Raw genomic sequence first — 56629 nt, 5'->3', positions numbered from 1 at the left:
CCAGGCGGGCCTTCAGTCCAGTCGCCGCCGGACGTCCGCAAGGCGATGAAGGACGTCGGCGCACGCTACGACATCGTCGGCTTCGACCCACGCTTCGTCGGCCGCAGCACCCCACTGGACTGCGGCTGGCCCGTCGGCACGTCCTGGTTCTCGGGCGGCACCAGCCGGGCAGGCTTCGACCGCCAGGTCGCCCTGCAGAAGAGCCTTGCCAAGAAGTGCCGCACCCGTGACGCCTCCGTGCTGCCGTACATCAGTACCCGTAACACGGCCCGTGACATGGATGTCGTCCGCGGCGCGCTCGGCGAGCGGAAGATCTCCTACCTCGGCTACTCGTACGGCACCTACTTGGGCACGGTTTACACCCAGATGTTCCCCGGCCGCTACGACCGCGTCGTGCTCGACGGCGCGGTCGCCCCCGCCGACTACGGCCCCCGCCTGACGAAGGGCACCGAGCGCGCGAGCGAGAAGGCGCTGTCCGCCTGGGCCGCGTGGACGGCGGACCACGACGCCGAGTACGGCCTCGGCCGCACCCGCGCCCACGTGCTCACCACCGTCGACCGCGTTCTCAAGGCGTCCGCCGGCGGCCCGCTGACCGTCGGCACCGGCTCGGACACCTTCCGGATCGACGACACCCAGGTGCCGGTCCTCCTCTACTCCAGCATCGGGGACGACACCGATCCGACCCGGGCGTTCCTCGCCCAGCAGTTGGCCGTGCTGAGCAGGGCCGCACGGGGCACAGCGCCGACACCGCTCTCGCCGGAGTTCTCCGCGACGCTCCGGTACCTACTGCACGGCGCGGCCGAACCGTCGGGAGTCCAGGCCGCGGTCCTTTGCGGGGACGTGGCCGTCCCGCGCGACCCCGAGGTCTACTGGCGCGACATCGAACGCAGCCGGGCCGCGCACCCGGTGTTCGGACCAATGACCAACAACATCGGCCCGTGCGCCTTCTGGCACCGCCCCCGCGAGGAACCCACCCAGGTCCGTCGCGATGCCCCGGTACTGATCGTGGCAGCCACCGGCGACCCCCGCACCACCTACAAGAGCAGCGTGACCCTGCACGGGCAACTGCCCGGCTCCAAGCTGCTCACCCTCAAGGGCGCCGACCGGCACGCCCTCTTCGGCCGCTACGGCAACGCCTGCGTGGACGACGAGGTCAACCAGTACCTGGCTACCGGCAAACTGCCGACGAAGAATCAGACTTGCGTCAAGTGCCCCGCTGAGGCGTCTTCGTCGGATCTGATGACGACGAAGGCGTTGTCCGCGCCGATGGGGGCGTCGATCGGCATCGGCACCGCGGCGATCACTGGTGCAGCCGCCGCACTGACCGTCGCTGGTGGCGGCACCGCCGTCGCAGTACGCCGCCGCAAGACCCGCCGCGCCGCCTGAGCGGAACCGGCGCAACCGAAGGCCGGCATCCCCTCGGCGGGGTGCCGCCCTTCGCCGGCGTCTGGCCCACCGTCATCCGCCCCCACCCCCCGAACCACTCCCGCAGCATCCGGACCTCGGCGTCGGCCAGCACTCCGAACCGGCCAGGGAGCACTGCGACCACTGAACCGTTCCGGGTGTGATCGAGGCTCGGTGTCCTGCGACGCGCCGGCGGCGACTGGACGACCGCCGGTATCACGCACCCAGGTCCGCAGCGTCCCGGGCTGACGTCCGGATCAGCCGCGACGTCCTTGAACGTCCGCCTGCCGGCCGAAGCCCGGCTTGCTTGGAGCAGGTCCGGTCGTCGGCGGGCAGCCGGCCGGTGGCCAGGTACTGGTTGACCTCGTTGTCGACGCAGGCGTTCTCGTACAGTCCGTAGATCGCGTGCCGGTTCGCACCCTTGAGGGTGATCAGCTTGGAGCTCGGCAGCAGACCGCGCAGGGCAACGGCACCCTTGTGGGCGGTGCGCGTGTCGCCGGTGGCGGACACGATCAGCGCCTTGGTGTCGTGCTTCACCCGGGTGGGCTTCTCGCGGGGCCGGTCCCAGAAGGCGCACGGGCCGATGTTGTTGGCCAGCGCGCCGAAGCGCGGGTACGCGGAGCGGCTGCGCTCGATGGCCCGCCAGTAGACCTCGGGATCGCGCGGGGCCGCCACGTCCCCGCAGATGACCGCGGACTGCACACTGCCGTGGTGTGACTGCTCGCCGGTCAGCGCGAACCGCAGCAGCCCGGCGAACTGCGGTGACAGCCGGGTCGGCTGCCCGGCCGCGGCCTCGTTCAGCACGGACACCTGCTCGCCGAGGGCCGCGCGGGACGCGTCCGTGTCGCTGTCGAGGCCGGCGAGCAGGAGGAACGGGGTCTGAGTGTCGTCAAGTTGGAAGGCGTCCGGGGCGCTGCCGACGGTCAGCGGTGCGCGCGCGGATGCCCTGATGACGCGGTCGATGGTGGCGAGAACCTGGGCGCGGGTGCGGCCGAGGCCGTAGGAGTCATTGCGGGCGGCAGCCCAAGAGGCCCAGTCGGCGAGCGCCTGCTCGTTCTCACCGACGGCCTCCCGGAGCAGCCGGGGGCCGAACTTGCGTGGGTCGATGGCGCCGTCCAGGACCATGCGGTCGGTGCGGCCGGGGAACATCTGGCTGTAGACGGTGCCCAGGTAGGTGCCGTACGAGTAGCCGAAGTAGGAGATCTTCTTCTCGTCGAGCGCGCCGCGGATGACGTCCAGGTCGCGGGCCGTGTTGCGGGTGGTGACGTGCGGCAGCACGGGGGCGTTGGTGGCCCGGCACTTGTCGGCCAGGTCCTTCTGGAGGGCGACCTGGCGCTCGAAGCTCGCCCGGCTGTGACCGGCCGAGAAGAGATTGGTGCCGACGGGCAGACCGCAGTCCAGCGGGGTGCTGCGGCCGACGAAGCGCGGGTCGAAGCCGACGATGTCGTAACGCGGGCCAACCTCCTTCATCCACGCGTGGAATTCCGGCGGGGATTCGAGGGCGGTGCCGCCGGGGCCGCCGTTGTTGAGCAGGATCGATCCGATGCGGTGGCGGGTGTCAGCGGCCTTGAGCCTGGATACCGCGACGGCGATCGTACGGCCCCGGGGGTCGGCGTAGTCGAGCGGCACAGTGACGTCCGCGCACTGCACGCCGGCCTTGTCCAGATCACGGCCCATGGTGTCGCCCGAGCTCTTGGCGCAGCTGCCCCAGCCCAGGCGCTGATCGTAATAACGGTCGAGCCGGGCTTCGGACTTCGACATGGTGGGGGCGGGCGCGGCCGTGGCGGAGGGGGCCGGGCCGAGGCAGGCGACGAGGGCGAGGCCCACCGCGGAGGTGCGGCGCACGGCGGGGCTGGAGGTGATCACGAAGCCTTCTTGGGGTGCTGGGTGTTGTGGTCGGAAGTGACAGTCGTATGTGCCGCGCCCGCCGTGGGTACGGCAACCGCCACCACGCCCGATGGGACAGCCGACACCGCTGCAGACCGGGCCGGTCGGTGCCTGTCAAAAGCGGATCTCTTCGCCCTGTTCCGTATATGTCTCACACCGTAGAAGCTATGCGCAGCGGTAGCCCCCACTCACTACGGCTGTCCCCCCGATCCCGGTGAGGCCTTCCCCAGCAACGGTTCGTCCACGGCTCTGCATTGAGACCATGACAACAGCCCAACACCCCGGCGAGACTGATCCTTTGGAGTGGACACCCTGGCAATGGATCTTGATGACCAGGGGGAGGTCCAGGTGGGACGCGAGTCTCCGTATCCGGAGGAGTTCAGGAAGGAAGTCGTCGCGCTCTACCGCGCCGCGGGCGGCAAGCGCACATACGCGGCGGACCTCGGCATCACCGCCACGTATGTGCGCACGTGGGTCCGCAAGGAAAACGAGTCGCAGGCACTGCCCGAGCACCGCGAGGCCGGCGGGAGTCCGGCTGGGGAACTGGCAGGGTTGCGGGCGGAGAACACCCGGCTGCTGAAGGCGGAGAAAGGCAGTGGCAGCCGGAGCGCGAGATCCGGCGCCGGGCAGCCACCTGTTTCACCCGGGAGGTGAAGTGAGCCCCTGCCGCTGGGACTTCATCTCCGAGAATCGCGCCGACACGCTGCAGACGCCGTGGTGGCAGAAGACCATGGCGGCCTTGTCCAGGCCCGTCGTGTGCGTTCGGAGGATCCGTACCTCCGGGTTGTCGTCACCGGCCCTTACCGCGAGATGGCTGCTCTCTCACCGAGTGTCGAGGACGGGTACGAAGACGGTGCCGGGCCACGCGTAGTACCGTGCGAAGGAACGCAGACCAGAGCCTGCCGACCGCCCGGTGACGACGCCGGTCAGTACCTCCTGCGGCCGTGTGGTTGAACGTCCCGAAGCCCGCGTGGCATGAGCGATCACAACCGTTCCGTAGAACGCCACCGATGGATCCGGGTCACGGGCGCGGGAAGCGGGCGCGCATGGCGTCTATGCAGGTGTCCCGGGACGTGGGCCCACCGAACCGAAGGCGGTCATAGGCCGTGAACGCCGGTTCCAGCGCGTCGAGTTCATCGACCAGTACGTGCAGTCGCTCAGACCATTGCGCTGAACCGGCACCCGGCTCGTTCTGTGAGGCACTGATCGCGGTCGTCAGGTAGTCCTTGCGCTGAATGGCGGCCGGGGTCACCGAGTGCAGACACACGTACTGCCCGCTGAGGTACGCATTCCACTCCGCCTTCCCGGTGACCGGGTCGGCCCAGTGAGCGGTAAACCACGCTTCGAGCAGCTCTACGCCGCCGGCTTCGTCGGCGAGAGCGAACAGGTCGGTCGGTACCATCTCAGTACCGTCGGAGCGCAGATATCCCGGAACCGGCAGACGTTGTCCCAGCATCAGCAGACGGACCGCATCGACATCGCGGCCATGGTCTGCGCACAGTCTCTCCAGGGCAACGAACTGCGCGCTGACATATGCGTCATCGGCATCGGTCATCGGATGGTCGCCGTTGACCTCGCGGAACCGCTCGCCGAGCTGCTGTTTTGGGTTTGTCTCCGACATCGGTCGCCTCCGGCATCTATCAGCGCGGGCATCTCCCGCACAGAACCCGGCACGCTACCGGCCGGATGGTTCGGCACTCACCGAACCATCGATGGAATCACGACAGTACGAGGGCACCTCGCCCTCACCTCTGCCCATCGATCCACCAGATTGTTCGAGGCGGGACACTCCTCGAATGACAGCCGTGAGCAGGGACAGCCAGCTGACCGCCCATCCGGCACGCCAGGCATGGTCCAGCCGCCGATGCCGGGCGAGTCTCTCCTGGGTGTCGATGACGAGGTTGGTGGTCATCACGTTGATCGGTTCGTCGGCTTCCCGTAGGCGGGCATAGATCAGTTCGTCCGCGTCTCGGATTCGGCGGGGCGCGTCGTCGTCGGAGTTCCGTGTCACGGGCGGGTCAGCGGGCGAAACGCTTCGGTCAGGCGAACGCTGTAGCCGTCCCCTTCCATCAGCACGACGGTGACGCCGAACGGGTCGGGGTGGTCCAGCTCGATCGGGATGAAGGAGAAGTTCACCGCGGCCTGGATCGGCGGCACCAGTTCGCCACCGGGCTGCGGTGCGGGGCCGGTCTCCAGTCCGGGGCGATCGACGCCCATCCCTCGGGACTACGGGAGAGGAGCTGCTCGTCGTGGAGGAACTGGTGCAGCACGTGCGCGTCGCGGCTGGCGAGCACCATGTTCATGCACGGCGCCGGGCCGACGACGGGCAGCTCGCAAGCGGTGGCGACATCGTGGGATTCCCAGGCGAGCACGACCTCGTCCGCACCGGCCGCAACGGCGATGTTCGCGAGCTCAGCGATCCCGGCGAGCGCGTCCTCGCCGACCTTTATCGGGCGAACCCGGATCAGCCCGACCGGCTCGCCGCGCACCAGAGGCAGGCTGACCGGACGCGGCACGATCCCCCCACCCAGCCCCGTGGCCTACGCATCCTTCATCACGCCGACCAGCGCGTCCCACATTCGTGCTTCCACGGAAGCCCCCTCCGTCTGCCGATCCGATCACCGCACCCTGCCACGGGGGTTGGGGCCGTGTCAGCGAGGTGATTAGCCGGCTCCCGAAGATGTGCGCCCGGGACGGCGAAGCGCGGTCCACGGCCGCCGACACAGTGACCAGCGTCGGCGCGCCGCCTACCGCCAGGTGCGCCGCCAGAACGTCGCACGCCATCTCCTGCGCCGCCTGAACGCCGACGGCGGGACGCGGGTGGAGATCCATCCGCTGAACGAGTCGCAGGTGCCGCGCCCGCTCCAGCGGATGGTGGAGTACCGCACGATGAACGTCCGCCGCTGGGACCGTTCGTCGCGGCCTGGGAATCCGGCGACCGCCAGGCCTGGACGACGCCTGGGACGATGTCATCGTCGACCTCGGATCCCAGTACGAGTACGTCACCAGCATCGGCTTCGCCGCCCAGAGCGCCCCTCTTCGCCTGTGGGATCTCAAGCTCGGCTGCACAATCTCACCGCCCGCTTCATATCGACTGCACTCGCCGTGTTCCTCGACGAAGTCGTCCACCGCGCACGGCACATCGAACCGGCCGGCGAGCCCCGCCGCAACGACTCCCACCTTGTCCGGGGCTACGCGCCCCTGCCCGTCTCACTCTCCGCGCGCGGATCACGGGTGAGCTATCCTGCGCGCATGCGCGGACAGTTCACCGGCTGGCCGGAGCAGGCCATCGACGTGTTGTTGCAGCTCCAGGGCGAACCGGCCCACGCGACCCGCGAGCGCTACCGCGCGGACCGCGAACGTCTGGTCCGACAGCCGATGATCGCCCTGCTCAACGAGGTCGCGGACACCGACCCCCGGTACGAGGATTTTTCCGTCTGGCACTACCGCACCGACTCCTGGTGGTGGCAGCATCAGGGCGCGGTGATCCGGCTCGGCCGCAAGATCGAGATCGGTCTCCGGTTCTCGCTGGACGGCCTGCGAATCCAGGGCGCCTGGTGGTACCCCGATCCTGGCCAGGTGGATATGTTCCGCAAAGCCGTGGCCTCCGAGCGGAGCGGCCGTGAGCTGTCCGCCATCGTCGAGGATGTGCGGAAGAAGGGCTACGACATCTCCGGGGACGTGATGAAACGCCCGCCGCGTGGCTATCCGGCGGACCACCCCCGTACGAACCTGCTGCGCCATCGTTCGCTGATCGCAGCCCGTCCGCTCGGCTGCGAGGAGTGGCTGCACACCCCCGAGGCGGTCGACCGGGTCCTCTCGGCCGCCGCAGACCTGGACGCCCTGTTGATGTGGCTGGTCTGCCACGTGAAGCGCGCCGCCTGACACCACGAGGACACCGCGCGGCACGAGAGGAACCACACCCGTGCCGCCGCGCCGACACCCCGCTGCAAGCGAACCCGGCGGCCGGGGCGGTTCTGGGACTCGCTGGTGTTCGACGGGATCGACGAGATGGACGTCGAGGCGGTGACGGCCGCGTTCGGCACGGTCGAGGAGGTGGCGAGAGGCCGCGCGGTCGTGGCCGCATGTCCGGGCTGCGGCTGCTTTCCGGGCCGGGTCCACGACCGTTTCCAGCGCAGACTGAAGGACCTTCCGCTCGCTGAGCAGGGCTTTGTGATCCGGCTGGCGGTCCGGCGCTTCATCAGTGGATCGGCGGACTGCCCGCGCCGGACATTCGTCGAGCCGTTCTCCCGGTTGGCCGCCCCGCACGCACGGTTCGGTCGGCTCAACCACGCCCTGGAGTGAGTGGGGCTCGCACTGGCCGGGCGGGCCGGTGCTCGGCTGGCTGCCGAGAATGCTCCCGTCACCTACGCCACGGCCCGTGCCCACATCGCCACCTTGCGCGGGGCTCCGTCCCGGGCGCCGCCCCGGTCGCCGACCGGCCGGCTCACTCATCCCCCCAAGGCCCTGACCGAGGAGGACCGCTCCAGCCTGGAAAGACGTTCTGACCCGCTGCCCCGAACTGGCCACGGTTTCCGGACACGTCCGCGCGACAGCGTTGGCCTGTCACTGGTCAGCTCTTTCGAGGTCAGAGTTCGGTCGTCCAGACCCCGACAGGGTGCTCACTCGGCCTCAGCCACACCTGCCTCAGCGCGACTTGGTGACCGTCGACAACGTCAGGATGCCTCTGGCCGTCAGCCAGTACAGCGTCTGCGGCTGACTTCGCTCCGAGCCTGTTGAGCATGTGATGCATGGCATGGACATCAAGTCCGAACATGGTGAGTTCAGGTGCGCCGTGAGTGTGTGAGAGGCCGATCGTGTAGGCGAATCCAGGACGGATCTCGTCCTCGGGAACCATCACGACGTGCCATCCGTGCTGCTGCACATCCTCGATGATCGTCAGATCCGCGCGGTCCGCATCGTCTCGGTCACTGTAGTCATGGCAGAGAACACAGCGGCACTGGATCGGATCATCAGTCATGTGCGGAGGCTATGAGGTGAGCAGACGAGTTGGGCAGCCGGGATCCGTAGCCACCCGTTCAATCGAACGGCATCGTCGGTCCGGGAGCGTCGGCCGGGAGCGGAGGAGGAGTCTTGGCTGCGATCGAGGGGCGGGACCCGGCGACCACGAAGTGGCGGCGTGAGGTCGCCGCGGGGATGATTCGTTTCGCGGGGTTCATGGCCGCCGGCACCCTGGCCGTGGCCGGAGGTCCGGGCTGGGGCCGGGGTTCAGGCCCGCTACCGGGGTGTCTGCAGTTTGTGGATCATGGGCGCCGATGCGTGTTGTTGTCGGCACGTGCCTCTGCCCGTGGCTGCGGGCGAGGGGGGCAGGGGTGTGGTGCCGCGGTCGGTCAGCAGGTGTTGCGCGGCCTTGGTTCCGGATGGAGAGGCCGGGTAGCAGAAGGCCTCAGACTGCGACGGAGAGCAGGTCCACCACGAAGACGAGTGTCGAGCCCGCAGGGATCAACAGCGAGGGTGACTGGTTGCCGTAGCCGAGGCGCGGGGGAACGATGATCTCGCGCCGACCGCCGACCCTCATCCCTCTGATCCCGCGGTCCCAGCCCTTGATGACCTTGCCACCGCCCACGGCGAACTTGAACGGCTGGCCCCGGTCCCAGGAGGTGTCGAATTCCTTTCCGGACTCGAAGGTGACCCCGACGTAGTGAACCTGGACAACCCTGCCCGGCTTCGCCTCGAGCCCGTCCCCGACGACGAAGTCGCGGATTGTCAGCTCGGTGGGAGCGTCATCCCCCGGAAGGTCGATCTCGGGCTTCGTCAGTTCACTCATTGCAGCCTCATTCGCTCGTCGCCGGGAGCCCTCGTACAGACCAGCCAGGCGCGTGGTCACTCTATGCAGTAGATCATCATGCTGCCGTGAACGCTGATCTCCTGGAGCACATCGAGCCCGACGGAGCACGATGCTCAGCGTGACCGGCCGTGCTGTACGTACGCCGCGCCCGTACTCGACGATGGCGAGGCCCTGCTCCCCGCGTCCGCGGGGATGACCCCTGGGCATCGCCTGGTGGCGAGTGGCCCGCTGCGCAAAAGGCCCTTCGGCCTGCGTTGATGACGGTCGTGGACTCGCTCCGAGGAGCGCCCGCGGCCCGTAACACTGCCCGTGCCGCGGGCGCTTCCACCAGGGCGCGCAGAGCGGGCCGTTGGGCGAGCTCGGACTGCTTGGGCCAGCGCCCGCGTGTAGGCGGTCGCATCAGCGGACGCAGCTCGGTAGAGGTTCCGGCCGCCGTTGCGGGCGATCTCGCGGGAGACGGTCGAAGGGGATCTGCCCAGCCGCTTGGCCAACTGCCGAGCAGAATCTCCGGCCGCGATGCCGCGGGATATCTCCTCGCGCTCACTGCCGGTCAGGTGCCGCTCAGAGCGCCGCTGCGGGGTGAGGCGGATGCCGCCACTCTGGTACAGAAACTGGCGGACGTGGTGCATCGGCGGCGTCAGCGCTCCTTCGGAGGCTGCTTACTCGCCAGGAGGTCGAGGAGTTGCTTCGTGGCTGCTCCGATCTGACCGTCGAAGGGATCCATGGTTATCCGCTCCAAGACCTCGATGAAGATGTCCCTTTGGACCGAGCGGCTTCCTCTGATGAGCCGAAGATCAACGGGTGAAGGATTTCACCGATCGCGGCCGAGGCTTCGGATGTGCCGAGAGTGCCGGTCAGCCCCTCTCGAAACACCTTCTCGACGATGAGCTCCTCGGCCAGACGGGTCGCTTCGAGGGCCTGCGCCGGGGCCACGGTGGCGATCGCACTGGCCGGTCTCCTGCACATCGCCGTTCGCCGGTAGCTCTGCACCCGTGATCTTGACGAGGCCACGGACAAGCTCGCTGGCTCATGTGTACTTGATGTGGAGTGGGTGTTACGAAACCAGCGATGGACGCCGTGCGACAGGCAGGACCGGCTGATCCTCGACGGTTCGCTCCGCCCGATTGATCTCGATCTCGGCCCAGACGGCGTCGAGAGACAGGCCGAGGGTGTCGGCGATCGCTGCGATGGTCGGGAAGGCGGGGGTGGCCACACGGCCGGATTCGATCTTCCGCGAGGTTTCCGGCGAGATGCGCGAAGCGAGCGCCACGTCCAGCATCGAGCGGCAGCCCCGGGCTCGGCGGAGCAGCGCGCCAAGGCGCTGTCCGCGTTCTACCTCGGCGGGGGTGAGCGGCAACCTGACCATGACCCCATTCTAATACCGGTACAGTTAGACCGGGATAGTTATTGGATACACATGAGAGGTCCCCCCATGATTGAGATCCTGGACTCCGCGCGGCTTGAGCGGGCGAGGGACACCGGCGCTCTGGTCGGAGACATCCTGCACACACTGAAGCAGCGCAGCACGGTCGGGACGAACCTGCTGGACATCGACCAGTGGGCCAAAGAGATGATCACCGAGGCGGGAGCGCAGTCCTGCTACGTCGACTACGCACCTTCCTTCGGGCGCGGCCCGTTCGGGCACTACATCTGCACGGCCGTCAACGACGGAGTGCTCCACGGGCGGCCTCACAACTACACGCTGGCAGACGGGGATCTGCTGACTCTCGACCTCGCTGTAGCCAGGGGCGGGGTGGCCGCGGACGCCGCGATCAGCTTTCTGGTGGGCAAAGCCAGGCCGGCGGAGAGCGTTGCGATGATCGAGACGACCGAACGTGCACTCGCCGCCGGCATCGCCGCCGCCAAGCCTGGGGCGCGCATCGGTGATCTCTCCCACGCCATCGGCACGGTTCTCAGTGAGGCGGGCTACCCGATCAACACCGAGTTCGGAGGCCACGGCATCGGCTCGACCATGCACCAGGACCCCCACATCGCGAACACCGGACGGCCGCGCCGCGGATACAAGCTGCGCCCCGGACTGCTGCTCGCCCTGGAGCCCTGGGTCATGGACGACACTGCCACACTCGTCACCGACGCCGACGGTTGGACGCTGCGCAGCGCGACAGGCTGCCGGACCGCGCACAGCGAGCACACCATCGCCATCACTGACAACGGAGCCGAAATTCTCACCCTGCCCACGCAGGCACGACCATAACGAGCTGGTGCGTGATTGCGTTGGAGACGTGAGGGGCCTGAGCTGGGGTTTTGTGTCAGCCGGTGGTGTTGCGGTCGGAGACGGGGCCGGCGATGGCCCGGTAGGTGACGGGCAGGGTCTCCCTGCGGTGGGTCCAGCGGACCAGTTGCTTCCAGCGTTTGTGATCGGCGAGGGCGTGTTCGACGGCAATGCGCTTCGAGGAGTGCCGGTGTCGGGCCCGTAGGCGGGCTTCGAGGGCCTCGAGCGGGCTGATCTTGTTTCCCTTCCTGGGTGGGGTCACCGCCTGGCCGGGATGATCGCGGCGGAGCCCGAGGTAGCCGTCGTCCAGGAGGACCTCCACGTCGGAGAAGTGCCGGAAACAGGTACCGATGCCTTCGTTGCGTGCGGCGGTCGCGTCGCGCGTCCGCCCTGGCCGCAGGGCGTCGGTCCAGAGGGTGCGGCCCTGGTGGTCGGCGACGACGGTGGCCTTCATCGTGTTCTGTTTCTCCTTGCCCGAGACGAACGCACGGCGCCCGCCGCGGCCGGCCGGGGGCCGTGCGTTCCTGGACCTCGGTGGCGTCCGACCGCGGCTCGATGCCCTCGGCCTGGGCGTATGCGAACACATCCGCCAGGGTCCGCAGCCGCAGGCCGGGCCGGTCCGGGACCGCGCATCCCCGCTCGGCCAGCAGCCCTCGTATCTCGCCGATCGCACGGGCGACGGTGGAGCGGTCAACGCCGAACAACAGCCCCAACGCCGCATGCGGCAAATCGTGCCGCAGGTGAATCAGCGTGGCCACGAGCCGGCCGACGAACACCAGCCGATGCCGGGCACCGGCTCCTGCCTCGCGCTTCCTGGCCCCGCCACGAGCTTCGTGACGACGCGCCTCGACCACGGCCTGCCAGGTCCCGCCAACTCCTCGACCAGGGAGGCGAGATGTCCCCGGGAGACCCCTGTCAACACCTGATGCGCGAGAACCGTCCGACTGAGCGTGATCGCCTCATTCGGATCGTGCCACCCACCAGCAAGAACACATCACCCCCTACCACGCACCAGCTCGTAAGGGTTCGCAGAGAATCAACATGCTGACTTGATCTCCGTGGGGCTGCTGCTGGTAATGAACGCGGTGACGTCGGCGGGTGTGCGGAACCTGGCTGTTGAGGGTGGGATGGTGTGGCCGTGCTTGGTGAGGAGGGGCTTGACTTGCTGAACGGCCCTAGTGATGGTGCTGCCGTTGACTCCAAAAAGTTGGGCGATCAGGTCTCGGGTTCCGAGTTTGCGCAGGTAGAGCACGGTGGCCAGGACTCTGTCGGCGATGGTCAGCTTGTCCTTGGCGCCGGCGCCGCGAGCCCGGATGCGGTCTCCTCCTCGCTGCCGGGACCGCCCGTGTTCACGTAGCTCATCAAGCTCCTGGGACAGCTGGTCGACGAGTGCGTCCAGCATCGGCTCGGTCATGCTGGTCAGTTCCGGATTGCGCAGACCACCGGCGCGGGACTGCGAGGGCAGGCCCTCGGCTGGCCGAGGGTCTTCGGCCGCGCCGACTGCGTCGCGGTGTTGTGGGCGGAGGGTGTAGTTCCAGTCGCCGTGGAAGCGGTGCCGGTGCATGGGCAAGGCGTCGATGTCGGTATCGGAGACCTTGATGCCGGTGTCGTAGGTGCCCGGGTCGAGTTCTGCGTGGCCTCTCAGCCCGGCGTGGGGGTGGTTGCCTTGATGCTGTTCACGATGACGTCGTGGCTGGTCAGAGGCCTGCCTCGCCAGTTCATGGAGATGTGGGAGAACAGCCGATGCTCGATCTTGTTCCAGTGTGTCCTGAATGCAGAGGGGAATTCGATGTAGGAAGAACTTCTTGAAGCAGTGCTGCGTGACCGATGAAGGATTGGCCCTTCGAAGTCGCCCTGCGAGGGGAGGCTTCAAACCGCCTCATGCTGCGTTAGCCGAAGACTGTCGTGGTGAGCGATGAGGAAAAGGCGCCAAGAGGCGTCAGGTGGGGTCAGGGAGACGAACGCAAGTGAATCGTTGCTGACGTGTCGAAAAGATTCCGACGACATCAAAACCGGCAAGCTTGGAACCGTCCCGGGATAAGCCTGGCGGGAGCCCGCCGACTGGCCAGGCGGTGTCCGGCATGGAGACGACGTGAACCTGATCTGCCGCGGTCATGTGGAACAGGAGAAGGCGCGTACCGATACAGCCCGTCCTGGTAGGGGCGGGCGAGAGGGAGCACCCCGAGCGGTTGTGCCATGAAGGGGCGGAGTACCGATGCGGAACGCGCTGGCGGACCGGCTCGTAGTAGTGAAGAAGCCCCTGTAACGGGGGTGGAGCGAAGGGGCCGGGTCGTTCGTGACTGTGTTGATCGCATCAACCGGGCGGTGTCCGGGAGGAGTTCGGTGGACCAGTTGAAGTCGCAGACCAAGCCGTTTGAGATCTCAAAGTGGGAAGTCAAAGAAGCATGGGAGGAAGTGAGGGCTAACAGGGGGGCACCGGGAGTGGACGGACAGAGCATCGCCGACTTCGAGAAGGACCTGAAGAACAACCTTTACAAGGTCTGGACGCGCTGGATTGAGCAGCGGTCGACGGACCTGGCCTATCCGGGCCACCGTCACGATGGTGGGGGTCGATATCCGCCGCTACGTCGGCCGTCACAGGGCTCACGTCCCGGCGGCGGCGGGGGCGCGGTCTGCTGTGAAGCTTCCCGAACGATCTCGTCACTCGGATCCGCGGCTCCCTCGAGGCCGATCCGGCCGACATCCTCGCCGCTCTCGACGAGCTGCTGGCCAAGCAGCTGCAACCCCTGCGAGGGGCCGGCGATGCCGCCGCCCCGGCCGCGTGGGCACGTTCCCGTGTGTCTGGCTGCACCGAGAGGTGTACGTCAGCCACACATCACGTGATGTGACATAAGTCACCCTGCCGCATTGGAGGTGTCATGTGTTTATCTGCAGCTGTCCAACATTTGGAGGTTTGTATGGAGGAGTTGAGAGAGCCGCGCCGTGCCGCGACCCTGGCCGCCCAGGCCGCTGATCAACTACGGGAGCAGATCGCCTCCGGCCGCTGGCCGGTCGGTAGTCGCGTACCTTCCGAACACGAGTTGGTCGCGATTCTCGGAATCAGTCGCAACACCGTGCGAGAGGCCCTACGTGCTTTGGTGCATCTGGGCCTGCTGGAAGCCCGTGCCGGAGACGGCACCTACGTCCGGGTCGCCAGCGAGCTGGAGGCAGTGCTGGTACGCAGGGCGGCAACGGCACATCTGTCCGATGTCTTCGAGCTGCGCGCGGTATTGGAGGAGCACGCTGCGGGGCTGGCCGCGCAGCGTCGGACGAGCGCAGACGTGAAGCGATTGCGCGAGCTGCTGCACACGGCGCAGGAGACCAACTGTGCCGGTGAGATGACCGCGTTGGCCGACGTCGATGGCTCATTCCACCTGGCGGTGGTGGAAGCCGGCGGGAACGGGTTGCTTGCCGAGGTCTACAAGCACTTGGGGAGCGCGCTGGCCACAGCGGTCGCCGGGCTGACCTGGAGCAGGGATATCGCCGCCGAACACGACCACTGGCACACCACCCTCGTAGAGGCCATTGCGGCGGGAGACGCGGTGACTGCCCGCTCCGCCGCCTCCACGCTCGTGCGGATCAGCCGTCGCGCCGCACTGGGGCAAGAAGGGGTGCATGAGCGTGACTGCTCCGAAAGGCGCTGACGCTCCCCGGGCCGAATCCGACGGTCACCGGGGCGGAGCGCCTCACGTGGGGTTGCTCCTGGTCGGGATCTTGCTTGTCGCGGCGAATCTTCGGGCGCCGCTGACAGGTGTCGGCTCGGTGCTGCCGATGATCGAACACGACACCGGCTTGTCCAGCACCGCGGCAGGACTGCTCAACGCTCTGCCACTACTGGCTTTCGCGGCCACGTCACCGCTGGTGGGCAGGAGTGCGCAGCGGCACGGAACCGAGCGTGTCCTGTGGATCGCTTTGCTGGTGCTGACGGCCGGCATTGTGCTGCGCTCGCTACCAGGCGTGGCGACCTTGTTCGCCGGCACCGTGGTCATGGCAGCAGCGATCGCCTACGGCAACGTGCTGCTGCCCTCGCTGGTCAAGAGCACTGTTCCCGAACGGCGGATCGCCGCAGTCACCGGGCTCTACGTCACTGTCATGGGGTTGATAGCCGCGGTCTCCTCCGGGGTGTCCGTGCCCCTGGCTGACCACCTTCCCGGAGGATGGCATACCTCGTTGGGCTGCTGGGCGGTGCTGGCGCTACTCGGGGTCCTGGCCTGGGCACCGCAACTGGCCCGTCGCCGGCCCGTAACAACCACCGCCCCCGGAGCGGGGCAGGCGCATACCCTGTGGCGTTACCCACTGGCCTGGCAGGTCAGTGCGTTCATGGGACTGCAGTCCCTCGGCTTTTACACCACGATCGCGTGGTTGCCCAGCATCGTGCACGACCACGGCGCCTCCGAAGGCGCCGCCGGCTGGCAGCTGTTCCTGCTCCAGGTGACCGGTCTGGTCTCCAGCAGTACTGTGCCGATACTCGCCCGACAACTCACGGACCAACGGCTGCTGGCCGTCAGCGGTTCATTGATGTGCGCCACCGGATACCTGGGGCTGCTCGTGGCCCCCGAGATGGCGACCGCGTGGAGTGCGCTGATCGGCCTTGGCGGCGGCGCCTGCCTGGTGTTGGCGCTGACGTTCCAAGGCCAGCGTGCGGCCGACGCGTCCCAGGCCGCCGCGCTGTCCGGTATGGCCCAAAGCGTCGGCTACCTCCTAGCCGCCGTTGGGCCCCTGCTGTTCGGCTCAGCCCACGACCTCGCCGGTGGGTGGACTGTCCCGCTCGGCTTGCTTGTCGCGCTGACCCTGGTTCAGGGCCTCTTCGGCCTTGGAGCTGGTCGCGCCGTCCGCCTCCCGCAATCAACGACTGCCCAGCTGGCACCGGAAAGGATTCGATCCTCATGAACGGAACGACCTGCTTCAGTTACTTGGACACTCCCATGGCAGCACCGCTGTCCATCACCGAACTGATGCCCGGCGCCTATAACGTCATGGAGTACACCGCCGTTGCCGCCGGCGAACAGGTGCTGATCCTGACGGAGAACTCGGTGGACCCTGTGGTGGTGCAGGCACTGGCGGCAGCAGCCGCCTATCGCAACGCCGAGGTGCACGTTCTGGCCGTTCCCCCGTTCAGCGCGGGTGGCTGGGACTCCGAGCGGCCATCACCCATGCTGTCGGCCATCCACGCCGAGGCTGATGTGGTGCTCTCCTGCACATGGTGGGGTGAGGTGCACAGCGACCGTTTGTTCTTCGACGAGGTTGCCAAGCGCAAGGCCCGGTTCCTCTCACTGCACCAGACCGCGACCGCATCGGCTCTGGCCACCGGTGCCCGCTTCCCGCTGGAGCTGTATTTCGCCTTGGAAGCCAAGGCGACCGCACGACTCGCCGCAGCGAGCGAGATCCGGGTAACCACTGCTGCAGGCACCGATGTGACCTTCCGTGACTTCGCCACCAGCGGCCATCACGCTCCTCTCATCGCTGGAATGTGGCGGCCCTTCCCTTACGGCGGCGTCAACTTCTACCCCAACCGCACCGACGGACTGCTGGTCATCGAGGAGTCCACGGTCACCGGCACACCGGCCGATCCCACCACGATCGAACTCACCAACAACGTGGTAACAGCGATCGAGGGCGCGACCGCCGCCACCGAGCTACGTCACTATTCACCAAGGGGCTACTACCTGCGGCACGCCCTGATCGGACTCAACCCGAAAGTGCGCTCAAGCGGTGGCACCCAGTTCGAACGGGAGAAGCACGCCGGTGCGTTCTACCTTGGCCTGGACGCCCTGACCGAGGAAGGGGAGCCCGACCGCAGCGGGCCAGGACACGCCCACTGCGACTGCCAGTTCGACAAGCCGACCATCACCATTGACGGCACACCCTTCATTGAAGACGGCCGCCTCCGCCTTCTCGAAGATCCCGAAATCCGCGAACTGGCTGCATTGTTCGGTCCCGCGGATGTACTCCTCGATTCCAATCCCCGAATGGTGCTGCCTGCCAGGTACACACGGTATTAACTGACACCCTGCGGTAGCCCCAGGGCATTGTGCGTGGCTACCGATGCTGAACTGTCTGGGCCACTCCGTGGCCCAGACAGTGGAAGCACGGAGTGCTTCAATAGCCCACCCTGTCGCGTAATTTATGCACCGCTTCCGAAGGTGTTATCCGGCCTCAGGTGGTGCGCGCTGAGCTTGTTCTTATGGTCTGAGCCGCCTGACAGCGTGCGACAAGGCCAATCCAGTCCCTGAGTAGGGTTGTGGCCATGGCCAAGGGAATGGGGCGACAGCCCAAGGTGGATCTGGACAGCGGCGTCGAGGACGCGACGATGCTCATCCTGGAGTGGCTCGGCGAGCAGGGTGTAGGTGCCATGATCCGGGTCGACGCGGAGCGGATGCGTGACGGTCAGCCGGCGTGGACATTCGCAGCCTCTGGTGGGTCCCTGGACGGTGGGATGAGGGTCGATGGGGCCTCGGCTGCCGAGTGCATGGGCAGGGCATTGCTTGGGTTGCGAGAAGTCGGCCTGGTCGTTCCCTTCTGAAGCCGTGTTCAGGGTCTGAGCTGGTCGCGTTCGGTAAGAAGCCGTATCTCAACCGATCTTGGAACGTGCGGTTCGAACAGGGTTCCTGGTCGGGTGATCTTCCGGTCGTACGCGCATGAAGGCAGGGCCTCCTGGTAGCTCGGGGGTGCGACCCCATTCCGAGCGGATCCCGGAGGCCGTGTTGTCGTTGTTGTACGCGCCCGCGCCCGTTGACTTCTGCTCAGCGCCGGCGCCCCAGACAGCCTGCGCAACGATCTGCTCACCGCCGCCGCCCAACTCACCCACATACTGGCCACGATGACCGCCGACTCCGGCCATCCTGGGCTGGCCCAGCGCTACTACCGGGCCTCCCTCAGCCTCGCCTACGTCGGCGACAGCCGGCCCACCTATGCGATCACGCTGCGCAGCATGAGCGCCCAGGCCGTGCGGATGGGCCACCATCGTCCCGCCCAACACCTGGCGGACAGCGCCATACGGGCGGCGGGGCGATCCGCTCCGCCGCCCGTCCTGGCCTATCTACACGTCCAGCGCGCGCTGACCCACGCCCACAACCAGCAGCGGCAGGCCGCCGTCAGCGACCTCGCGCGGGCCCACCGGCACCACGAGCGGGGTTAGGGGCAGCCCGGCCCCTTCACCGCGTATCCCCTGGCAGGGCTGGAGTTCCAGAGCGCCCGGACCCTGCTCGCTCTGGGCGACTCCACACAGGGGCTGACAGTGTTGCGCGACTCAGTCGCCCACCGGGACGCCGGGCGCCGCCGCGCCACCGCCCTCACCCGTGCGGCGCTCGCCGAGACCCTTCTGGGCCTGGGCCACCTGGAGGAGGCGTGCGCCCACTGGAATGTGTTCCTCGACCAGACTCCCCACCTGGGATCCGCCCAGGTCGACCGCGCTCTGACCCGCCTGCGCGCGAGTCTGCGGCCCTACCGCCACCACCAGCACGCGGCCCTTCTCTGGAGACGGGTCCGGGCCATCTCCACCTCGTCGCAGCCCACATGACTTCGCCTCACCCTCGCCGTAGGAACAGACCGCCTCCGGCGCCCTCTGCGAGGGCCGGAAGGGGCCGAGGGCGGACAGCGCATCGGGATCATCCATGCGGCAACTCATATGCCCCAGTCACTCTCACGGAGCGGCGTGTGGCGCCGCCCGGCCGGGAGATTCACCAGCGAAACCGTTCTGCTTGAGCCGTCCGCCCCAGCGGGCGGGGTGCTCTCGTACGTGCCTTACCAGCCGCTCGACGCGGGAAGCGCCGCCCTCGGCGGAAACATCACTGCACCCCTTGTCCTGGCTGCTCCAACTTGGCCCGCACGTCGAACCCATCCCCGGAACCAGCAACCCGCGACACCTCGCGGCCATCGTGAACGCCGTCACGGACGGCGGACTGCGGTGATGAAGTTCGATCTCATCGCGAACACGTACGCGGTGATCCACGGTGAGGTGACCGGACCGTGCGCCGACATCCTGGCCGCCCTGGGGACGCAGGAGTGCGCCTGCCCGAGCCGGACCTTGGGGTGCACCCCGTCCGCCCACACGTAACGCCCGGCGTGCGAAGTCCGCCGTCGTCGTCGAGGCCGGCCAACGTGCCTGCACCCAGCTGCGGTTACGCCTGCGCAGCCGGCTGTCCGACGCGCTCACCGGCACCGACCTGCTGCCCGTGTGGTTCACGACGGCACTCGGTCCCATGGCTCCCCCACGCCGCGCGGAAGAATAGCTGGAGACCGCCCTGGACGTCCTGGACGTCCTGGACTACCGGGTGACCTACCAGGTCACCGATCCCGTCCTCGCACTCGGCAGCGCACCCAGCGCGAGCCAAGACCCTCGCCGAGCCGCACGGTTAAACGAACTGAAACGGGACCTGCGCGACTGGGGATAACCACACCGCTCCGAAACTCATGGCCGAAGTCATTGAAGCCGTTCAGGCTCTTACCACTGGCGGCGCAGCTGGACGCACTCAGCTGTGATCTGGGTGAGGTCGCGGGGCGCTCGCCGGTTGACCGGGGCAAGCAGGGCCTGAAACGCTCCGGCATGGTGGACGGCTACGGCATCCCCCTGGGTCGTGTCCTGGCCGGGGCCAACCGCCACGACTCACCACTCCTGGCCCCGACCCTGGACCTCCTAAACGGTCTCGGGCCTCTGCCTGAGCAGATCACCGTCCACCTCGACGCCGGCTACGACAGCGACAACACCCGCACCCTGCTGGCCGGGCGCGGCCTGCACGGCCGCATCGCTCGCAAGGGCGAGAAAGCCCCTATCCAGGCGAGTTGGCGATGGCATGTGGAGCGGACACATGCCTGGCAGAACGCCTTCCATCGCCTGGCCCGCTGCTTTGAGCGCCGCGCCGTGGTCGCCGACGCGTTCTTCGACCTCATCGACACCATCATCACCGTCCGCAGTCTGATCCGCCGGGCATGGACCACCCACCGCTGGCACACCCGACCCCACCACCGCCCTTGAACCGCCGACGTTGGCACGCCCCTGGGGTGTCGGCCACGCGGCAGCCCCCAGGGGCGTGCCGTGCGGGACGTGGTCAGCAGGGGGCCAGCACTACAACTTTGCAGCATGGCAGGAGTGGTCGCCGGAAAGCGTGGTGGCATGCTGGACGATGGTGGACGCGACCGGGACCTGGTGGCGAACAAGCCCGGCCTTATCCGGTGCGGCGGTGAAGGCTCAGTTGTCGCGTGTTTCAGCAGCGCGTAGCGGTAGACCTGCGTTGACGCGCCGCTTCAGCTCGCGGAAGTCGCGGAAACCGTCCACGTAGGTGATCGCGTTGCCGTTGTTGTCGTGGTCGTCGAACACGCGCAGTAGGGCGCGGTCGAAATGCTCCAGTATGCGGAGGTCGTCCATGCCGATCACGGCCGGTGGGGTCGCGATCTCAAGGCGCGGCCGACCGATCACCGCGTCGGCGCTGAGCGCGCCACCGATGGTGAAGTGATGTTCTTCGCCATAGAAGAGCCGGGCATGGACATCGCCGCCGATGTAGGCGGAGCAGTCGTTGTAGTCGCCGATGAGCCGATTGGTGCTCAGGTCGCCGTGGACCTCGAGCCAGCCGGCGGTCACCACGTCGCGTGCCCGCATGTTGCCGGTCACCAGCAAAAAGGACTCGGGATCGTCGCTATCGCCGTACGCGCCGTCGACGACCAGATCGCCGAGCACGACCAAGAGGTAGACGCCCTCCTGTGTCAGGTCGAGGTCGCCGGGTATGTGCAGGTCGCCATCGACAAACCAGACATCGCCGGTGTAGTCCTCGATCTCGTCGAGCGCCGCGGTCACATGCTTGATCTTGTAGTCGTCGTGAAACCGGCCGATTGCCGTGATGACCTCGGCTTGGGAGACCTGATTCTTCTTGTAGCTACGCACGTTGGCAATCATGGCCAGGACACCACCCTCGTGTAATTGGCGTCAAGTTTTGTCGAAGTGCATCTGTCAGATGGTGAGCCGCTGAGCTGACCTCTTCGAAGCCGCACCGGCATGGTAAACGCCCTCGCTGACACGCCCGCTCCGGCCCGACACTCCACGGCGAAATGCCGTAGCGCAATAGGCACTTCTACCGACACCACCGACTGGAGGCACCACCGTACCTGTAGTAACAATCACAGTCCGTAGCAGCCGCCCCGCCTCACCGTGACCTGGCCAAAACGCCCAACCTCCCCTATCCGCGCGGGTTGTTAGTCCACGGGTCCGCCGCCGAAGCGGGGAAGCGTGGCGGGGACGCGGTCGCCCGGGGCTACTCCCTGGCCGGAAGGGCGGAAACCGGGCGCATCCAGGGCCACTACGAGGAGGTCGAGACACTGCACGAACAGCTGCTCGCCGAACACCGGCGGCAGCACCCCAGCCCTGTCGATTCTCATCCGCGAAATCGCACGCGACGCCGTCGCCACCGGCAGCGAACGCACCACCAAGGATCAGCGGCGGCGTGCCGTGCCGGCCGGTGTGCTGTCGAGGTGTCAGTCCGCGGCCCTGTCCGTGATCCGTTCTCTCGATGGGCCCGCCCGCCACGCCTGTTGCAGCTGCCCGCCCGATAGCCCCGACCGCCCCCGAGCGGGTGAGGCTGAAGGCGATGGCCTACGGCCTCAAGACCGAGTACCGGCTGCGAATGCGTGCCATGCAGTGCTGCACGCAGCCCGGGGCCGCTCCAACGCCCGTATCGCAGCCGAAACCGGTCTGCACCTGGTTACCGTGCGACTGTGGCGGGGCCGCTTCGCCGACGCCGACATCGATGGCCGTGTACGGCGACGCCGCCCGCGACCTCATCGCGGCCGCGATGGACGCCCTGGTGTGAACCTCCGCAATAACTCGCAACTTCGTTGAGAGCGCGGACCGCAGGTGCGTAGCGTCGACGGCACCGACGGACCATCAGCCGGAAAGACGGGGCCGCATGCGCGCATACACCGACAGCACCGCCCCGGCCCCGGAGGGCCGCGGCCTCCAGCCGCCCGCCTACAGAGTTCCCTCCCCGGCCCTGCTCGCCCGCTCAGACCGTGGCTTCGCCCAGTTCCTCGGTCAGCACGATGGGGACCAGGACGACGTCGCCGACGGCAGCGAGGACACCCAGCGGTGACCGCCGGCCACCGCACGAGACGCTCCCGGCAGCGAGGCCCGCCATGCACACCAGCACCCACACGGTCCTGTACGACCCCGACGGGCTGATCGAGGCGGAGCTCCCGCTCGACCGCGCGCCGTACGAGTGCCTCGTCAAGGCCGTCCTCGCGTGGACCGGCGAGGACACGCTGGCCGAACGCGACTACGAGCAGATCGGCCTCCAGCTGACCGGCCACGCCCGCGCGGTCGCCTCCCACGTCCGGCGCCGCGCGAACCAGCTGCCGAAGGACAGCGGGCCCCGGGCGCTCGCCGACGTCGTCCTGCGTGAGGCGGAAGGCCGGCTGTCCGCGACGCTGGAGGGCACCGTGTGCTGCAAAAGGACAACCTCCGGCAGCTCCTCACCGGCTGGCTGGCGGAGTACGGGATCCCGGTCCTGGTGGTCCGCGGCTTCGGCTCCCAGTCCTACGTCGACGTCGTCCGCGACCGCGTCGCCGTCGACCCGAGAGAAGCGGTGCTCCTGGTGGTCGTTGATTTCGCCTGCTCAGGAGAGGACGTCGAACGCGACTGGACAGCGCGCACCGCGTGTTGGAGCCACACCGAGCGGGTGCTGCTCACTTACGACCAGGTCGTCCACGACTACGAGCTGCCCGCGACCGAGGTCCGGAGTTCGGTGATCCGGCACGGTACGGCTCACGGCTCCACCGGCATCTACGGTGCCCGCATGACGCACGAACCCGCTGAAATGCCCGTTCGCGCGGAGTACGACTCCGACTGGCACGTCCACCTCGACCACCCCGTCCCGGTTCACAGCCCGGGTGTCCAGGCGGCTGGCTCAGATCCACAAGACTCACCGTGAAGGTGATCGGGCACCGGGCAGCCGGGGGCCACGCGGCCCGCGAAACGCCGCTGGCGAACCCGTATGCCGGCCGTCCGCGCTGGACCAGTCGCGGCGTGATGTCCACCCGATGCGGAAATGATCACCGGATCAGGTGTCATATAGGGGTGTTCGGCATGTGTTCCGGTCGATTCATCTCATTCTGGGGGAGCCCGAAACCAGATCACGTAAGGACTCGACCATGACCGTTGCTGCCCAGGACGCCATCACCGTCAAGCTTGAGCGCACCTTCGACAACATCGATGCCAACCACGACGGCTATGTGGACTGGACCGACTACCAGGCGCTCGGTGACCGCTACGTCCAGGCCTACCGGCTCGGCAAGGACGACCGCCGGGCCAGGGCCATCCAGACCTTCTGCCAGACCTACTTCCTGGAACTGCTGCGCCACGCGGGCGTGGACGGGGACCGGCTCACGAAGGACCAGTTCGTCACCGCCAACCGCCTCGCGGTCATCGACACCAGCCGGCTCAACGTCACCGAGGGAGGCGGCCACGCGATCTTCGACATCATCGACGTCAACGGCGACAACGAGATCAGCAAGGACGAGTTCGCCCGCTTCCAGAAAGACGTGTGGAAGAGCGACGTCGCCGACGCGATGAACATGTTCGCCAAACTGGACACCGACGGCGACGGCGTGATCTCGCGCCAGGAGTTCATCCGCGCGGTGCGCGAGCACTTCCTCTCCAACGACCCGGACGCGCCGGGCAGCGTGTTCTTCGGGAACCTCTGACCCACCCTCTTCGAGGCGGGTGGCCCGTCAGGGACCCGGGTCCGCCTGACCCACGCGCACACACCACGCCGACACCACGAGACCCCGGGCGCTACGTCCGGGGTCTCGTGGTGCACTGTGACATGTCCGGCCGGTTCAACGACCGCTCATGGTCGGTGTCACGCCCACTCCCACCCAGCCCGGCGCGGACCCTACCGGTGCTCCGCGGCGGGATCTGCCGCCGGAGTACGGCCCGTGGCAGACGGTCCACGGACTCTGCGGAATCCGTATCCCGGGGCGCGGGGAAGCGGCCGGGGCTGACCACGCCCCGGGGACACCTTCTGGGTGCACCGGTCCAGGCCGGGATCCCGCCGGTCTTACGGGCTTTCACCGAAGACGGGGTCCCGCAGCCCGGGGCGGTGGCCCGGGTGCGGAACCCCGTTTCTTGTGTGGACCGCTACTGACGGAACGCGGTGATGGGCCGGCCGTGCAGTACCTGAAGTAGCTGTCCCGCCTTCGCCGTCTGGTTCCCTGCGATGACGACCCGGATACCAAGATCCCGCAGCGCGGTGAGCGAGGGGCGTACGTCCTCATACAGGTCGGTCTCATCGAGGTGCTCTCCTCGGCCGGTGGCCTCGCGGGCGGCGTACTCGGCAGGGATGTCAATGTCGGGCTTCAAGAGCCGGAGAGCTTCAGCGTTGTCAAGACCCTGGGCAGTGACAGCGCCGACGAGCGCGGACACGGTATGTCTGGGAACACCCAACCAGTCGGCCCAAGAGGCCCAGTAGCGGTCATCGCGGACGAGGGTCTCACCGATGTCGAACACGATCGTCTTCATCGTGGGCACCCTACGGGCGCGAGTACGACGAAGCCGCCCCTTCTGCCGCAACCGACGTCCGGATCTGATCGCGTTGGAAGGAGCAGCAGGGGCTGAACAGCAGGAGAACCAGCTGACGGTGCTGGCCGGTGTACGGCAGCGTGATCATCACGTGGCAGCCGCTAGCCGGGGGCATCAGGCATCGCGGCGCCTGCAGGCGCCGCTGACCCTCAGGGGGGTTTGTAGGCCCGGGTCGCTACGGTCGGAGAGTTGATCGGGCGCGGGGTCGGTGGGTGGCGACCACCGGAGCGAGGTCACCGGACACGTCACGGCAGCAGAGAAGCCATTGCAGCCATATCCGTTGTTCCTGAGGCGATTACTACGGGCCCCCCAGAGCGGTGGCGAGTTCGCGTACTACCTCGGCGAAACCCCGTACGAGGGGGCTGCTCGCGTCCTTGTACCAGGCCAGGGCGACCCTCAGGGGTTCAACGTCGGTGAGGGGGACCCAGGACAGGTCGGGGCGGGCGTAGTACAAGGCCATGTTCGCCGGGGCGAAGCAGACCGCGGCGCCCTCGGCGACCTGCTCCAGCATTTCCTCGACGTTGTCGTTCTTCGGACCCCATTGCGGTGCGGAGCCGTCCGGTCTGGGGTTCACCGCCCACCAGTCGACCCAGTCGCGCGGCGCCTGCTCCGTCCACAGCAGCGGTTCGTCCTTGACGTCGAGGATGCCGATGCCCGTACGTCCCGCCAGCGGGTGCCCGACGGGTAGGCCGACGACCCGGGGCTCGGTGTGGACCACCTCGGTGTGCAGGTCGGTGAGGTCGGCGGGCAGCCAGACGAAGGCGACGTCCACCCGGCCGTCGCGCAGGGCGTCCGCCTCCTGGCCCCAGTCGAAGCGCTTCGGTTCCACCCGGACGTCCGGATTGCGGCGGGCGAACTCGGCCCGGGCCCGGGTGGTCAACTCGCCTGCGCCGCTTGCCTCGAAGCCGACCCGAAGCACCGCCTTCTTCTGGCACCGGTGGCGTTCCGCCACGGCGAGGACACGGTCCGCCTGGCGTACGGTCCGGCGTGCCTCGGTCACCACGTCACGCCCGGCAGGGGTCTGGGTCACGCCGCCGGGGTGCCGCTCGAAGAGGGGGACGCCGAGTTCTGCCTCCAGCTTCCGCAGCGCGTACGACAGGGCTGGCTGGCTCACGTACAGCCGCGCCGCAGCCCGGCCAAGGTTCCCCTCCTCGGCGATCGCCACAAGATAGTTCAACTGCCGTAGCTCCATGGGGGAGAGCATAACCAGCGGCGATAAACGCTGATTATGGATCGTGCTGATCTCTGTCTTGGACGGCGGGGCCGAGCGGTGGCCGTAATAGAGACACACGCCGGACACCACCTCGGCCGTGTTCGCCGGCCGGCGCCCGGTCGGCTTCCGGAACCACCCTGGAGATCCCGATGAGCGACAACGCCCGCACCGCTGCTGCCCCCGCAGCCACCCCCACCCGCTCCGCAACCGGCAAGGTCTGGCTGATCACCGGCGCCAACTCCGGTTTCGGGCAGGCCATCATGCGGGTGGCCCTCGCCGCCGGTGACACCGTGGTGGCCGCCGTCCGCCGCCCCGAATCCCTAGACGAACTCGCCGCCGCGCACCCCGGCCGCGTCGTCCCCGTCGCCCTCGACGTCACCGACCCGGCCCGCATCACCGCCGTCGTCGCCGAAGTGATTCTCTGGTACGGGCGGATCGACATACTGGTCAACAACGCCGGCCGCGGACAGATCGGCGCCGTCGAGGAGACCACCGACCGCGAACTCCGCGACCTGATGGACCTGCACTTCTTCGGCCCCGCCGCGCTCACTCGCGCCGTACTCCCGCACATGCGCCGCCAGGGATCGGGCGCCGTAGTGCAGATGAGCAGCATGGGCGGCCGGTTCTCCTTCCCCGGCGTCGGCGCCTACTCGGCCACCAAGTTCGCCCTGGAGGGGCTGTCCGAGGCGCTGGCCCTGGAAGTCGCCCCGCACGGGATCAAGGTGCTCATCGTGGAGCCGGGGGCGTTCCGGACCGGGTTCGCCGGCGGCAGTGCGCTGCAGCAGTCGGCGCACCTGGACGTGTACGAGGAGACGGTCGGCCCGGTCCGTGCCGGGCTCCCGGACAGCGACGGCAAGCAGCCGGGTGACCCGGAGAAGGCGGCCGCGGCGATCCTGACCGCGTTGGCCGCCGAGCAGACCCCGCTGCGACTGGCCCTCGGTAACGACGCCGCCGACGCCATCGCCGCCCAGCTGAAGTCCGTCGGCGAGGAGGCGGCAGCCTGGGAGGCGGTCAGCCGGGGCACCGACTTCGACGGGGAGTGAGGGGGCGGCGGTCAGGTCCCGGCGGTCGGTCCCAGAGCGCTGAGGCGGGACCGGGACGAGCCCTCCCGCCGGGAGACCGTCTCGCCGGGAGCTGTGGCAGCCCGGGCGGCTCGGCCTCCGCACCCGCACACCACCGGTCCCGTCGACTGTCCTGCGTGGCAGATGAGCGGAAAGTGACTCAGTCGCCGGTTGTCCTGGCTGCGAGGGATTCGCAGCGCACCGAGTACCGGTAAGACCTGGAAGGAAGACCCATGAACCGCAACGGTGACGTGCATGACGAGCGGGCGGCACTCCCCGATGAAGGAACCGAAGCGACAGGTGACTTCCACCGACTTGCGTCGCCGCCTGCGGACTTGGGAGGGACCGCTGCGAGCGGGCAACCCGCAGCCGACGTGAGGGGTACTGCCCCGTCCGGCCTTGAGGAAGCCGACAACCGGCCGGGGCTGGGTCTCAGGTCCACGGTGCTGGTTGCCTGTCTGGCCTTTTTCGTCATCACGCTGGACACCACCGTGGTCAACGTCGCTCTGCCGAGCATCGGGCAGCAGTGGGACGGCCAGGTCTCCGCACTGCAGTGGGTGGTCACCGCATACACCCTGCTCTTCGCGGCCCTGCTCCTATCGGCCGGTGCCATCTCCGACCGTATCGGCGCGAGCCGCGCCTTCACGATCGGGCTATCCGTTTTCACCCTGATGTCCGCACTGTGTGGACTGGCACCCAACCTCACTGCGCTCATCGCTGCGCGGGCGCTTCAGGGCGCCGGAGCCGCTGTGATGATGCCTGCCTCGCTCGCCCTGGTGCGTCAGGCGTACGACTCCCCGGCCCAGCGCGCTCGCGGAATCGCACTGTGGACCGCCGGTGGCGGTGCGGCGGTCGCGGCCGGCCCGGTTGTCGGAGGCGCGCTCACCACCGGGTTCGGCTGGCGGTGGATCTTCTTCGTAAACCTGCCGGTCGGCGTCCTCGCACTCGTCGGCATGCTCCGGGCGCCCCGCTCCCCTCGAGGACACTCCCCGATGGACCCGGCCGGCCAGGTCACCGCCGTACTCGCTCTGGCGGCCCTGGTGTTCGCCGTCATCACCGGAGGATCGGGCGGGTGGACGAGCCCGACGACGATCTGCGGCTTCCTGCTCGCCGTACTCGCCGGAACCGCGTTCCTCCTGGTCGAGTCCCGGCAGAAAGATCCTGCCGTTCCGCTGACGTTGTTCCGCATTCCCGCAGTGGCTGTCTGCACCAGCGCGGGTCTGGCCCTGAACCTCGGCTACTACGGCCTGGTCTTCGTCTTCACGATCTTCTTCCAAGAGCACCGCGGAGCCTCGGCGCTCACCGCAGGATTAATGTTCATTCCGATGACGGCCTTCACCACCCTGGTCAACCTGCTCGCTGGCAAGCTGACCAACCGGTACGGACCGCGCCTCCCGCTGATCCTCGGCCAGGTCATCCAGACAGTCGGCATCCTGGGCCTGCTCCTCGTCCGTCGGGACACCCCGACTCCCTTGCTGCTGACCCTGCTGGTGCCGCTCGGCATCGGCGGCGGACTCGCGATCCCACCGTTGACGTCGGCGATGCTGGAGTCGGTGCCGCACGAGCGGGCAGGCCTCGCATCCGGAGTACTCAGCGCCGCCCGGCAGTTCGGAGGCGCGATCGGAGTCGCCCTGCTCGGTGCGTTGATCGCCGACTCTGCCCACTTCGTGACCGGAATGCGGATCAGCCTGGGTGTCGGGGCGGCCGTGCTGATGGCCACCACACTCGGCGTGGCGCTCTTCCTGCCCGGCAGCCCGAAGTCCACGACTCCCTCGACACCCGTGCCGGGGACCGAGGAGCCTGCCACGGCCCTCTTGCGCCCTGGTGGCCTGGAATCGTGATGACAGATGGGACGGACGAGAGCGCCGCGGCCTTGGCCGGATACTGACCGTACCCACCTCGTGGGTTGACCAGCAGGTGGTCAAGGGCGTCCGGCCTGCAAAAGCCCCCACTACCCAGATGTCAGAGCGCGGGAGGCGCGTAGGTGATGCCGACGTCGCCGACGGACGTCGCGGCGAGAGCCACCACCTGCCAGATCGCTTCGGGGATACCGTCCCGCAGCCCGTCGCAGGCGTCGCTGAAGAGATCTACGACCAGCGACACGGATGCGCCGCCCGGCCCATGAGCAGCGAACTTGACCTGCTGCGCCGTCCAGGGCTGCTCTCGGGGCGACGCGAACTCCACCAGGGCGTGGTAGGGCGCGAGGTCTGCGCCGTTCTGGGTGAGGACGAGCGTGCCCACCTGGAGGTCGAGGCCGACTTCGACTTGGGTGTCCTCCTGCGTCACGACGGGTTCGCTGGTGGCACTCAGCTCCATGCTGCTCTCCAGGGGGAAGGCGGGATCGTGTGCCGAGCATTGCAGCCGACTGTCTCCCGTGGGGACGGGGGCGGAAGGGTCGAGTCGGCGGACACGCTGTCGAGTCGGCTGGCGAACCGACCCTGCCTTGATCGTTCTCAAGGTGGTGGTCATCAACTTGGAATCAGACTGAGGCGGCCTCGCTGGCCGCAGCATCCAGGGTCTGCGCGGCCGAGCCTAGCGAGGCAAACGCTTCTCCGGGCTGGAAGCTCACGTTGGGCGTCAGCCCGTCCAGCTCGGCGAGGGCGTCACGTAGGCGCTGCTGAAGTGCCTCGGCGTCGGCGGCGAGGGTACGCAGGTGGCTGGCGGAAGTCTCGGGCATGGCTCTCCCCGGAGTGCAGCAGATGGGAGACCAGCCCGAAACCGTCGGTGCCCAAACATTCGTGCCAGATCAAGGCCGGGCCTGGCCAACAGGTGACCTGCACGCGTGCTCTCCGCGCGAGCGGAGGTGAGCCGGCGAAGGGGCGGGCCCGTGGTGCGGTGTCCTTGTGCTTTCCGCGCGAGCGGAGGTGAGCCGCCGATTTCCCCGGTGTCGACGAACCGGCGGATTGGGCCAGGGGCCTCGGGCAGCTCTTGGTGAAGCAACGCGATGCCGTACGCCTGCCAGTCGGTGAGTCTTTCGGGCATGGCCCCTCCGTAGATGGTCCCGGCCAGCCGACGGGGGTACGACTGGCCGGGACGGCTGGACCCGCCCGCGGCTGGCCGGCGATTGCAGCCGCGGGCGGGAGATCAAGGGCGGCTCGGCTCGGGCTCGGCGGGCCACGACGTACCGGGTCGGTCCCACGACGGCCGGGTGTACGGGGTTGTAGTGGTCACCCGTATGACCCGGGTCCTGCACGCACCGGGCGCTCGTCTGCGGGTGTACGTCCCAGCAGTAGCAGGGGATCATGTCCGACGCCTCGTCCCTCATCGGCGGGCCTCCCGAGTGTGGCAGGGGCAGGCGCAGCGCAGCCGCTCAACGACCACCCCATGCACCCGCACTTCGGTCGGCCCCGAGCACTCCGTGTGTATGCCGATGCGGCACGCGGGGGCGAGGTCTTCCCGGGGCGGTGTCGCCCGTGTTGGCACGGTCACGACTGCTCGCCGATCGGTTGGAGGCTGCGCTGCTGTCGACATGGGGCGCACGCGTACCGGCCGCGCGCCGTGCCTGAGTCCTCTCCGACGACGTCGACCAGGACCGCGGTCTCGGACGGGCCCTTGTGCCGATCGCACCAGCCAGCCGCGTCGGTCACCGGCGTCCAGGAGTGTTCCGTCACCGTTGCCCCACCTCGCACCGACCGCACTGGCACGGTGGGTACTTGGACGATTCGGGCGGGTCTTTGAGCGGGTCGACCTCGGCTCTCGGACGGATGATCCGTGCTAGGCCGTATCGGTCCACCTCGTACACCTTGATCGTCATCACGGGTAAACCCCCGTCGCGGTCGGTGAGGAACATCACGACGATAGGAGTCCGAGTACAGCGGCCAGCCTGGGTTTCTACGCGTTTCTACGCGAGCGCGGAAACGGCCCTGGCAATCAGACGCAAAGCCCCAGGTCCTCGCACCGCTGCCGCGCTCATCTCCTCGTGCGCGGACACGTGCTGGGCCACCTCGGACGGAGCGGTGATCGTGATCGCCGACGTCAGGAGCTCCACCGTCACCTGCTCGGCATCGAAGACGGTGTATGTCTCCAGCGGCCACATCGCCCCGGACGGCGCCTGGATGATGCCGAGCGTCACCGAGGGCAGCCCCGCCATCTGCAGCAGGTGCCCAAGCTGGTCGGCCATCACATCCGGCCCGCCGATCTGGCGGTGCAGCACGGACTCTTCGATCAGGATCGGGAAGCGGCGGCCCGCGCGGTGGATCACCTGCGACCGCTCCATCCGTGCGTCGGCCGCCGCGGCCGAGTCGTCGGGCGTGCGGTTGAAGCGGGCGATCTCTGACAGCAGCGCGGCTGCGTACGCGCGGGTCTGAAGCATGCCCGGGATGACGCTGGAGCTGTACACCCGCATCACCTTGGTTCGGTCGTACAGCGACGTCCGAGCCTGCTGCACGCCACGGAGTCCGGTGCGCTGGACACGACGCCACTCCGTGTACATCTGCTGCGCCTGGCGGGACGCCGCAATCAGGTCAGCGGCCTCGTCCTCCGCGTCGCAGGCCCGGCACCACGCTCGAATGTCGTCGTCGGACGGCTGCGACCGCCCGCTCTGGAGACGGGAGACCTTTGATCCCTGCCACCCGAGGCGCTCTGCCAGCTGCTGCCCCGTCAGGCCTGCGTCGGCTCGGAGGTTGCGCAGACGAACCGCCACGCGGTCGCGTGCCTCCTGGACGCGGGCTTGATGGAGAGGGAGCCATCAGCTGATCGTGAACTCCTGATGCGGGATGGCCCGCTCCCACACTGCCCGGAACGCCTCCGCAGTCTGCCCAGCCGTGTCCTGGCGGTCGTCGAGCTCGTCGTGGACATGGGTGCCGTCGCCAGCGAAGTGGTGCCACCGGATCAGCTGGCCGTCGAACAGCCAGAAGTCGTGGGCGGGTAGGAGCAGGCCGAGCGCTTGGAACCGGGGGAGCCACCGCACATCTTCCCCGGCCGCGAGGTTAAGCGAGGTGCACGCGTGCTCGAACTGGATGTACTCCGTAGCTGGCAGGCTGATGACCCGGGTCCGCTGTACGGCGACACCTCGGCCGACGGCTTCGGCCACGGCATCGTGGAACGAGCCCCACCAGGCACTGCGGTCGTCGACGGGCGCGAGGTCGCCCGCGCGCCACGCCTTGAGGTCTTGGTCTTCTTCGTCGACCGCGTACACGTCCCGAGTCTCCAGGTGCACAGCCGAGGTGGTGCACTGCGCCAGAAGCTCAGCGAACGGCGGTACCGGCTGCGGCATCGAGCATCTCGCTCAGTACCTCGGCCATGCGGACAGGCAGACGGACGACCGCTTCGGTCTCCGGGATCGGCCCGCTCTCCAGACACTTCGCTTTCAGGTCCGGGCCCGCCTTCCACCCCCGGATGACGAACTCCTGCACATCGTCGTCGAACCAGATGGTCGGGCAGTGGTCGCCGTTCGTCTCCGGGTCCATTGCGATGAAATGTAACGTCATGGCTGCTTCCGCCAGGTTGGTGATTGCGCAAGTTTCTACGCGTTCTCCGCCATCATGACGCGGCCGTGTCGCACGGGAGATGGAATCGGGTGAAGCCGTGCGCGCGATTGCTGACCCTGAACGCATGAAACCGCCCCCTGTCTTGGCCAGGGCCGGACAGGGGGCGTGGTTCATGAGCGGCGGCGGTCTGGTGTAAGGCCAGCCATTCTAGGGCTCGGTGACGAAGCAGGGTCTGGGCTGGATGGTGTGGTGCGGCGGCAGACCCCTTTGGCGGGGCGGCCGGCAGGTTGCGGGTGACGATCTGCTCGGAGGTGACCGCGACCCTCTTCCCGCGATGGTGAGGAGCATCGCGCACGGGTGTCCGGCACTGGTGCGTCCCGGCCGCCGTGTGGTGGCCGGGAGCGCTCAATGTTCCGTGGTGCCGCTGCTGGATCGTGCCCAGGGTTTCCGGCTGTACGAAAGGTTCTGGTTAGGGGATGACCACGTTGAACGGCTGGTCTGCGTATGCGCCGTTGATGCCGGTGTAGACGCCCAGCTTGTGCGGGTCTTGGCCGCAGACGCCGGAAGTCCCGGCGGCGACTCGGACTTCGCCGTGCCACTTGGCGCCGGGGCCCAGGGTGGCCTGCGGCACGCTCTTGGTCCAGTCGATGCCGTCCGCGATCGTGACGCAGTAGCGACCGGTGTCGACCTTGTCGACGCGTACCACTCCCTTGGCCCGGGTGACCGTGGCGTCGGCCTTCACGACTGCGGCCGCCTGGGCGTAGGGAGCGCTCGCGGTCGCCGCGGGAGTGCCGGCGATGGCGACTCCGCCGAGCGCCGCCGTCACGCCGAGCGCGGCTACGGCTGAACCTACGATCAGGCCCTTGCTGATGTTCAAGAAACTCTCCCATACCGCGCAATCACCCAACGTGAGTGATGGATCACTAAGTGTAATGGGGAGTCTGAGTGCACTGGTAAAGGCCACCGGACGCACGAAACCGCCCCCTGCACCGGCCGAAGCCAGGCAGGGGGCGATTCAAGTCACTTCTGCTGTGCTCTCCGCGCGAGCGGAGGTGAGCCGATTTGCACGAGTCATTGTCAAGATCTGTGGATCGGGCCGGGCTGAGACGGCTTGAGGGACACCCTGATCTTCTCGCCGTGCCAGGTGACCTCGTGCAGGCCCAGTCGCCGGTAGAGGGCCTGGGCTCTCTGGTTGACGGCAAGGACGTCAGAGCGAGGTCCGGGCCCTGTCGGCGGGCATGCTGCAGGAGTACGCGTCGCTCGGAAAACCCCGAGCGGCCGGTCACCGCCACCATGCCGGATGTCATCGGCGGCAACGCCGGGCGTGCATACGAGCAGATGAGTTCCGAACTCGACATGACCTTCGAGGACGCGAGCGGACAGGACCGTCCGGTGGACGACCCGGCTGAGTGGAAGATCTGCAACTCCCGGCCGAACCCGAACCAGCAGATCACCGATTTCCCCGTTGTCTTCGGCGTGGTGAGAGCTTCGGAGAGTTGCAAGGACAAGACGCCGAAGTGATGTGTCCAAGGACGCCAGCATTCCACCACGGTCTTTCATGCTGAGCATCGCGGGACTGGTGGGGCGACCCACAACGATAGAGGACACGCCATCTGAACTGGTCAGACTTTCCACCGTGCGCGTCAGGGGAGGTTATAGGTGACCACGGCGCGGGCCGGGAAGCGGAAGTAGTCGTTGACCGGGACGTCGCCGTGCTCTGGTACGACGCCCTGCGCGAGCAGGGCATTGAGGGGATCGTCTGCAATTCCCTGTTGAATCTGCGTGTTGAAGCAGCTCAGCAGGGAGGTTCGTGGTGTCAAGGTGGCGTGTCTACTGGGTGCCGACGAGGCGGGTCGTCGAGACGACCCGCGTGTCGGCACTGTGCGGTTGGGAGGACTTGGAAGAACGCGAGATACGTGCAGGGATCCGGCCAGGGACTCCGATTCTGTTGTCGCCCAACTGCCAGGTCGACGGACGGCTGAGCCAGTTTCTGGCCCGTTCGTCCTTTTCCCGTCTTGAGCCGGAGTCGAAGCGAAGCTATACGACCGACTATTGCGTTTTCTTCGACTTCTTGTGGGTCCGGGGCAAGAACTGGGATGAGGCAAATTCCAGTGACCTATGGGACTTTGAGGACTGGCGGACGAGGTCAATAAGAAATCCGGAGAAGGTCGGCGGCGCCCGTTGGAACCGCGGCCTTGCCGCTTTGGGCCGCTTGTACTCATGGGCGGTCAAGCGGCAGTACGTTCCTGTGAGTCCGATTGAGACACGCGAGGCGATCGGGCGGCAAGGGCAGGTGGTGGAGGTGCCTGCCGCCCGGGCAAAAGATGCGAGGTCCAGTAATGTGCGCTGGCTGACGCCCAGGGCATTCCGCCGATGGGTCGACGTTGGCTTGCGCGGGTTCTCTGCCGAAGGGGTTCCCGACGCGGCCTGGGCCGGCCGCTTGGCAGATCGCAATTCGGCCTTCGCTAATCTGTTGTTCTCGTCCGGCGTACGGCTCACTGAGGGGGCCTCTCTCCTTACGCTGGAGATCCCGAAAATGACGATGGACGAGCGCCGCTACCATGCAAGCCGACTTGCTCCAGTGGTAACGAAGTCCAAGCGTGCTCGAACCTTTTACATCGCGAACCCAGTCGTGGGTGAGATTGAGACCTACTGCGAATCGACCCGGGCGGCAAGCATCCGCCGGGCCCAACGTCAGGGCAGGTATGAAAGGCTTTCGCATCTGCGTCTTGTGACTTCCGTCTCTGGGCACCGCTTGAAAGTTCTTCATTGGCGCGACCGTGATGGGACGGTAGGGAAAACGGCGCTGGCACAGGCAAGCGTCGAGGAGCGAGCTCTTCTTTTCGTGGAAGGACCCGACGGTCCTGAACCGCTTTGGGTATGGCTCAACGAGTCGGGTCTGCCGCTCCAGCCATCCTCGTGGGAGGGGATATTCCGCACTGCTACGGACCGCTGTCAGAAGGTTCTGGCTGAAACGGTAGCTGAGCCTCCTTTCTGTACCCCCCACATGTGTCGGCATTCTTTCGCGCTCTACATGCTGGTTGCGCTTCACCATGTAATGGATGTCCGCCTCGGTCTGACACCTAAAGAACGCCGGGACTTTCTTCTTCTTTATGGAGATCCCTGGCGTATGGTCCAGGACCTACTTGGGCATGCGGACGTCGAAACCACTCGGAATATCTATCTGGCTCCCGTTTCCGACCTGCAACTGCACTCTCTGATTGCTATACCTGGGCGAGTATCAGGCGACTCGACTGGCCCGGAAGGTGACGATGTTTCTTGGGTTCTCGCCAAACTTGCAGCGGAAACGGGACGGATTCAGGATCTGCGCGACGATTGGGCAGTTCTGTGAGCCGTCGAGGGCGGAAGGCCGCGTTGCCAGAAGCGCCACATCACAGGCCAGTCCCTCGTACGAACGATGGGCTGAAAGTCGAGCATCGCGACAAGAAGGGAAACGTCGGCAGATTCGAGTTCGACCAGATTCCCGTGAGCGCTGAGTTGCAGCATGCTTTCGCGCGGTGGTTCTCCGCGAAGTGCGCTCCAGGGGGAGGTTGGGACTCGCTTAAATCAAGCAAAGCCATGTGGTTCTACCTTCTCGCATTCGGTCGCTTTTGTGTCGAACAGGAAAGCCCTCCCGAGAAGCTTGAAGACCTCACACCAGCATTGTGGGGCAGATGGCGGATGCGTCGGCCCGAGGGCATCTACGGTTACCACCAAGTGGCCTCGCTGGGCAGCTTTCTGCGCAAACAAGAGGAACTGGGCGAGGCGACAAGATCTGCGATGGCCAAGCGGATTCCAGCCGTCAAATCCAGAGAGAAAGCACTGACCTCGGACGAGTTTCAAGAGGTGCGTGCAGCTGCTCGGAGGATATTCCGATCCGCTCACATCAGGATCCAATCCAACACGGCACATCTGCATCAATGGCGCGCTGGCGCCTTCGATCCGCACACTCGTGATTGGCTCGTTGGGGAATCCTTGGAGTCCCTTGCCCAGACTGGCTACGTTCCGCACATCATTCGAAACAATGGGCAGAAGCGGATTCTCTCGAAGTACGTCACCGCGCTCGGGGGATCAGGTGCCCAGTGGACGTGGGGGCGCCTATTCCTCAGTCGCGCCGAAGCCTATGCGCTGTCGGTTCTGCTTGTCATGGAATTTGGGCTGAACGCGACGGTCGTATCGGGCATGCGCACACCGCGGGCCATCTCCGACAGCGGATCGGATGAATTTCCCACCTACCGGATGGAGCTGGAAAAACCCAGACGGGGCGCCGGGCGCTATTTCGAGACGAGGAATGCCACGGACAGCGGTGCCGACGCCCCAGGGAGACTGATCACACAGGCACTGGAGGCGACGTCTCACGCCAGGGCTTTCGTCACCGCTGCCGACAGTAGCCTCGACTTCCTCCTGATCTGGCGAAACTCCCTGCCAGGGCCGAGGAACCTGTCTCCCGTTACACCGTTCAGTATCGGACTCACTAAGAATGCTGCGGACTGCTGGCTGAATGAGACGGGCCTGACCGGTGCGCCCTTGCGCAGGATGCGCAAGACAGTGAATGCACTGCATCGTCGAGAACCCGGTCAGAACAGCCAGGAAACCCACGACAGCGTCTACGTCCTCCCTGAGCCCCAGGTTCAGGAAGTCTCCGTTCCGATCATCGCGGAGGGAGCTGAGGGCGCTCTAGCCCATGCTCAGCAGGCTGTTCTGCGTGCGCAGTTGGGCGTGTCCGCCGAGGCCGGCGGGCAGGAGACGCCCACTGCGGATTGCTCCGACTACGAGAACAGTCCATTCACCGAACCGGGAATGGGCTGCAATGCCTCGTTCCTGATGTGCACGGCCTGCCCGAACGCGCGGATACATCCAAAACATCATCCCCGCTTGGCGTACCTGCATCGCTCGATAGCCAGTCTGCGCTCCGTCCTGGAAGACGAGGTATGGGCAGAGGAGTGGGGCTCTCCCTTTATGCGCCTGGAGGACTTGAAGGCGCGACTGAGTGATGTTGTCTGGAGTGAATCGTTGGCGAGAGTCTCGTCGGCTGACAAGGAAGTTGTCGGACGACTCCTGGAAGGGAAGTACGATCTGTGACCGTTGCCGTTGAAGAGGTTGACTTTTGCCCGTCCCCGGACACCGATGCCATTCTTCCTGGTCTGATAACTGAGGGTTTCACCGGGGTGGTTCCCTGCTTCGGAGACCGGTCCTGGAGTTTGGCTGGCCTAGCTCATGGGCCAGGAACATCAAAAGCAGCGATTCATTGGGATCGCTTCCCAGTCTCATTCCAAGCAGAATTGCGCCACCTAGTCTGGCTGCTGATCAATACGTCGCTGCCTGCAAACTTCCTCATAGGGAAGCCGTCCCGATGGCGAACCACGGTGTCTCCAGGGCAGGTCTATCCCACGGTCATGAAATGGCGAGCCTTCTGTCAGTGGCTGGAGGAATCAGGGCATACTTCATTGCGCGACTGCACTCCTGAGAACTTGCGAGCGTATGCGCTTCATCTGTCAATCCGAGGCCGGCCGCGCGATTCAGTTCAGAAAGTGCTGGCATCTATCACGCGACTGTGGGCTCTCGACTCCTCGAATCCTTTGCCTATCGGGATCTGCGAACCACCGTGGCTCAGTGAGGGAGCAGATGACTTCCTTCCGGCCCGTTCACCCTCGGGTGAGAATGTCACCGAACCGATCACCCCTCAAACCATGGGCCCATTGCTCATATGGGCTCTTCGCGTCGTAGATGACTTTTCCGACGACATTCTTCGAGCTATCGAAAGAAGGGAAGAAATATTGACCCAAAGTGAGCTGACGCCCGCCACTCAGGCGGATTTGTCCTCGCTTGATGAGTATCTGGAAGGGCTGGTAGATGCCGGAAAGTCGCCGCCCAGTCAGGCTGCTGGAAACCGAACCGGACTCGCAGCAAAGTACATCTCCTTCGTTACGGGTGCATCAACCCGTCAGGTCCATCACCGGGTTGTTAGAGGGCCTTGGAGGAATCTCCTTCTATCTGCCAGTGGGCCTGCTCCGGTTCTCACCAAAATAGTTGGAAGAATCGACGGGATTCCGTGGGTGGAATTCATCGACTACTCGGAGGTTGAGGACCTTAAGCGGCACCTGGTCACTGCGGCTTACATAGCAGTCTCGTACCTGACTGGAATGCGCCCGCGTGAAGTTCAGGGGCTCGAAAAGGGATGTTGCCCCGATCTGGATTCAGGGAGGCATCTGATCTACAGTCGCGTTTTCAAGACGGCACTCGACGACGAGGGGAATCATGTTCCCCAGGGAATTCTTCGCGATGTGCCATGGGTGGCGATTGACCCGGTGGTCAAGGCTATTCGCATCGCTGAGCTCCTAACACCAGAAGGGTATCTGTTCGGCGGCACTGTACCGCAAACGATGAACAAGAGGATCGAGAACTTCACCACGTGGGCTTCTGGCCTTGCCAAGCGCTTCGGGCGCCCTCATGAGGTGATTCCAGCGGACGAGTACGGAGCTGTCGGGGTATCCCGTTTCCGCCGGACATTGGCCTGGCACATAGCAAGGCGTCCAGGCGGACTGGTCGCGCTCGCAATTCAGTACGGGCATATGCGCACTGCTATGAGCGCTGGATACGCATCCCGAAGTCGGGATGGTATCCACGACCTCCTGGACATTGAAACAGCTCTGTCAGTTGCCGACACACTTGCCGAACTCAACGATGACTTGGTGAATGGTGCAGGAGTATCTGGCCCAGCAGCTCGGAGAGCAATTACCGCGGCCCGGAATGCCCCTCAATTCGCCGGATCCGTCGTCACTGCGCAACAGGCTCGTGCGATTCTTCAGAACCCATCACTGGCGGTCTACGACAACCTATCGGCCATGCTCATGTGCGTCTATAAGCCAGACCGCGCTCTCTGTAATCGTGTCACGAACAAAGAATCACCCCGCCTGGATCGATGCATTTCGTCATGCTCGAACATCGCGCGACACGATAACCATGCCCGCCTTATGAGACAGGAGGCAGAATCCTTGGAAAAGCAGGCTCTCAACGTTCCAGATCCCCTCGGTCATCGAATACGAGCCCGAGCTGAACTCCTCCGCGATATCGCAAATCATCACGATCGTTCCCGCATCGTTTCTAAGGAAAAATAGTGAGCCCCGCCCACGACGAACGCGCCCGCATCAAAGCAGCCATGGACCGAATCATCGGTGGCCATCCAGAGAATTCAAATGGGGCTCTAACAATCGTTGCACTGGCTGCGGAAGCCGGAGTTCCCCGCAACGCGCTTACACAACGACACGTAGACCTCAAGAACCTCTTCTACGAGAAGGTGCGAGCCCTCGGTGAGATACCAGACAGCGAACGACGCCTCCGCCGGGAGGTGTCCAGGCTGAAGCGGCTACGGAAGGACGACGCCGAAGAGATCCGGCAGCTGAAGGCGGACAATGAGGTCCTCATCGGTGCCCTCCATCTCGCACAACTTGAAAATGAAGAGTTTCGCCAACAATTGACCGAGGCAAGGGGCAAGGTCCACGTCATCGCCAGGAGGTGAGGCAGGGGCTGCGGCCTCGGCCTCCGGCCAGCTCCGCTTCAACACGCTGAAGTTGACAGGGAACTGCAAGCGGGGCGGCGCGGGCTATCCGTCGGGGCGCGGGTGGGTGAAAGTGCGGCACGCGGACACGGTCGACGCCCTGGTGATCGGATTTACCGGTCCGTGGCTCAGGCCGCACCATCTGGCCCTGGCGGTAGGGGATGAGGGTGGCCCGGTCTGGCTGTCGGGGCGTCTGGAGCCGGTCCTCGCTGCCCGGATTGGCGCTGTGCTGGCCGGTGCTGAGGCGCTTGGGGAGCGGCGGGCCGGGGGTGAGCCGTACATGCGGGTGGAGACGGATCTGGTCGTGGAGGTCCTCGCCGGGACGGGGCGGCACAGGACGCTGACCGTGGTCCGGATGCGGTGAACTCCGCCGAGCCGACGCGGGCGGCAATCCGCTTCTTTGTTTCAGAGAACCGTTGCCCCAGCCCTAGCGGGGAACGACCGCCCCCTCCCGCAGCCCGGGAGGGGGCGCCTTCATGGCCGGGAACTCGACCGCCACGGCGCCGAACTGCTGTTCCAGGTCCTGACTGAACGCGAGGAGAAGAACAGCGTCGCCATCGCCTCAAACGAATCGTTCGGCGGCTGGACGAAGACGTTCACGGATCCTCGCCTCTGCGCGGCCATCGTCGACCGCCTGACCTCAACGGCACGATCATCGAGACCGGCACCGATTCCTACCGCCTCGCCAGCACCCGAGCACGAGCCGAAGAGCAAGCCACAACCAGCTGACTGGCGGACTGTCCGCTTCTGACCAGGCCGCCGATCTTCGGACCGGCGGCTCTTGTTACCGTCTCTCGATCAATCCGTTGGTTGCGAACGGAGCCGGACGTGTTCCCCGAGACGGTCCTACACAGCAGACGGCTGGTCCTCCGCGCATTCGACACCGGTGACATCCCGGACACACGCGCAAGCTGCTCGGATGCCCTCACTCAACGATGGCTTCCGCTGCCCCAGCCCTACACGCTGGACGATGCCACAGCCTGGTGCACAACCACTGCACACGCCATGCGGGACAGCGGCGACGGCATCCAATTCGCCATCACCGACGCCAGCACCAAGCGCTTGATGGGCCAAGTCGGCTTGAAGAAGACGGACTGGCGAGCGCGGGTAAGCGAAGTCGGCTACTGGGTGTCACCCTGGGCGCGTGGCCGCGGCATCGCAGCCGAAGCAACCCGCATGCTGGCGCACTGGCTCCTGACCAACCAACACTTCCAACGGATGGAACTGCGAGCTGCCACCGAAAACACCGCGTCCCAGGCGGTCGCACTCAAGGCTGGCTTTCACCGCGAAGGCACCCTGCGAAACGCTGGCTTCGTGCACGGGGCTCAAGTCGACCTGGTTCTGTTTTCCCTGCTGCCCGGCGACCTCGGGTCGTCGACCGCTCCCACGGAGCACCGCTAAATTTCGTGAACATTCTGGGTGCCACTTGCACCGTTTCCGCTGCCCAAACTCACGAACAAATGCTGTCCCTCGAAGGGTTCTGGCTCAGCTTCTGTGCAGCGGTTGCTGTGCGTGATGGCGACATGATCTACGCATCGACGATGGGGCAGTAATCCCGAAGCTATGGTGCAGCGATGAGCAATGACTCCCTCCTCGGCCGTGCTGTCCGTCTCGTTCCGCTGTCCGTCGATCACGCAGAGACGTTGTTCCCCTCAGCGTCGGATCCTGAGGTCTGGCGTTGGATGCCTCGGCCTCGCCCCGGCTCCGTGATAGAGACGCGGGAGATGATCAGCCAGATGTTGGCGGATCGGGCGAGGAGATGCTTCGCCGTCCAGCGCCTCATGGACGAGACAGTGATCGGCTCGACCAGCCTGTATGAGCTTGACCTCGCGGAGAGTCGTGCGGAGATAGGTGCGACTTGGTTCGATCGTTCTTGTTGGGGCGGTCCCTGCAATGCCGAATCCAAGCTTCTGCTGTTGGCCCACGCCTTCGACGATCTGGGCCTTGCTCGAATTGCCTTGCGAACCGACAATCTGAACGTGCGGTCCCAGCAGGCGATGACGCGGCTGGGGCTGGCCTATGAAGGGACGTTGCGCAGCCACATGGTGCGTCAGGACGGTACGCGTCGTGATTCGCTGTACTACAGCGTCCTCGTGGACGAGTGGCCATCCGTGCGCGAAAAGCTTGTTGCCCGGGTGGCGGCCAAAGTCGCTGTCTGATCGTGTAGCGGCCTGTCACCGGGCGAGGAGGACCCGCTTCCACAGGAGAGTAAAGCCGACGCGGCCGAACATCTGCCTCTTGAGCATCTTGATGCGGTTGACGTGTCCCTCGACGACGCCCGAGTTCCAGGGCAGGGTGATCGACGCGGCCTGCCGGAGTCTGGGCCTGTCCGGGATCCGCGCGCGTTGGGACGAGTTCGCCGCCCAGGCCCTGCGCGAGCAGGCGTCCTACGCGGACTTCCAGGCCGACCTGCTGGGGAGCGAGTGCGAGGACCGGGACGCCCGCCGCAAGGTCCGCCGGGTCAAGGAAGCCAACTTCCCCCGTCCGAAATGGATCGAGGACTTCGACTTCTCGAAGAACCCCAACGTCCCGCAAGAGGTGATCAACACCCTCACCCAGCCGGCCTGGGTCCAGGCTGGCAACCCGCTCTGCCTGATCGGTGATTCCGGCACCGGCAAGTCGCACCTGCTGATCGGACTGGGCACTGCTATCGCCGAGGCCGGCGGTCGCGTTCGCTACACCACCGCGGCGAACCTGGTGAACGAGCTGGCCGAGGCCGCTGGCGACAAGCAGCTCGGCCGCACGATCAAGAAGTACGGTCGTGTTGACCTGCTCTGCCTGGACGAGCTCGGCTATGTCAAGCTCGACCGGCACGGCGCCGAGCTGCTGTTCCAGATCTTCACCGAGCGCGAGGAACGGCACGCGATCGCGATCGCGTCGAACCGGCCCTTCACCGAGTGGGACCGGACCTTCACCGACAAGCGGCTCTGCCAGACCATCGTCGACCGCCTCACCTTCGAGGCCCACATCATCGAGACCGGCACCCAGTTGTTCCGCCTCGCCAGCACCACCGCCAAGCGCAAGGCGGCAGTAGCAGCCTGACTATATCGGCCCGGGGCAATGGCTCACGTGTCCCAGTCCCCGGGCCTCGGCCATTGCAGGACTCGAACGAGCCCTGCCCAACTGCGGCGCGGACTACGCTGACGTCATGTCACCCTCGGGCTGGATAAAGCTCACCAAAGCGCACGGAGTGCGGCGCCGACTGGCGATCGTATGCAGCCACGTCATCAGACGCCCGCTCCTGGTTCTCGCCCTCGCGGGGCTGGCCTTCCTCATCACCAGGTTCGGCAAGGACTTCCCCGTGCTCTATGGCATGGCCCCCCTTGGAGCCGTTCTGATCTCCTGGAGCATGGGTCGCTACCGCTCGGTCGATCCCGCCGAAGAGACCGGCGATGGATCCCAAACCCAGGACGCAGAAACGACCTGACCGGCAGGCATCGCCTTCCGCTGGCACCCCTGCGAGCTCCTTGCCCACGGGCGGGCGCCAACAAGGCGCCCGCCCGTCCGCATTCCTGTCAGGGGAAGCAGCCGGGCGGGCTCCGTGGAACACACGCTACCGGCCGCCGCGGACCGCCATCTGCACCTGACCGCCTCCGTCCCAGGACACCCACGAAACGTCACCCGATCGAGGGTGGGGCCAAAACAACTCGTTCTAGTGGGGCCAAAACTGCCCAGCGAAAACAGGGGTCATTCGCCGGGATCCCTGCCCGCGTACGCGAGAATCCCGACCGGCCGTCTACCAGCGCATCCCGAGCTGATCGAGGTCCGCACGGCGCTGCTCGGGGAGTTTCCCGGAGCGTTTGCGGACGTTGTCGAGCCACGTGCCGAGCTTGACCACCACGGGCCCGTCAGCACCGCCCTGACTGCCTGACAGCTCCTCCTCCACTGCCACCTGCTCGACGTGCTTCCGAGGCACCCGCAGGTGCCCCTCACGGGCGAAGAACGCCCGTGCCGCCGCGAGGTTGACCGCCCACTTCGCATCCTGCGTCTGCTTCACCGGCCGCTTCTCCTTCTCGGCCGCCTCGATCCCGAGGGTGTTCTCCAGCAGCCACTGCTGCGCGGCCGCCAGCCGCTCCCACCCGTGGCGTTGGGCGGTGCCCCAGTGTCCGAGGTCTTCGCCCTGGACGACCACGTCGCCCGCAGTCTCCGGGAGGGTTCCGCCGGCCTGGACGTGGTTCTGGACCAGGCGCAGGCGGCGCTGCCACCCGGTGTCCCATACCGGGCACCATCCCGGATCGATCGCGTCCAGCTCGTCCCGCCGGGCCTGGGTCATCGCCCCGGCCGCCGAGGGCACGGGCTGGCCGGTCGCGCGGAGCTCGTCGTTCTCGGCGGCCCGGCGGGCCGCCGCGCGGGCGTTCTTGGCCCAGACCCCGATCGGGTAGTCCGCCCACACCGCACCGGTCGGGGGCAGGAAGTGGCCGTGGGCGGCGGTGTAGAGCCGGGCCGCGGCCACTCCGTCCGCCCAGGCCGCGTCCCGCTCGGCCCAGACCATCCCCAGAGCCTCCAGCTCCACGAGACGCTCCGCCTCCAGGGTGCCGTCGTTGTAGTAGCGCCGCTGGTCGGCGATCCACCGCCCCAGCGGGTACCCGCCCGCCCCACCCCAGTCCTCCGTGTCCGGCGTGACGTACGCGTACGGCACCCGCAGCGCGGTGTTCCCGGTCTCGCGCAGCCACCTCGTGGCGGCCTCGATCCCGCGCCGCCAGTACGCCCCTTCCGGATCGATGACCCGCAGCCGCACGAACTGCGCCAGGACCGCAGGGTCGCGTTCCTCGCTGAACCGCAGCACTCCGGCCGCCCCCTCACCCACCCGCGCCCGCACCAGGGCACCGTCCTCCAGGACGTCCCCGCCGTCGTCGTCCAGGACGTCCTCGCCACCGCCGTCGTAGTCGTCGTGATCAGCGTCGCTGGTGCTCTTCCGGCCGCTGCGCACCCGTGGGTCGGTCAGCGCCTCGATGATGTCCGTGTCATGTGCCCGCAGGGCCCCGAGGACCTTCGCGAGGGTGCTGTAGGCGTTTGAGGTCAGCATTTCATCAGCGTTCTCGCCCGGACCGAGGAATACCGGCACGACCAGAGTCGCGAGCTTCCCACGACCGGGACGCGTCCGCAGGGCGCGCCCGACCATTTGCACGATGTCGACCATCGACCCACGCGCATCCGCGAAAAGAACCGCATCGCATTCCGCCGTATCCACCCCTTCCCCAAGCACTTTCACGGAACTGAGAACGCGCAATGCGGCACGTTTATCAGACGTCCCGTCAAGAAAAAGCGAGGCGAATTCGGCCAGTGTCCGGCGGCGGTGGGTGGGGGAGTGGTCCGCGTAGAGCCAGTCCGCCCACACCCGGTCCGCACCCGGGTACGTCTGCGGGTCCTCCTCGGCCAGAGCGGCCGCCACGGCCGGCACCCCGGCCGCCATCGCCTCCGCGTCCTCCACCCGGGAATGGAAGGACAACACCCTCGCAAACCTCTCCTTGGCGGCCGCGTGCATCAGCCCGGTCTGGACCGCCGCCAGCCTCGCCCCACGCGCCGCCCGCGACCCGGCCCCCTCCTCCAGGAGCGCGGCATGCAGCCCCGGATCACGAATGTCCAGACATACCACCTGATACGGCGCCACAATCCCCCGCCGCACGGCCTCACTGAGCGACAGCTCGTAAGCCACAGGCCCGAACACATCGCTGTCAGGGTCCATGCTCGCGACCAGTCGCGGCGCCCCGCCATCCCGGGCCTCCCACACCCTCGGCGTCGCCGTCATATACAACCGCCGCACCGCCGGAATCCGACCCTGATCATGCACGGCCGCCCAGGGCTTCTCCGCATCACCACTCGTCCGGTGCGCCTCGTCCGTTTTACCGGAGGGTGAGGTGTACGGGTCGAGGCTGACCTGGGCTCTCTTCGTGGTGAACATATGTGTGGTGTTGGTGATGGCGGAGCGGTCGTCAGTCGTCGGCCTCGTCGAAGATGCGTTGCAGGGCTTCGACAGCACGGTGGTGCCCGGCTTCCAAGAGCTCGTCGGACACTCCCTTGACCATGAATGCTTCGCCGGCGTCGATGGCCTTGCGCGCGAGGGCCGTTCCCGGGGCGACGGTGTCTGGCTGCTGCAGCCGATGCAACAGCAGCAGCCGAAGTGGCTGCATGGTGCGGCCGTGGTCGCGGGCGGTGAAGGCAAGGTCGTCGGCCTCGGCGTGTTTACCGTGCTTCTCGGCTCGCATCATGGGGCCGGTGGTCTCGCCCGCGTCGATCGCCTCCGCGTACAGGCGGCGGGCCCCTTCGACGTCACCTTCCTCGTAGTGCAGCCGGACCAGGTCCTGGTAGCAGTCCACGAGCCCGGCGTCGATCGCCTTACGGAAGTAGATCTTGGCCTGCGAGAGATTGCCTGCCCGCTCGAAGCAGTAGGCCAGCCGGGAATAGGTGTAGATGTCCCCGCTCTCTGCAGGCCGTGCGATCCGTTCGGTCCACTCGGCGGCCTCATCGAACAGCCCATCCTCGGCAAGCAGGAACACTAGCGCCTGCATGGCGTCGTCCTCACCGGCCTCCGCGCCCTGCCGGAACCACCTCTCAGCCTCCGTCCGCTGCCCCATCGCCAGGCATTGGCGTCCCACGCGCACGAAGGCATCCGTGTTGCCCTGGTCTGCGAGCTCACGCCAGACGGCCGCGGCCCGCTCGGGTTCGCCGAGTCGTTCGAGGCAGTGTGCTTCCTTACGCCGGTAGACGTAGCGCATGAAGGCATTGCGCTGGAGTTCCCCGGACGCCCGCTGCTCGTCGATCTTGGCCAGCGCGTTTTCCGCACGGGCCCTGTCGGCCTCCTGCCCCAGCACATAGGCGGAGGCGCGGTCGTACAGGCCGAGGAGGTCCGTACCGTCCGAGACCGAAGCGGACACACGTACACGCCCTCGCTCGTACGCGGATAGGGCCAGGGCCCGGCGGTCCTCGTCGGTGTAGGCATACCGCAGGGCGGCTTCCCAGAACGGCGTGGGCGGGCAGTCGTGGCGCAGCTCGTAGCGGCCGAGTTCGAAAAGGTAGTCGGACAGCCGGTAGAGCGGCTGGTCCGGTGGGGGCGTGCCGGGCCGGGGTCGGATCAGGCTCAGGGGGCCGGGGACGCCCCGACATGGGGCGGAAAGGTACTCCAGGGCGTTCTCGAGCCACCCGGGGCGAGCGTGTTCGTCCCACGTCTGGTCAGGGGCGAAAAAGGCTGCAGTGGCTTCTAGCGCCCCCGAGGGCACCGCCAGGCCGTGGCCGAGGCGGCGCAGCTGCACCGCGGCGGTGATGAGGCACAGGGCCATCGGCGAGGCCCGCTCGACGCGCTCCAGGAGTGCCGGCACGCCTGCGAGGTACTGGGTGAGTTGTCCGTCATCGGCGAAGGCGGACGCCTCGGCGATGCGCGGGTCGGCCTGTGCCGCCTGGGCCAGGGCAGCGGGGTCGCAGACGAACTGGTCTGGGATCCGCGCGCTGACGCCGGCCCCGGTGAGCAGAGCCCGGGTCTGGGGGTAGCGGTCGTGAGGCGGAGCCGAGGTGGCGGTGAGGCGGGCCCAGTCGTCTGGGTGGGTGGTCGCGAACGCCAGGATGGGGCCGCGCCCGGGGGCACGCAGCAGTTCACGCAAGAGGGCCGCGCCCCGCTCGCCGACGGCCGGGTCACTGGTGAGCAGATAGTGGTGGATCTCGTTGAGCCAGAGCACGGTGCGGGGCCCGACCTCCGGCAGGCCCGCGAGCGCCGCGTCAGTGTGGTTCGGCTCGATCGGATGCCACAATCGCCAATCCTCGGGAAGGAGTTGAACGGCCTCCCAGCAGGCACGGGTCTTGCCGGTGGAGGAACCACCGATCAAGGTCACCAGTGCGCTGCGCCCCTGCTGGGCGCCAAGAACCGACTCACGAAGCAGGGCGTCGTGTTCGCGCTCCAAATACACCGGCAGCACTGGTAAAGGGCTGGTTCCGTCATCGCCGGGGGCTTCGATCGCACGGTGGACCTCCAGGGCGAAGGGGTCACGGACTTCCTGCACCAGCCACCCGGGCCGCTCACGGGCTTCCAATATCGCCCGGTCCTGGGCCTGTTCCGCGTCCGCGTCCCCGCGTCCGCTCGGGGCTCGTCGGCGGGCCGCCCCATCGCCTTCCGTTGCCTCCCGCGCACGGGACCACAGCGCGAACCATGCCTTTCTGTCGGCTTCCGCCGCTTCCGGTGGTCGGATGCCGTAGGCGGACTGGTTCAGCACCTCCACGTACGCCCACAGGTATTCGAACTCGTGGGCTGGCGCTCCGGAGAGCACCCAGTCACTGACTGTCGCGTCCAGCAGATTTGTGCCGGATCTCTTCTCCACTCTCCGGATGACCGCTGCGCGGCCCCTCGTGGGACTGCGCGGGACGACGCCGGCCTTCTGTTCCAGCGCCTTCAGCTCCCTTGACAGAGATTCCTTGCCTGGGTGTGTGATCCCCACCCTGATCCGCCTCTTCCTCATGCACGGTTTCCGGTGTCTCCGGTCGCCGGAGACCGCACACTAGCGCTGACCTGCCGGGCAACGCCCGAGGTCGTGCGATTCCGGTAGCCCTGTCGTCGAGTTGGATTCATACGGTCTCCTGCTGGTGCCGCGAGCGACGCGGTACCAGCGAGCTGGAAGGAGTCCTCCAGTGGATCCCATCTCGATCGGGCTGATCACCGCCCTGGGAGTGGTCGTGGCGGTGGCCGCTGCAGCGGTGCTGGTGGTGCGGCTGGCCATGCGCGGCACCGACTCCCACCACCGCGCTGCGGTCCTCACCGCTGCCGCCGACGTCATCCGCGCCGTCCGCGGTCGCCGGTGAACGGCACGGCCCAACCCGGGCGGTCATGCGTTGGGGTTCAGCCGCCCGTGACGACCGCGCCGCACAGGCGGGGCATCTGCGGATTTTCGGGCCGGAAAGATATCTGTGACTTCGATCGATAGGTGGCCCCGCGTCCTCGGGCGTCTACGAGGTCGGCGGGTTGTGAGGACTTGTAGGGCGTGTTGTGCAAGTGCTGGTCACAGCGTCTCGTTGAGGACTGTGACCAGCACGGTGGCTTCTGTGGCGGCAAGCGGCTCGTCAGTGCACCAGCAGGTCTATCACTCCCGTCAGGTCCTCCTCGCCGCTGCCCTCGGCCAGGCGGCGGCGCATTAGCTCGAAGTATGGGCTTAGTAGTTCCGGGCTGACGCCCTGCTGCTCGGCGGTGCTCAGGAAGGTCGGCGTGCCAGCCACCTGCATGGCGAGGTTGGAGACGACTCCCTTGGTGTAGTCGCCGCTCCGCAACTGGTCAGCCGTCTGGTGAACTGCCGGGGCCATCGCGACGAGCCAGTCGGCGAGCAGCGGGGCGAGCGACGCGGGATCGATGTCCTCCTTGCGGATCAAGGCGAAGGCGTGCGCGGCACCGGCGAACATCCCGTACATGGCGCTGAGCAGAGCCACATCGTGCAGGGCCGCGAAGCCCGCGTTCTTGCCGACGTAGGTGGTGCCGGCCGGGACGCCCAGGGTCTGCTGGTGCCGCTCGAACAGCTCCCGCGAGCCGCTGTAGAAGACGTAGCCGCCGGTTTCCGGGACGCCGATCATCGGAGGAACAGCCATGATCCCGCCGTCCAGATAACGGGCGCCACGCTCGCGGGCCCACTCGGCGCGGGCGCGGGCCTGGGCGGGGGTGCTGGTGGTCAGGTTGACCAGGTCTTTGTCGGCCAGGTCGGTGCCGGCCAGCACCTCATCGACCGAGGTGTCGTCCAACAGGCAAAGGACGATCAGGGTGTTCGCTGCGACCGCCTCAGCGGCGGTGTCCGCGACCCTTGCACCCTCGGCGGCGAGTGCCGCGGCGCGGGCTGGGGTGCGGTTCCAGACGGTGAGTGGGTGGCCGACGGCAAGCCAGGTGCGGGCCAGCGCGGTGCCCATCGTGCCGAGGCCCAGCATCGTGACGGGAGTCTTTTGAACAGTGTTCTGTGCCATGCCGATTAGGCTGGTCACAAGTCCGTAGGTGATCAAGTACGCACTTGGTAGTGGGTGGTTACCTCGGGGTTAGCGAGCACGTCAGAAGGGGTGGGGCATGACGACGCTGAACCGGCCGGGCACACCAGACGGACACGTCTGCGGGATCGACACCGTGATGGAGGTGATCGGCGGCAAGTGGAAGGTGCTGATCCTCTGGGCGCTCCACGAGCACCCCTGCCGTCGCTTCGGCGAGCTGCGCCGACTGCTTCCGGGGATCACGGAGAAAGTGCTGGCCTCTCACCTACGTGAACTGGAAGCGGACGGCGTCGTGCACCGCGTCTCCTACGACGAGGTGCCGCCTCGCGTCGAGTACTCGCTGACCGAGGACGGCATGCGCCTCAACGACGCACTCCAGCCGCTGGCCGCCTGGGGCCGCGAGCGGCCGACCATTCGACGGCCAGAGGAGAAGGCGCTAGTAGGGCTTTGTTAGGTGGTGTCGTAGGCTGCCATGGGGTGGGTTGTCGGCAGGTGGGGCAGGTGCCGGTCCAGGTGACTAAGGAGTGCTAACAGAATGCGACCCAGGTGATGGGCTGTCGGTTAGCCCGCCTTGGCGGCGGCGGGGATGCATGTACGGTCCAGGACAACCGTATTGCCGAAGTAGGAGCTCTTGCATGCCTGTTGCCTTCACCTCGACTGAAGCCCATGACCGCGGCATGTTGGACACCGGGGATGGCAATCTCGTGTACTGGGAGGTGCGCGGCAATCCAGACGGCAAGCCCGCGCTCATCGTCCACGGCGGACCCGGGGGCGGGAGTCCGTCCGGCACCCCAAAGGCATTCGACCCGGAGCGCTACCGGATCATCCTGTTCGACCAGCGGGGGTGCGGACGCAGCACGCCGCATGCGAGCGATCCTGCGACCAACATGCGTCTCAACACAGCTGAGCTGCTGCTACGCGACATGGAGCAGTTGCGTGCGCACCTGGGGGTTGAACGGTGGTTGCTCTTCGGCGGGTCGTGGGGCTCGGCACTGTCGGTCGCCTACGCCGAACGGCATCCGGAACGAGTGTCGGAGATGGTGCTTCCCGCCTTTTGGATGATGGGCCGTTCGGAGGTGGACTGGCTGTACCGCGGAGGGGTCGCGCGGCTCTTTCCCGAGGCGTGGGCGCGGTTCAGGAACGGCGTACCCGAAGGCGAGCGCGATGGTGACCTGGTCGCTGCCTATGTGAAGCTCTTGGAAGACCCTGACGCGGCGATACGGGCGCAGGCGGCCCTCAACTGGGCAGCCTGGGAGGACGCCGTCCTCTCCTTGGAGCCCAATGGCAAACCAGCTCCCTACAGCGACCACGCCTCGGACGCCGTGCAGGCATTCGCGCGGATCTGTGCCCATTACGCCGCCAGCCACGGATGGTTGGAAGACGGCGCGCTGTTGCGGGGTGCCGGGCGTTTGGCCGCGATCCCCGGTGTGATCATCCATGGCCGGCACGATCTGAGCTGCCCGCTCGGTGCCGCCTGGGAATTCGCGCGCGCCTGGCCAGGCGCGGAACTGGTGGTCTTCGACGACGCCGGGCACAAGGGCAGCGCCGCCATGAACAGGCACGTGCGTGCTGTGCTCGAGCGATTCGACGGGCGGTGATGGCAGTGATCAGCCTGGGGTCGTCATCGCTGGGCGCCGTACCGACTACACACGCCTACATTGCACGGTTTGTGTCGGATTTCGCAGGAGATCGGGTGGGGACGTCACTGAAGCGACGGCTTCAGGCGTCGCCAGCAGATGATCGCGCAGCCCAGGGTGAGGAAGGCTTGGTGGATGTCGGCGCGGATCTCCCACCGGATACGCAGTCGGCGAAACCAGTGCAGGAGGGCGAATGCTGCTTCCACGACCCAGCGGTTCTTGCCCAGGCCGCTGCCATGCTCGGTGCCGCGGCGGGCGATGAGCGGGCGGATACCCAGCTCGCGAATCCGGCGTCGGTAGATGTCGTGGTCGTAGCCGCGGTCGGCCAGGAGCAGTTGCGCGAGCTGCTGGTGGACGAGGTCTTCGCCGTTGACGAGGACGGGGGCAGGGAAATGTTGGACCGGGGTCTGCTGTTCGCCCGGCTCCGCGAGGGTCTGCCGGTCTTCCGCGCGGACGTGCAGGCCGAGGCCCACTGAGCGCATGTACCCGTCGGCCTGGCGGCCCGCCCCGGCCGATCGCGCCTCGCGCTTTCCCCACCGAATCCGCCTTACCGGGCACTTCACCCCACGGAGCGACCACAGATGGCCGATGACGAATCCCAGAGCAGCCCGTCAGTATCCCCCGCCCTCACAACGGTGCACTCACCCGTGGGGTACCGCCTCATCAGCGCCCAGGAGGCGGAGGAGCGGTTCCGGGTCTCCGCCGATGTCGGCTACCCGTACGCCGAGTTCGCCGACGAGCAGGAGATCCGCTTGTACGAGGGCGGTCTGCATGTCGCGGGCCATCTGGAGCCGGAGGGCGACAGCGACTGGGTGCCGTACAACACCGTCGTGGACGGTGATCTGACCGTCGACGGTGACCTGGACTGGTGGGACGACTGCGACGGCAACTTCTTCATGGTGACGGGCAGTCTGCGGGCCCGCAACGTGTTCCTGTCCGGCTGCCCCAACGTGGTGGTGCGCGGGGACCTGGAAGTGACCGGCGGCATCTGCGGCTCATACGGGGACGGCGGTTGGCTCGTGGTGTGCGGGCGGACCCGCGCCCGGATCGTCATCAGCGTGTCGTACTTCGGCATGACCTTCGCCGAGCAGCCGCAGGCACTGCTCGTCGCCGAGAACGGGCCGTCCAACTGCCCGGTGGACTTCACCGACGAGGAACTGGACACCGTGCTGCTGCCCGAACTCCTCGACGACGACGGCACGGCCGACGAGGGGAAGATCGCGGAGGCCTTGCGCGAGGGGCGGCAGGTGCTGCGCGCCGGGGTCCGGCCGAGCCATCTGGCCGCCCTGGAGGAGCTGGACGCGCTGCTGGTGCGTGCGGAGGAGGTGACAGGACTCGACCTGTCCGGACGCAAGCTGAGGCACTTCCCCGAGCAGCTCCTCTCCTTCCCCAACCTGCGGGTCCTCTCCCTGGAGGGCAACGCCGAGCTCAAGACAATCGACCCGCGCATCGGCGAGCTGGCCGCCCTCGAAGAACTCCACCTGGCCGGGACACAGCTGACCGGGCTGCCCGAGTCCATCGGCCGGCTGCGGAACCTGCGGCTGCTGGACATCTCCGGCAACGCCTTCACAGCCCTGCCGGACTCCCTCGGCGACCTGGACCGCCTGGAGGTGCTGCGCGCCGCACGGCTGACCTGCCCGCTCCCCGACACGCTCGCCCGGCTGCACACGCTGCGCGAACTGGACCTGTCCCGCCAGCACCAGGGCGGCTACCACTGCGACACCCTGGTCGACTTCCCCCCGATCGTCACCCGCCTGACCGGACTGAGGACACTCGACCTGTCGTACGTCTGGCTGGCCTCAGTCCCCGACGAGCTGCTGAACCTGACCGAACTGGAGGAACTCAACCTGAGCAACTCCCTGTCCGCCCGACTGACGCGGCTGCCCGACCTGGCCCGGCTGCCCCGGCTGCGCGTCCTGCGCCTGAGCGGCAGCGCCCCGGGCTCCAACCAGCCCCCGCCCAGCCGCGACCTGCTCTCCGGAATCTGGGACATCACCACCCTCGAACACCTGGAGATCGACCGCTGGGCCAAGGAAACGTTCGACGGCCGGAAGGCGCGCACCGCCTTCCGCGCACTGCCCGACGACGCGTTCACCCACTTGCCGAACCTGCGGCACATCGACCTGTCGTTCAACGAACTCACCACCCTTCCAGAGTCGTTCTTCGGACTGCGCCGACTCGAGTTCGCGGGCCTGCGGTACACCAAGCTCGACCGGCCCACGCTGGAGCGGCTGCGCACGGCGTTTCCGCGGACCCGGCTCGACCTGCGGGACACCGGCACCAAGGAGGTCGTCCACGACCCGAACTGGCAGTCCGTGCACGCCCTGGTCAGGACCGGCGCCGAGAAACAGACCGCGCAGGACCACACGGCAGCCGTCACCGCCTTCGAGGAAGCCGTCACGCTCTGCACCCCGGGCGCCTGCCACTCCGACTACGACCAGCTCTACGCCCACTACGGCCTGGTCAACGCCCTCGGCCAACTCGTCGACAACGCCCCGGACGCCGACCGGCCCCGGCTGACCGCCACACTCATCCGGTACGCCGAGCAGACACTCTCCCTGATACCCGGACAGATCTGGCACTTCACCGACGAGGGCGCCTTCCAGGAAGAAGTCAAACGCCGCACCGGCAACGCCCTCGCCTGGCATCTGCTGCACAGCGGCGAACCCGAGCGCGCGCTCGCCGCCGTCGAGCAGGCGCTGACCGTCGCCGCCGGGCCGGAATACGACTTCGTCCGCGACACTCAGGTCCGCGTCCTGCTCGCCCTCGGCCGAACCGACGACGCCTACCGGGTGGCCGACCAGATCCTCACCCGCGACCCGTCCTTCGGCGACCTCACCGACATCGCCGCCCTACCCGAATTCCAGTCGTGGCGGCAGGCCCAGCGCACCGCCGCACCCGAGGCCCCGGGGAGCGCCCGGTGAGACCCGACCGCGCCGTACCGTCGCCCGGCACCCGCCCACTCGACGAACTCGACCAGGTGCCCTGGGCCGAACTCCGACACGCCTACGGCCCGGCGACCGACGTCCCGGAGCAGCTGCGCGCTCTGGTCCGCGGCGACCGGGAACGCCGGACACAGGCGTGGGACCGTATGTGGTCCAACCTCTACCACCAGGGAAGCGTCTACGAGGCCACGCTCCACGCCGTGCCGTTCCTGTTGCACATGCTCGCCGAGGAGACCACACCTCACCCGGCCCGCGTCCTCGTCTTCCTGCGTCATCTGGTCGTCGGCGAGGACGAGGCCGAGTTGTTGCCGGACGGCTACGACGAGGCCGGATTCGCCGACTGGCCGCAGCAGGACAGGGAACTCGAGGCCGCCACCCATGCGGCCGTCGCAGCGGGCGTGCTGGCCATCGTGCCCCTGCTAGACCACCAGGACCCGGGGATCGCGGCCGAGGCGGCCCATCTCCTGGCCTGGTTCCCTGGCAGCGCGGCGGACATCCTGCCCGCGCTGCGCCGGCTGAGCGTCCGGAGCCCGCTGCCCAGAAGTGACCGCACGACGGTGCTCATCGCCATCGGGCTGCTGGCGGGCGCCTGCGGGGACCGGTCCGACACGGCCTTTCTGGAGCGGATGCTCGCCGACGTGGACGACCCCGACCGCTGGGCGGCAGCGGTGGCGCTGAGCAGGATCGCCACCCCCGATGTCCCGGCCGCGGCCATCAACGTGCTGGTCGCGGAGCTGGGCGCGATCAGTGTCGATCCGGAGGAGTACGGGATGGAGCCCAGGACCGGCTTCTGCTTCAACTCCCCGGAACGGCTGATCGTCCCGACGCTCCACCGGCTGCCCGCCGCCTCCCGGGACGCCGCACTGGACGCAGTCGGACGGGCCATCGCCGGTATCGAGAACCAGGACCGGGTGCCATGGGCAGAGGCCGCGGATCTGGTCGTCCTCGCGCTCGGCGACGCCGAACCCGGCAGCCCGGACACGCTGACACCCTGGCAGCACGCGATGCTGCGGGCGCTGCTGACCGGTGACCGGATCTGGGCGTCGGGGCAGTTGGGCATGCGCCTGTCCTCGGATTACGAGGCGGGAGTCCGCCTGCTTGTCGGTGATGTCACCGTCACCGACGCCGTTGCGGACCTCGCGAACGGGCATGACGCTGCGATCATGGCTGCCTACGACCCTGGCGCCCAGGCTGACGTGTTCTTCAAAACCGCTGCCCAAGCGCTCTTGGACGGGCTGCCGAAAGCCGGTGTGGGCCGGTTGGCCGTCGTCGGCCTGGCGGCCGTTCTGGAGACCGCCGACGGGACGCCGTTGATGGACAGCCCCGGCTTTCCGCCGGAGTACCGGCCCTTCTGCCTTGCTCATGCAGCCGGGGCAGGTGTGCTGCGCACCTCGACTACCGCGCTGGACTGGCTGATCGTCAGTCCATCGGGCGACTTCGATCCTGACGGCACGCGCTCTGGGCGCTACTCCACCGCTTCCGCCGACGCTGCCAGCCGCATCTCTCACCACGACTTCGCAATCGCCTTGCTCGACGAGATTGATGAGCCTCGACATCACCGCACTCATGTAGGCGTTGAGACGGCGTGAACCGGGCCGCCGCCGCGACAGCCGTCGTGCCGCGGCGGCTTCAGGGACCCGTCCACGGTGGGACATCGCAGATCAACCGCGTTGGTTGAGGGCCCACATGTCGTCCTGTGTCCGTCGTACTGGCCGTTCTGCTTCTTCGGTGGGTTCGATGCCGAGGACGTTTTCCAGGAGCCATTGCTGTGCGGGAAGGAGTTGTTCCCACCCGTGCCGCTGCGCCGACACCCAGCGCCCGAGGTCTTCGCCCTGCACGATCACCTTCCCGGCCGCTACCGGCAGGACCCCGCCGTTCTGGAGCAGGTTCTGGATGAGCCGGAAGCACCGCTGCCACCCGGTGTCCCATACCGGGCACCATCCCGGG

Annotated in this window: 53 protein-coding genes and 11 pseudogenes (1 of these 64 cut by a window edge); 37 read left to right on the top strand and 27 right to left on the bottom strand. The window is 67.1% G+C overall.

The features are described from left to right. Nucleotides 1–1386: the 3' portion of an alpha/beta hydrolase gene (locus tag GA0115234_RS01145; protein ID WP_093538933.1), read on the top strand. The gene continues 354 nt to the left of window position 1, outside the view; 1386 of the gene's 1740 nt are visible here — the last part of the coding sequence; its start codon lies off the left edge, out of view; its stop codon occupies nucleotides 1384–1386. 234 nt (nucleotides 1387–1620) lie between these two features. On the opposite strand, the gene GA0115234_RS01140 is transcribed toward GA0115234_RS01145, so the two are convergent. Next, entirely contained in the window at nucleotides 1621–3270 is a 1650-nt protein-coding gene (locus GA0115234_RS01140) for an alpha/beta fold hydrolase (RefSeq protein WP_093538932.1), read from the bottom strand. 369 nt (nucleotides 3271–3639) lie between these two features. Here GA0115234_RS01140 and GA0115234_RS01135 point away from each other — a divergent pair. Then, nucleotides 3640–3991, top strand: a pseudogene (locus GA0115234_RS01135) (transposase); the annotation flags it as partial. A 321-nt stretch (nucleotides 3992–4312) separates the two neighbouring features. Here GA0115234_RS01135 and GA0115234_RS01125 read toward each other — a convergent pair. From GA0115234_RS01125 to GA0115234_RS43005, 3 genes are all read right to left on the bottom strand, one after another. Continuing rightward, the gene (locus tag GA0115234_RS01125) at nucleotides 4313–4912 is read right to left on the bottom strand and encodes a DUF6058 family natural product biosynthesis protein (protein ID WP_093538930.1); all 600 of its coding nucleotides are present in this window, start codon (nucleotides 4910–4912) and stop codon (nucleotides 4313–4315) included. A 386-nt stretch (nucleotides 4913–5298) separates the two neighbouring features. Beyond that, nucleotides 5299–5448: a hypothetical protein gene (locus tag GA0115234_RS43010; protein WP_237540980.1), complete on the bottom strand. Its 150-nt coding sequence runs from the start codon at nucleotides 5446–5448 to the stop codon at nucleotides 5299–5301. Continuing rightward, nucleotides 5424–5780, bottom strand: a complete 357-nt coding sequence (locus GA0115234_RS43005; protein ID WP_237540979.1) for a hypothetical protein — start codon at nucleotides 5778–5780, stop codon at nucleotides 5424–5426. Before GA0115234_RS43005 ends, GA0115234_RS43010 begins: the two co-directional genes overlap by 25 nt. A 253-nt stretch (nucleotides 5781–6033) precedes the next feature. Between GA0115234_RS43005 and GA0115234_RS43000 the strand changes: the two are divergent. The 3 genes and pseudogenes from GA0115234_RS43000 to GA0115234_RS01100 all read left to right on the top strand — a co-directional run. After that, a pseudogene (locus tag GA0115234_RS43000) lies at nucleotides 6034–6316 on the top strand (transcriptional regulator); the annotation flags it as partial. 227 nt (nucleotides 6317–6543) lie between these two features. Then, nucleotides 6544–7176, top strand: coding sequence for a DUF2461 family protein (locus GA0115234_RS01105; RefSeq protein ID WP_176729035.1), 633 nt, complete (start codon nucleotides 6544–6546; stop codon nucleotides 7174–7176). 105 nt (nucleotides 7177–7281) lie between these two features. Beyond that, nucleotides 7282–7596: a transposase family protein gene (locus GA0115234_RS01100; RefSeq protein ID WP_256088525.1), complete on the top strand. Its 315-nt coding sequence runs from the start codon at nucleotides 7282–7284 to the stop codon at nucleotides 7594–7596. A gap of 283 nt (nucleotides 7597–7879) precedes the next feature. Here the strand turns inward: GA0115234_RS01100 and GA0115234_RS01095 are convergent, their stop codons facing one another. The 4 genes from GA0115234_RS01095 to GA0115234_RS01080 form a co-directional block, all read right to left on the bottom strand. Next, nucleotides 7880–8272 (bottom strand): DUF4262 domain-containing protein, encoded by a 393-nt coding sequence (locus tag GA0115234_RS01095; protein WP_093538928.1) that lies wholly within the window; start codon nucleotides 8270–8272, stop codon nucleotides 7880–7882. A 426-nt stretch (nucleotides 8273–8698) separates the two neighbouring features. Continuing rightward, a complete protein-coding gene (locus GA0115234_RS01090) occupies nucleotides 8699–9079 on the bottom strand; it encodes an FKBP-type peptidyl-prolyl cis-trans isomerase (RefSeq protein ID WP_093538927.1) in 381 nt (126 codons plus the stop codon). Between the two features lie 134 nt (nucleotides 9080–9213). Further along, entirely contained in the window at nucleotides 9214–9729 is a 516-nt protein-coding gene (locus GA0115234_RS42995) for a helix-turn-helix domain-containing protein (protein WP_237540978.1), read from the bottom strand. 425 nt (nucleotides 9730–10154) lie between these two features. Continuing rightward, complete coding sequence (locus tag GA0115234_RS01080; RefSeq protein ID WP_093538926.1) at nucleotides 10155–10466, bottom strand: helix-turn-helix domain-containing protein; 312 nt, start codon at nucleotides 10464–10466, stop codon at nucleotides 10155–10157. A 66-nt stretch (nucleotides 10467–10532) separates the two neighbouring features. Here GA0115234_RS01080 and map point away from each other — a divergent pair, with 66 nt between their 5' ends. After that, nucleotides 10533–11315, top strand: coding sequence for a type I methionyl aminopeptidase (gene map, locus GA0115234_RS01075; RefSeq protein WP_093538925.1), 783 nt, complete (start codon nucleotides 10533–10535; stop codon nucleotides 11313–11315). A gap of 55 nt (nucleotides 11316–11370) precedes the next feature. On the opposite strand, the pseudogene GA0115234_RS01070 reads toward map, so the two are convergent. Then, nucleotides 11371–12288 (bottom strand): annotated as a pseudogene (locus tag GA0115234_RS01070) (transposase family protein). Between the two features lie 81 nt (nucleotides 12289–12369). Continuing rightward, a pseudogene (locus GA0115234_RS01065) lies at nucleotides 12370–13094 on the bottom strand (transposase family protein); the annotation flags it as partial. Nucleotides 13095–14251: 1157 nt separating this feature from the next. Between GA0115234_RS01065 and GA0115234_RS01055 the strand changes: the two are divergent. The 8 genes and pseudogenes from GA0115234_RS01055 to GA0115234_RS01020 form a co-directional block, all read left to right on the top strand. Continuing rightward, on the top strand, nucleotides 14252–14977 hold the full coding sequence (locus GA0115234_RS01055) for a FadR/GntR family transcriptional regulator (protein ID WP_093538923.1): 726 nt from the start codon (nucleotides 14252–14254) through the stop codon (nucleotides 14975–14977). Between the two features lie 46 nt (nucleotides 14978–15023). After that, nucleotides 15024–16223: a CynX/NimT family MFS transporter gene (locus GA0115234_RS01050; RefSeq protein ID WP_256088524.1), complete on the top strand. Its 1200-nt coding sequence runs from the start codon at nucleotides 15024–15026 to the stop codon at nucleotides 16221–16223. Then, a complete protein-coding gene (locus tag GA0115234_RS01045) occupies nucleotides 16220–17335 on the top strand; it encodes a hypothetical protein (RefSeq protein ID WP_093538921.1) in 1116 nt (371 codons plus the stop codon). The genes GA0115234_RS01050 and GA0115234_RS01045 overlap by 4 nt, the downstream gene beginning before the upstream one ends. 245 nt (nucleotides 17336–17580) lie before the next feature. Beyond that, a complete protein-coding gene (locus tag GA0115234_RS01040) occupies nucleotides 17581–17856 on the top strand; it encodes a hypothetical protein (RefSeq protein WP_141718356.1) in 276 nt (91 codons plus the stop codon). A gap of 297 nt (nucleotides 17857–18153) precedes the next feature. Next, nucleotides 18154–18471 carry a hypothetical protein gene (locus tag GA0115234_RS01030; protein WP_093538918.1) on the top strand — a complete coding sequence of 106 codons (318 nt, stop codon included), beginning with the start codon at nucleotides 18154–18156 and terminating at the stop codon, nucleotides 18469–18471. 99 nt (nucleotides 18472–18570) lie between these two features. Then, a complete protein-coding gene (locus GA0115234_RS01025; RefSeq protein ID WP_093538917.1) occupies nucleotides 18571–18852 on the top strand; it encodes a hypothetical protein in 282 nt (93 codons plus the stop codon). A 390-nt stretch (nucleotides 18853–19242) separates the two neighbouring features. After that, the gene (locus GA0115234_RS42100) at nucleotides 19243–19389 is read left to right on the top strand and encodes a hypothetical protein (RefSeq protein WP_161275528.1); all 147 of its coding nucleotides are present in this window, start codon (nucleotides 19243–19245) and stop codon (nucleotides 19387–19389) included. 429 nt (nucleotides 19390–19818) lie between these two features. After that, a pseudogene (locus tag GA0115234_RS01020) lies at nucleotides 19819–20307 on the top strand (transposase); the annotation flags it as partial. 213 nt (nucleotides 20308–20520) lie between these two features. Here the strand turns inward: GA0115234_RS01020 and GA0115234_RS01015 are convergent. Beyond that, nucleotides 20521–21222 carry a hypothetical protein gene (locus GA0115234_RS01015; protein ID WP_093538916.1) on the bottom strand — a complete coding sequence of 234 codons (702 nt, stop codon included), beginning with the start codon at nucleotides 21220–21222 and terminating at the stop codon, nucleotides 20521–20523. A gap of 296 nt (nucleotides 21223–21518) precedes the next feature. Then, nucleotides 21519–21701 (bottom strand): hypothetical protein, encoded by a 183-nt coding sequence (locus tag GA0115234_RS41740; protein ID WP_141718355.1) that lies wholly within the window; start codon nucleotides 21699–21701, stop codon nucleotides 21519–21521. Between the two features lie 70 nt (nucleotides 21702–21771). Between GA0115234_RS41740 and GA0115234_RS44165 the strand changes: the two genes are divergently transcribed. From GA0115234_RS44165 to GA0115234_RS00985, 5 genes and pseudogenes are all read left to right on the top strand, one after another. Further along, nucleotides 21772–22161 (top strand): helix-turn-helix domain-containing protein, encoded by a 390-nt coding sequence (locus tag GA0115234_RS44165; protein WP_343335915.1) that lies wholly within the window; start codon nucleotides 21772–21774, stop codon nucleotides 22159–22161. A 67-nt stretch (nucleotides 22162–22228) separates the two neighbouring features. Beyond that, a complete protein-coding gene (locus tag GA0115234_RS01000; RefSeq protein WP_093538913.1) occupies nucleotides 22229–22411 on the top strand; it encodes a hypothetical protein in 183 nt (60 codons plus the stop codon). A gap of 43 nt (nucleotides 22412–22454) precedes the next feature. Then, nucleotides 22455–22766: pseudogene (locus tag GA0115234_RS42985) on the top strand (DUF6415 family natural product biosynthesis protein); the annotation flags it as partial. Beyond that, nucleotides 22760–23248: a hypothetical protein gene (locus GA0115234_RS42980; protein WP_237540989.1), complete on the top strand. Its 489-nt coding sequence runs from the start codon at nucleotides 22760–22762 to the stop codon at nucleotides 23246–23248. The pseudogene GA0115234_RS42985 and the gene GA0115234_RS42980, both read left to right, overlap by 7 nt. A gap of 220 nt (nucleotides 23249–23468) precedes the next feature. Further along, nucleotides 23469–24020, top strand: coding sequence for an EF-hand domain-containing protein (locus GA0115234_RS00985; RefSeq protein ID WP_093538912.1), 552 nt, complete (start codon nucleotides 23469–23471; stop codon nucleotides 24018–24020). A 469-nt stretch (nucleotides 24021–24489) separates the two neighbouring features. Here GA0115234_RS00985 and GA0115234_RS00980 read toward each other — a convergent pair. Then, nucleotides 24490–24837: pseudogene (locus GA0115234_RS00980) on the bottom strand (HAD family hydrolase); the annotation flags it as partial. Between the two features lie 358 nt (nucleotides 24838–25195). Next, nucleotides 25196–26089 (bottom strand): LysR family transcriptional regulator, encoded by an 894-nt coding sequence (locus GA0115234_RS00975; RefSeq protein ID WP_093538946.1) that lies wholly within the window; start codon nucleotides 26087–26089, stop codon nucleotides 25196–25198. 170 nt (nucleotides 26090–26259) lie between these two features. Here GA0115234_RS00975 and GA0115234_RS00970 point away from each other — a divergent pair, with 170 nt between their 5' ends. Together GA0115234_RS00970 and GA0115234_RS00965 are read left to right on the top strand one after the other, a co-directional pair. After that, a complete protein-coding gene (locus tag GA0115234_RS00970; RefSeq protein WP_093538911.1) occupies nucleotides 26260–27153 on the top strand; it encodes an oxidoreductase in 894 nt (297 codons plus the stop codon). A gap of 392 nt (nucleotides 27154–27545) precedes the next feature. Then, nucleotides 27546–29012, top strand: coding sequence for an MFS transporter (locus tag GA0115234_RS00965; protein ID WP_161275527.1), 1467 nt, complete (start codon nucleotides 27546–27548; stop codon nucleotides 29010–29012). A 121-nt stretch (nucleotides 29013–29133) separates the two neighbouring features. Here GA0115234_RS00965 and GA0115234_RS00960 read toward each other — a convergent pair whose 3' ends face one another. The 6 genes from GA0115234_RS00960 to GA0115234_RS00930 form a co-directional block, all read right to left on the bottom strand. Then, a complete protein-coding gene (locus GA0115234_RS00960) occupies nucleotides 29134–29487 on the bottom strand; it encodes a hypothetical protein (RefSeq protein WP_093538909.1) in 354 nt (117 codons plus the stop codon). 163 nt (nucleotides 29488–29650) lie between these two features. Continuing rightward, nucleotides 29651–29848, bottom strand: a complete 198-nt coding sequence (locus tag GA0115234_RS00955) for a hypothetical protein (protein ID WP_093538908.1) — start codon at nucleotides 29846–29848, stop codon at nucleotides 29651–29653. Between the two features lie 1164 nt (nucleotides 29849–31012). Further along, nucleotides 31013–31813, bottom strand: a complete 801-nt coding sequence (locus GA0115234_RS00945; protein ID WP_093538906.1) for a helix-turn-helix domain-containing protein — start codon at nucleotides 31811–31813, stop codon at nucleotides 31013–31015. 45 nt (nucleotides 31814–31858) lie between these two features. Next, a complete protein-coding gene (locus GA0115234_RS00940) occupies nucleotides 31859–32308 on the bottom strand; it encodes a DUF6879 family protein (protein ID WP_343335914.1) in 450 nt (149 codons plus the stop codon). A gap of 49 nt (nucleotides 32309–32357) precedes the next feature. Beyond that, nucleotides 32358–32600: a hypothetical protein gene (locus GA0115234_RS00935; RefSeq protein ID WP_093538904.1), complete on the bottom strand. Its 243-nt coding sequence runs from the start codon at nucleotides 32598–32600 to the stop codon at nucleotides 32358–32360. A 469-nt stretch (nucleotides 32601–33069) separates the two neighbouring features. Next, nucleotides 33070–33477: a hypothetical protein gene (locus GA0115234_RS00930; RefSeq protein ID WP_093538903.1), complete on the bottom strand. Its 408-nt coding sequence runs from the start codon at nucleotides 33475–33477 to the stop codon at nucleotides 33070–33072. A 416-nt stretch (nucleotides 33478–33893) separates the two neighbouring features. On the opposite strand from GA0115234_RS00930, the gene GA0115234_RS00925 reads away from it, so the two are divergent. Continuing rightward, a complete protein-coding gene (locus GA0115234_RS00925; protein ID WP_093538902.1) occupies nucleotides 33894–34121 on the top strand; it encodes a hypothetical protein in 228 nt (75 codons plus the stop codon). Nucleotides 34122–34243: 122 nt separating this feature from the next. Here the strand turns inward: GA0115234_RS00925 and GA0115234_RS42095 are convergent, their stop codons facing one another. Continuing rightward, the gene (locus GA0115234_RS42095; RefSeq protein ID WP_161275526.1) at nucleotides 34244–34420 is read right to left on the bottom strand and encodes a hypothetical protein; all 177 of its coding nucleotides are present in this window, start codon (nucleotides 34418–34420) and stop codon (nucleotides 34244–34246) included. Between the two features lie 77 nt (nucleotides 34421–34497). Here GA0115234_RS42095 and GA0115234_RS00920 point away from each other — a divergent pair, with 77 nt between their 5' ends. From GA0115234_RS00920 to GA0115234_RS00885, 10 genes and pseudogenes are all read left to right on the top strand, one after another. Further along, on the top strand, nucleotides 34498–35952 hold the full coding sequence (locus tag GA0115234_RS00920) for a site-specific integrase (RefSeq protein WP_237540976.1): 1455 nt from the start codon (nucleotides 34498–34500) through the stop codon (nucleotides 35950–35952). 227 nt (nucleotides 35953–36179) lie between these two features. Continuing rightward, nucleotides 36180–37682: a hypothetical protein gene (locus tag GA0115234_RS41735; protein ID WP_141718353.1), complete on the top strand. Its 1503-nt coding sequence runs from the start codon at nucleotides 36180–36182 to the stop codon at nucleotides 37680–37682. Beyond that, nucleotides 37679–39718, top strand: coding sequence for an integrase (locus GA0115234_RS41730; RefSeq protein WP_141718352.1), 2040 nt, complete (start codon nucleotides 37679–37681; stop codon nucleotides 39716–39718). The genes GA0115234_RS41735 and GA0115234_RS41730 overlap by 4 nt, the downstream gene beginning before the upstream one ends. Then, nucleotides 39718–40119 carry a hypothetical protein gene (locus GA0115234_RS00915; RefSeq protein ID WP_093538901.1) on the top strand — a complete coding sequence of 134 codons (402 nt, stop codon included), beginning with the start codon at nucleotides 39718–39720 and terminating at the stop codon, nucleotides 40117–40119. Before GA0115234_RS41730 ends, GA0115234_RS00915 begins: the two co-directional genes overlap by 1 nt. Nucleotides 40120–40384: 265 nt before the next feature. Next, nucleotides 40385–40522, top strand: a complete 138-nt coding sequence (locus GA0115234_RS42090; protein WP_161275525.1) for a hypothetical protein — start codon at nucleotides 40385–40387, stop codon at nucleotides 40520–40522. 120 nt (nucleotides 40523–40642) lie between these two features. Next, a pseudogene (locus GA0115234_RS00905) lies at nucleotides 40643–40887 on the top strand (ATP-binding protein); the annotation flags it as partial. A gap of 99 nt (nucleotides 40888–40986) precedes the next feature. Continuing rightward, nucleotides 40987–41559, top strand: coding sequence for a GNAT family N-acetyltransferase (locus GA0115234_RS00900; RefSeq protein WP_093538899.1), 573 nt, complete (start codon nucleotides 40987–40989; stop codon nucleotides 41557–41559). Nucleotides 41560–41732: 173 nt separating this feature from the next. Beyond that, nucleotides 41733–42317, top strand: a complete 585-nt coding sequence (locus GA0115234_RS00895; protein ID WP_093538898.1) for a GNAT family N-acetyltransferase — start codon at nucleotides 41733–41735, stop codon at nucleotides 42315–42317. Between the two features lie 79 nt (nucleotides 42318–42396). Beyond that, nucleotides 42397–43200 (top strand): IS21-like element helper ATPase IstB, encoded by an 804-nt coding sequence (gene istB, locus GA0115234_RS00890; protein ID WP_370803722.1) that lies wholly within the window; start codon nucleotides 42397–42399, stop codon nucleotides 43198–43200. 106 nt (nucleotides 43201–43306) lie between these two features. Beyond that, nucleotides 43307–43585: a hypothetical protein gene (locus GA0115234_RS00885; RefSeq protein WP_237540975.1), complete on the top strand. Its 279-nt coding sequence runs from the start codon at nucleotides 43307–43309 to the stop codon at nucleotides 43583–43585. Between the two features lie 309 nt (nucleotides 43586–43894). Here GA0115234_RS00885 and GA0115234_RS42975 read toward each other — a convergent pair whose 3' ends face one another. The 3 genes and pseudogenes from GA0115234_RS42975 to GA0115234_RS42085 all read right to left on the bottom strand — a co-directional run bounded on the left by GA0115234_RS42975 (nucleotide 43895) and on the right by GA0115234_RS42085 (nucleotide 48464). Beyond that, nucleotides 43895–45184, bottom strand: coding sequence for a helicase associated domain-containing protein (locus tag GA0115234_RS42975; protein WP_237540983.1), 1290 nt, complete (start codon nucleotides 45182–45184; stop codon nucleotides 43895–43897). Between the two features lie 84 nt (nucleotides 45185–45268). Then, nucleotides 45269–45571, bottom strand: a pseudogene (locus GA0115234_RS42970) (helicase-related protein); the annotation flags it as partial. 520 nt (nucleotides 45572–46091) lie between these two features. Continuing rightward, nucleotides 46092–48464 carry a tetratricopeptide repeat protein gene (locus GA0115234_RS42085; protein ID WP_161275524.1) on the bottom strand — a complete coding sequence of 791 codons (2373 nt, stop codon included), beginning with the start codon at nucleotides 48462–48464 and terminating at the stop codon, nucleotides 46092–46094. A gap of 307 nt (nucleotides 48465–48771) precedes the next feature. Here GA0115234_RS42085 and GA0115234_RS42080 point away from each other — a divergent pair, with 307 nt between their 5' ends. Beyond that, on the top strand, nucleotides 48772–48942 hold the full coding sequence (locus GA0115234_RS42080) for a hypothetical protein (RefSeq protein WP_176729034.1): 171 nt from the start codon (nucleotides 48772–48774) through the stop codon (nucleotides 48940–48942). 258 nt (nucleotides 48943–49200) lie between these two features. Here GA0115234_RS42080 and GA0115234_RS00865 read toward each other — a convergent pair whose 3' ends face one another. After that, nucleotides 49201–50082, bottom strand: a complete 882-nt coding sequence (locus GA0115234_RS00865) for an NAD(P)-dependent oxidoreductase (RefSeq protein WP_093538942.1) — start codon at nucleotides 50080–50082, stop codon at nucleotides 49201–49203. A gap of 97 nt (nucleotides 50083–50179) precedes the next feature. On the opposite strand from GA0115234_RS00865, the gene GA0115234_RS00860 reads away from it, so the two are divergent. Continuing rightward, nucleotides 50180–50554: a winged helix-turn-helix transcriptional regulator gene (locus GA0115234_RS00860; protein WP_093538895.1), complete on the top strand. Its 375-nt coding sequence runs from the start codon at nucleotides 50180–50182 to the stop codon at nucleotides 50552–50554. A gap of 181 nt (nucleotides 50555–50735) precedes the next feature. Continuing rightward, nucleotides 50736–51698 (top strand): prolyl aminopeptidase, encoded by a 963-nt coding sequence (gene pip / locus GA0115234_RS00855; protein WP_093538894.1) that lies wholly within the window; start codon nucleotides 50736–50738, stop codon nucleotides 51696–51698. A gap of 104 nt (nucleotides 51699–51802) precedes the next feature. Here the strand turns inward: pip and GA0115234_RS00850 are convergent. Beyond that, nucleotides 51803–52069: pseudogene (locus GA0115234_RS00850) on the bottom strand (transposase); the annotation flags it as partial. A gap of 315 nt (nucleotides 52070–52384) precedes the next feature. Here GA0115234_RS00850 and GA0115234_RS00845 point away from each other — a divergent pair. Together GA0115234_RS00845 and GA0115234_RS42965 are read left to right on the top strand one after the other, a co-directional pair. Beyond that, the gene (locus GA0115234_RS00845; protein WP_093538893.1) at nucleotides 52385–54661 is read left to right on the top strand and encodes a leucine-rich repeat domain-containing protein; all 2277 of its coding nucleotides are present in this window, start codon (nucleotides 52385–52387) and stop codon (nucleotides 54659–54661) included. Next, nucleotides 54658–56271: an NAD(P)H-binding protein gene (locus tag GA0115234_RS42965; RefSeq protein WP_256088517.1), complete on the top strand. Its 1614-nt coding sequence runs from the start codon at nucleotides 54658–54660 to the stop codon at nucleotides 56269–56271. The genes GA0115234_RS00845 and GA0115234_RS42965 overlap by 4 nt, the downstream gene beginning before the upstream one ends. A 72-nt stretch (nucleotides 56272–56343) precedes the next feature. Here GA0115234_RS42965 and GA0115234_RS42750 read toward each other — a convergent pair. Further along, nucleotides 56344–56629: pseudogene (locus tag GA0115234_RS42750) on the bottom strand (helicase); the annotation flags it as partial.

The organism is Streptomyces sp. DvalAA-43 (genome assembly GCF_900091725.1).
Lineage (GTDB): Bacteria > Actinomycetota > Actinomycetes > Streptomycetales > Streptomycetaceae > Streptomyces > Streptomyces pulveraceus.
Note: the sequence above shows the minus strand (reverse complement) of the source record. Positions and strands in the feature narration are given on the sequence as shown.

Bases quoted from the DNA above. Each gene is read 5' to 3' on its own strand.
- GA0115234_RS01045 (WP_093538921.1), top strand. From the start codon at position 16,220: ATGAACGGAACGACCTGCTTCAGTTACTTGGACACTCCCATGGCAGCA.
- GA0115234_RS00985 (WP_093538912.1), top strand. From the start codon at position 23,469: ATGACCGTTGCTGCCCAGGACGCCATCACCGTCAAGCTTGAGCGCACC.
- GA0115234_RS41735 (WP_141718353.1), top strand. From the start codon at position 36,180: ATGTGGTTCTACCTTCTCGCATTCGGTCGCTTTTGTGTCGAACAGGAA.
- GA0115234_RS42995 (WP_237540978.1), bottom strand. From the start codon at position 9,729: ATGCACCACGTCCGCCAGTTTCTGTACCAGAGTGGCGGCATCCGCCTC.
- map (WP_093538925.1), top strand. From the start codon at position 10,533: ATGATTGAGATCCTGGACTCCGCGCGGCTTGAGCGGGCGAGGGACACC.
- GA0115234_RS01125 (WP_093538930.1), bottom strand. From the start codon at position 4,912: ATGTCGGAGACAAACCCAAAACAGCAGCTCGGCGAGCGGTTCCGCGAG.
- GA0115234_RS00970 (WP_093538911.1), top strand. From the start codon at position 26,260: ATGAGCGACAACGCCCGCACCGCTGCTGCCCCCGCAGCCACCCCCACC.
- GA0115234_RS00925 (WP_093538902.1), top strand. From the start codon at position 33,894: ATGCCGGATGTCATCGGCGGCAACGCCGGGCGTGCATACGAGCAGATG.
- GA0115234_RS00935 (WP_093538904.1), bottom strand. From the start codon at position 32,600: ATGACGTTACATTTCATCGCAATGGACCCGGAGACGAACGGCGACCAC.
- GA0115234_RS01080 (WP_093538926.1), bottom strand. From the start codon at position 10,466: ATGGTCAGGTTGCCGCTCACCCCCGCCGAGGTAGAACGCGGACAGCGC.
- GA0115234_RS00865 (WP_093538942.1), bottom strand. From the start codon at position 50,082: ATGGCACAGAACACTGTTCAAAAGACTCCCGTCACGATGCTGGGCCTC.
- GA0115234_RS01015 (WP_093538916.1), bottom strand. From the start codon at position 21,222: ATGATTGCCAACGTGCGTAGCTACAAGAAGAATCAGGTCTCCCAAGCC.
- GA0115234_RS00975 (WP_093538946.1), bottom strand. From the start codon at position 26,089: ATGGAGCTACGGCAGTTGAACTATCTTGTGGCGATCGCCGAGGAGGGG.
- GA0115234_RS00895 (WP_093538898.1), top strand. From the start codon at position 41,733: ATGAGCAATGACTCCCTCCTCGGCCGTGCTGTCCGTCTCGTTCCGCTG.
- GA0115234_RS00955 (WP_093538908.1), bottom strand. From the start codon at position 29,848: ATGCCCGAGACTTCCGCCAGCCACCTGCGTACCCTCGCCGCCGACGCC.
- GA0115234_RS01000 (WP_093538913.1), top strand. From the start codon at position 22,229: ATGCGCGCATACACCGACAGCACCGCCCCGGCCCCGGAGGGCCGCGGC.
- pip (WP_093538894.1), top strand. From the start codon at position 50,736: ATGCCTGTTGCCTTCACCTCGACTGAAGCCCATGACCGCGGCATGTTG.
- GA0115234_RS01095 (WP_093538928.1), bottom strand. From the start codon at position 8,272: ATGACTGATGATCCGATCCAGTGCCGCTGTGTTCTCTGCCATGACTAC.
- GA0115234_RS41740 (WP_141718355.1), bottom strand. From the start codon at position 21,701: ATGAGAATCGACAGGGCTGGGGTGCTGCCGCCGGTGTTCGGCGAGCAG.
- GA0115234_RS00960 (WP_093538909.1), bottom strand. From the start codon at position 29,487: ATGGAGCTGAGTGCCACCAGCGAACCCGTCGTGACGCAGGAGGACACC.
- GA0115234_RS00885 (WP_237540975.1), top strand. From the start codon at position 43,307: ATGTCACCCTCGGGCTGGATAAAGCTCACCAAAGCGCACGGAGTGCGG.
- GA0115234_RS01055 (WP_093538923.1), top strand. From the start codon at position 14,252: ATGGAGGAGTTGAGAGAGCCGCGCCGTGCCGCGACCCTGGCCGCCCAG.
- GA0115234_RS42975 (WP_237540983.1), bottom strand. From the start codon at position 45,184: ATGCTGACCTCAAACGCCTACAGCACCCTCGCGAAGGTCCTCGGGGCC.
- GA0115234_RS00860 (WP_093538895.1), top strand. From the start codon at position 50,180: ATGACGACGCTGAACCGGCCGGGCACACCAGACGGACACGTCTGCGGG.
- GA0115234_RS01030 (WP_093538918.1), top strand. From the start codon at position 18,154: ATGACCGCCGACTCCGGCCATCCTGGGCTGGCCCAGCGCTACTACCGG.
- GA0115234_RS42100 (WP_161275528.1), top strand. From the start codon at position 19,243: ATGAAGTTCGATCTCATCGCGAACACGTACGCGGTGATCCACGGTGAG.
- GA0115234_RS01090 (WP_093538927.1), bottom strand. From the start codon at position 9,079: ATGAGTGAACTGACGAAGCCCGAGATCGACCTTCCGGGGGATGACGCT.
- GA0115234_RS01040 (WP_141718356.1), top strand. From the start codon at position 17,581: ATGGCCAAGGGAATGGGGCGACAGCCCAAGGTGGATCTGGACAGCGGC.
- GA0115234_RS01105 (WP_176729035.1), top strand. From the start codon at position 6,544: ATGCGCGGACAGTTCACCGGCTGGCCGGAGCAGGCCATCGACGTGTTG.